This window comes from Streptococcus danieliae, assembly GCF_013415245.1.
Taxonomy (GTDB): domain Bacteria; phylum Bacillota; class Bacilli; order Lactobacillales; family Streptococcaceae; genus Streptococcus; species Streptococcus danieliae_A.
In genome coordinates, this window is record NZ_JACBXX010000122.1 from 1 (window position 1) to 50423 (window position 50423).

General features: G+C 46.3%; 36 protein-coding genes and 1 pseudogene. 9 read left to right on the forward strand and 28 right to left on the reverse strand.

Features of this window, described 5'->3' with window-relative positions; genetic code table 11:
- Positions 1–112 precede the first annotated feature (112 nt).
- From ezrA to HZY94_RS04990, 12 genes are all read right to left on the reverse strand, one after another.
- Entirely contained in the window at positions 113–1840 is a 1728-nt protein-coding gene (gene ezrA / locus HZY94_RS04935) for a septation ring formation regulator EzrA (RefSeq protein ID WP_179925247.1), read from the reverse strand.
- A gap of 89 nt (positions 1841–1929) precedes the next feature.
- Positions 1930–3879, reverse strand: coding sequence for a DNA topoisomerase (ATP-hydrolyzing) subunit B (gene gyrB, locus HZY94_RS04940; protein ID WP_179925248.1), 1950 nt, complete (start codon positions 3877–3879; stop codon positions 1930–1932).
- The gene (locus HZY94_RS04945; protein WP_179925249.1) at positions 3872–4453 is read right to left on the reverse strand and encodes an HAD-IA family hydrolase; all 582 of its coding nucleotides are present in this window, start codon (positions 4451–4453) and stop codon (positions 3872–3874) included. The genes gyrB and HZY94_RS04945 overlap by 8 nt, the downstream gene beginning before the upstream one ends.
- Before the next feature lie 80 nt (positions 4454–4533).
- Positions 4534–5085: a DJ-1 family glyoxalase III gene (locus HZY94_RS04950; protein ID WP_179925250.1), complete on the reverse strand. Its 552-nt coding sequence runs from the start codon at positions 5083–5085 to the stop codon at positions 4534–4536.
- Positions 5086–5095: 10 nt separating this feature from the next.
- Entirely contained in the window at positions 5096–6328 is a 1233-nt protein-coding gene (locus tag HZY94_RS04955) for an FtsW/RodA/SpoVE family cell cycle protein (RefSeq protein WP_179925251.1), read from the reverse strand.
- 5 nt (positions 6329–6333) lie between these two features.
- On the reverse strand, positions 6334–8793 hold the full coding sequence (locus HZY94_RS04960; protein WP_179925252.1) for an exonuclease domain-containing protein: 2460 nt from the start codon (positions 8791–8793) through the stop codon (positions 6334–6336).
- A 228-nt stretch (positions 8794–9021) separates the two neighbouring features.
- Positions 9022–10117, reverse strand: a protein-coding gene (gene prfB / locus HZY94_RS04965; RefSeq protein ID WP_179925253.1) for a peptide chain release factor 2 whose coding sequence is annotated in 2 segments (ribosomal slippage) — positions 9022–10044 and positions 10046–10117 — 1095 coding nt in all. Because the reading frame shifts where the segments join, the coding sequence is not laid out codon by codon here.
- A gap of 20 nt (positions 10118–10137) precedes the next feature.
- The gene (gene add / locus HZY94_RS04970; protein WP_179925254.1) at positions 10138–11187 is read right to left on the reverse strand and encodes an adenosine deaminase; all 1050 of its coding nucleotides are present in this window, start codon (positions 11185–11187) and stop codon (positions 10138–10140) included.
- A gap of 161 nt (positions 11188–11348) precedes the next feature.
- Positions 11349–14042, reverse strand: a complete 2694-nt coding sequence (locus HZY94_RS04975; protein WP_179925255.1) for a cation-translocating P-type ATPase — start codon at positions 14040–14042, stop codon at positions 11349–11351.
- Between the two features lie 201 nt (positions 14043–14243).
- On the reverse strand, positions 14244–14633 hold the full coding sequence (locus HZY94_RS04980; RefSeq protein WP_179925256.1) for a DUF1934 domain-containing protein: 390 nt from the start codon (positions 14631–14633) through the stop codon (positions 14244–14246).
- The gene (locus tag HZY94_RS04985; RefSeq protein ID WP_179925257.1) at positions 14623–15591 is read right to left on the reverse strand and encodes an alpha-ketoacid dehydrogenase subunit beta; all 969 of its coding nucleotides are present in this window, start codon (positions 15589–15591) and stop codon (positions 14623–14625) included. The genes HZY94_RS04980 and HZY94_RS04985 overlap by 11 nt, the downstream gene beginning before the upstream one ends.
- A complete protein-coding gene (locus HZY94_RS04990; RefSeq protein WP_179925258.1) occupies positions 15584–16522 on the reverse strand; it encodes a thiamine pyrophosphate-dependent dehydrogenase E1 component subunit alpha in 939 nt (312 codons plus the stop codon). Before HZY94_RS04990 ends, HZY94_RS04985 begins: the two co-directional genes overlap by 8 nt.
- 119 nt (positions 16523–16641) lie before the next feature.
- On the opposite strand from HZY94_RS04990, the gene HZY94_RS04995 reads away from it, so the two are divergent.
- Genes HZY94_RS04995 through HZY94_RS05010 form a run of 4 tightly spaced genes read left to right on the forward strand, consistent with a single transcriptional unit; the run spans position 16642 to position 21233 of the window.
- Positions 16642–17952, forward strand: coding sequence for an HD domain-containing protein (locus tag HZY94_RS04995; RefSeq protein ID WP_179925259.1), 1311 nt, complete (start codon positions 16642–16644; stop codon positions 17950–17952).
- Entirely contained in the window at positions 17949–18761 is an 813-nt protein-coding gene (gene yidA / locus HZY94_RS05000) for a sugar-phosphatase (protein ID WP_179925260.1), read from the forward strand. Before HZY94_RS04995 ends, yidA begins: the two co-directional genes overlap by 4 nt.
- Before the next feature lie 42 nt (positions 18762–18803).
- On the forward strand, positions 18804–20015 hold the full coding sequence (locus tag HZY94_RS05005; RefSeq protein WP_179925261.1) for an aminoacyltransferase: 1212 nt from the start codon (positions 18804–18806) through the stop codon (positions 20013–20015).
- 6 nt (positions 20016–20021) lie between these two features.
- Positions 20022–21233 (forward strand): aminoacyltransferase, encoded by a 1212-nt coding sequence (locus tag HZY94_RS05010; protein ID WP_179925262.1) that lies wholly within the window; start codon positions 20022–20024, stop codon positions 21231–21233.
- Between the two features lie 160 nt (positions 21234–21393).
- On the opposite strand, the gene HZY94_RS05015 is transcribed toward HZY94_RS05010, so the two are convergent.
- The 6 genes from HZY94_RS05015 to ftsW all read right to left on the reverse strand — a co-directional run bounded on the left by HZY94_RS05015 (position 21394) and on the right by ftsW (position 31087).
- Positions 21394–22701, reverse strand: coding sequence for an N-acetylmuramoyl-L-alanine amidase (locus HZY94_RS05015; protein WP_179925263.1), 1308 nt, complete (start codon positions 22699–22701; stop codon positions 21394–21396).
- A gap of 3 nt (positions 22702–22704) precedes the next feature.
- Positions 22705–24645: a GBS Bsp-like repeat-containing protein gene (locus HZY94_RS05020; RefSeq protein WP_179925264.1), complete on the reverse strand. Its 1941-nt coding sequence runs from the start codon at positions 24643–24645 to the stop codon at positions 22705–22707.
- Between the two features lie 112 nt (positions 24646–24757).
- On the reverse strand, positions 24758–25516 hold the full coding sequence (gene tpiA / locus HZY94_RS05025) for a triose-phosphate isomerase (RefSeq protein ID WP_179925265.1): 759 nt from the start codon (positions 25514–25516) through the stop codon (positions 24758–24760).
- Between the two features lie 190 nt (positions 25517–25706).
- Positions 25707–26903, reverse strand: coding sequence for an elongation factor Tu (gene tuf, locus HZY94_RS05030; protein WP_179925281.1), 1197 nt, complete (start codon positions 26901–26903; stop codon positions 25707–25709).
- Between the two features lie 132 nt (positions 26904–27035).
- Positions 27036–29801, reverse strand: a complete 2766-nt coding sequence (gene ppc, locus HZY94_RS05035; RefSeq protein WP_179925266.1) for a phosphoenolpyruvate carboxylase — start codon at positions 29799–29801, stop codon at positions 27036–27038.
- A 77-nt stretch (positions 29802–29878) separates the two neighbouring features.
- Positions 29879–31087, reverse strand: a complete 1209-nt coding sequence (ftsW, locus tag HZY94_RS05040) for a cell division peptidoglycan polymerase FtsW (RefSeq protein WP_179925267.1) — start codon at positions 31085–31087, stop codon at positions 29879–29881.
- Positions 31088–31265: 178 nt separating this feature from the next.
- On the opposite strand from ftsW, the gene HZY94_RS05045 reads away from it, so the two are divergent.
- Genes HZY94_RS05045 through lysS form a run of 4 tightly spaced genes read left to right on the forward strand, consistent with a single transcriptional unit; the run spans position 31266 to position 34898 of the window.
- Positions 31266–32165: a glycoside hydrolase family 25 protein gene (locus tag HZY94_RS05045; protein ID WP_179925268.1), complete on the forward strand. Its 900-nt coding sequence runs from the start codon at positions 31266–31268 to the stop codon at positions 32163–32165.
- 53 nt (positions 32166–32218) lie between these two features.
- Positions 32219–32689: an aminoacyl-tRNA deacylase gene (locus tag HZY94_RS05050; protein ID WP_179925269.1), complete on the forward strand. Its 471-nt coding sequence runs from the start codon at positions 32219–32221 to the stop codon at positions 32687–32689.
- A gap of 14 nt (positions 32690–32703) precedes the next feature.
- Positions 32704–33366, forward strand: a complete 663-nt coding sequence (locus HZY94_RS05055; RefSeq protein ID WP_179925270.1) for a histidine phosphatase family protein — start codon at positions 32704–32706, stop codon at positions 33364–33366.
- 41 nt (positions 33367–33407) lie between these two features.
- A complete protein-coding gene (gene lysS, locus HZY94_RS05060) occupies positions 33408–34898 on the forward strand; it encodes a lysine--tRNA ligase (protein WP_179925271.1) in 1491 nt (496 codons plus the stop codon).
- A 400-nt stretch (positions 34899–35298) separates the two neighbouring features.
- Here lysS and HZY94_RS05065 read toward each other — a convergent pair whose 3' ends face one another.
- The 8 genes from HZY94_RS05065 to ccpA form a co-directional block, all read right to left on the reverse strand.
- Positions 35299–35835, reverse strand: a complete 537-nt coding sequence (locus HZY94_RS05065) for a dihydrofolate reductase family protein (protein WP_179925272.1) — start codon at positions 35833–35835, stop codon at positions 35299–35301.
- Positions 35836–35838: 3 nt separating this feature from the next.
- A complete protein-coding gene (locus HZY94_RS05070) occupies positions 35839–38295 on the reverse strand; it encodes an ABC transporter permease (RefSeq protein WP_179925273.1) in 2457 nt (818 codons plus the stop codon).
- A gap of 1 nt (position 38296) precedes the next feature.
- Entirely contained in the window at positions 38297–38998 is a 702-nt protein-coding gene (locus HZY94_RS05075) for an ABC transporter ATP-binding protein (protein WP_179925274.1), read from the reverse strand.
- 164 nt (positions 38999–39162) lie between these two features.
- The gene (locus HZY94_RS05080; protein ID WP_179925282.1) at positions 39163–40074 is read right to left on the reverse strand and encodes a magnesium transporter CorA family protein; all 912 of its coding nucleotides are present in this window, start codon (positions 40072–40074) and stop codon (positions 39163–39165) included.
- Positions 40075–40687: 613 nt separating this feature from the next.
- Positions 40688–42634 carry a threonine--tRNA ligase gene (gene thrS, locus HZY94_RS05085; RefSeq protein ID WP_179925275.1) on the reverse strand — a complete coding sequence of 649 codons (1947 nt, stop codon included), beginning with the start codon at positions 42632–42634 and terminating at the stop codon, positions 40688–40690.
- Positions 42635–42927: 293 nt separating this feature from the next.
- Complete coding sequence (locus HZY94_RS05090; RefSeq protein ID WP_179925276.1) at positions 42928–44259, reverse strand: glycosyltransferase family 4 protein; 1332 nt, start codon at positions 44257–44259, stop codon at positions 42928–42930.
- A gap of 1 nt (position 44260) precedes the next feature.
- Entirely contained in the window at positions 44261–45259 is a 999-nt protein-coding gene (locus HZY94_RS05095) for a glycosyltransferase family 4 protein (protein ID WP_179925277.1), read from the reverse strand.
- A gap of 84 nt (positions 45260–45343) precedes the next feature.
- Positions 45344–46354: a catabolite control protein A gene (ccpA, locus tag HZY94_RS05100; RefSeq protein WP_179925278.1), complete on the reverse strand. Its 1011-nt coding sequence runs from the start codon at positions 46352–46354 to the stop codon at positions 45344–45346.
- Between the two features lie 189 nt (positions 46355–46543).
- Between ccpA and HZY94_RS05105 the strand changes: the two genes are divergently transcribed.
- Positions 46544–47626 carry a M24 family metallopeptidase gene (locus tag HZY94_RS05105; RefSeq protein WP_179925279.1) on the forward strand — a complete coding sequence of 361 codons (1083 nt, stop codon included), beginning with the start codon at positions 46544–46546 and terminating at the stop codon, positions 47624–47626.
- Positions 47627–47657: 31 nt separating this feature from the next.
- On the opposite strand, the gene metG is transcribed toward HZY94_RS05105, so the two are convergent.
- Together metG and HZY94_RS05115 are read right to left on the reverse strand one after the other, a co-directional pair.
- On the reverse strand, positions 47658–49643 hold the full coding sequence (gene metG, locus HZY94_RS05110) for a methionine--tRNA ligase (protein ID WP_179925280.1): 1986 nt from the start codon (positions 49641–49643) through the stop codon (positions 47658–47660).
- 189 nt (positions 49644–49832) lie between these two features.
- Positions 49833–50120, reverse strand: a pseudogene (locus HZY94_RS05115) (IS1634 family transposase); the annotation flags it as partial.
- Positions 50121–50423: the final 303 nt, after the last annotated feature.

A 50423-nucleotide genomic window follows, 5' to 3' on the forward strand; every position in this document is an offset into this window, starting at 1 on the left:
CCCACCACAGGGAATGCATCCCATATGAATTGAAAGGAAGCCATTTTTAGGCTATATTGTACTCACTATTTATAGATTGTAAAATTCTACCCACTACAGTTGACAAAGAGCCTTAAAATAAGATTTTTTCCCGCGTTTTCTCGTATGATTTGACAAAACGATCGGTTACACCTGGCTCCACTGTTTCCAAGGCTTCTGAAATCCGTTGGAAGGAAGCTTGGTAGTCAAACTCTTCTTCAAAAATTTGCAAAGAGGCTTGGAAAGCCGCTTGAACATTCTCGTCGAAAGAACGGTAACGATTTGAATACTGCAAGAGTTGCTCGGTCAAGGTTGCATTGCCCACAATTGTATAGGTTTCAGCTTCCAATTCCACCATATCTTGGTTCAAAATTTCCAATAAGCGATTAACAGATTCGACATCTACGCGCTCATTGTCTAGTTCATTAAGCAAATCTTCAGCGTTATGACTGGCTGTAAAGAACAAGCTGAGGAAGGATTGAGGAATCCCTGGTAGCTTGCGTTTTTCCATGTAACGCTTGATGGTATGCAATTTATTCACAGCAATGCTGACTTTCTGACGAGCAGTGCTGTCATCTTTTTCAATTTGCGCCAAGCTATCGCCCAACTCTATTTGCACATCTTCAATTTTTTCCAAACGTTCCCGGCTATCTTCCAGCTCTTCCAAGACTTGTGAAAATGGAATTTCATCCGCATGCTGGCTCTCATCAACCCGACTCATGACGAGTTTTTCCATAGCAATCAATTCACTTTGCAACTCTTGGATTTGACGAATGCCAGATTCCTTCACAATGTAGTGCTGAGACAAACGTTCTGCCTCATCCATGAGATTTTGGTTGTTGGATTGCGTGTGACGAAGGTAGTTTGGTAGACTTTGGATCAACTTATCAACTTCCTTCTTAGCATCCATTTCCTTGGTGAAAATAGCATAGAGACCATCAATGTCTTCCTGGATCATCTCATTTTCAAACTGAGTATTATCCAATTCCAAGGCTTTGAGGTTGGCTCCATTTTTTTGCAAACGCGAGTGCAACTGCTGGAAACGGGCTTCGATATCGGTCTCTTGGAAATGATAATCTTCTTCCAAAAGCTTCCGATAACCGGTTTCCAAATCTTCCAATTGGTCTGGTAGATTGTTTTCCAACTGTTCAACCAGAGCCGGAACACCTTCAACGATGTGCGAAAGTGCGATGATATAGTTTTCCGTTTTATCCAAAACTTCTGCAGCTTCAACAGGGTCACCCGATGAATTTAATTTCACAAAGCGACTAAATTCTGACTCGATGTGTTCCATCTGGGTCCGAATTTCTGGAAGCGCTTGGCCATATTGCTCCTCGTTTTTATCAATGGTCTCTTGTAATTTTTCAAACAGATCCAAAGCATGGAGCACTCGGCCACTATTTTCTGCCTCCTGCTGTTCCAATTCGAGAACGGCTTGCCGAATCGCTTGCACATCTTCGGAGACTAAATTCAATTGGCTTTCAATACTACCAATGGTCTGATTGGTTTTCAAAAAACGGAAAGAGTTGTTATAAGCCTCTGCTTCAAATAAGTCAGTTTCAATGGCCGCAAAAGAATTGAGGGAAATATCCATCCACTTCTGGTTCCATTCCCGGAAATTAACCTGACTCTGACCAATCAAGTGCATGTTTTTCACACGCTCCATATCCTCGTTGACTGGTAAATTAAAGAGTTCTGTTTTTCTTTCTTCTAATTTGGCCAGGAGGGTATCATTCCTCTTCCGCAGCAAAATGGCCACAATATAGGCCACGATTAATAATACAACGATTACAATGACCAGTATAATCAACCCACTAGACATCCCATACTCCTTAAATTTAATACTTGTAAACAAACAAAACTGATTATACCATAGATTGACTCGAAAATCCTAGAAATCCACTAATTTCTTTATACATCCAAAGTTGAATAAACCGCATTGGCTTCAATAAACTCTCGGCGTGGCTCAACCCGGTCTCCCATCAGCATATCAAAGACCCGATCAGCCTCGGCGGCATCATCAACAGAGACCCGTGCCATCAACCGATGCTCAGGATTCATGGTTGTTTCCCACAATTGGTGGTCATCCATTTCCCCTAATCCTTTATAACGTTGAACAGTCGGTTTTGAACGACCAGTCCCATATCGCTCCAAGGCTGCCTGCAGCTCCTGCTCCTGATTGGGACCAGGTTGGATATATTCCTTAATTTCACTGCCAACCTTCACCCCATAGATAGGTGGCTGCGCGATGTACACGTAGCCAGCTTCCAAAACGGGACGCATATAACGGTAAATCAAGGTCAACAATAAGGTTCGGATATGAGCCCCGTCCACGTCCGCATCTGTCATGATCACCAGCTTGTGGTACCTAGCCTTAGCCACTTCAAAATCATCCGCAAAGCCTGTTCCCATGGCTGTAAAGAGGGAACGGATTTCCTCATTGGCCAAAATTTTATCCATGCTCGCTTTTTCAACATTGAGGATTTTCCCCCGAATCGGCAAAATCGCTTGGAATTCCCGATTACGGCCAGACTTGGCAGAACCACCCGCAGAGTCTCCCTCAACAATAAACAGCTCTGTTTGTTCGGGATCATTGGAAGAACAATCGGCCAATTTTCCAGGCAGGTTGGAAATCTCCAAACCAGATTTTTTACGCGTTACCTCACGAGCCCGTTTGGCAGCAATCCGTGCCTTAGACGCCAGGATTCCCTTTTCAACAATCCGCTTGGCAATTTGGGGATTCTCAAGCAGGAAGGTTGTAAACGCCTCTGCAAACAGCCGATTGGTGATTTTCACAACCTCACTATTCCCCAATTTGGTTTTGGTTTGCCCCTCAAATTGCGGATTTGGATGTTTAACGGAAATAACAGCCGTCAAGCCTTCCCGAACATCATCACCCGTCAGATTTTCATCTTTTTCCTTGAGAATCTTATTCTTCTTGGCATAGTCATTGATAACTCGGGTCAAAGCCGTCCGGAAGCCCTGTTCATGGGTTCCCCCCTCATGCGTATGGATATTGTTGGCAAAACTCATCAAGGTGCTGTGGAAACCACCCGTGTACTGCATAGCCACTTCAACGGTAATCCCATCCAGCTCACCTTCTGTATAGATGGGCTCTTCAAACAATAAATCCTTATTCTCGTTAATATAGGCTACATAACTCGCAATCCCACCCTCATAGAGATAGTCCTTGCGCTGCTCTTGCCCCTCCCGCTTATCCTCAAGCGAGATCGCCAAGCCCCGATTCAAGAAGGCCAACTCTTGGATTCGCTTATTGAGTTTGTCAAAATCATAAACAGTGGTTTCAGTAAAAATTTCTGGATCAGGCGTAAAATGAACCGTTGTCCCAGTTCGATCGGTCTGGTCAATGACCTTCAAATCCGCTACAACAACTCCACGTTTGTATTCCTGGTAGTAAACTTGACCATTCTTGTAGACCTTCACATCCAATTGGGTCGACAAGGCATTAACAACGGAAGATCCCACCCCGTGGAGACCCCCAGAAACCTTGTAACCGCCGCCACCAAACTTTCCACCCGCATGCAAAACGGTAAAAACCGTCTCCACCGCAGGACGGCCGGTTTTTTCCTGAATATCAACTGGAATCCCCCGACCATCGTCAATAACAGTAATGGAATCATCGGGTTCAATAATGACTTGTACATGCTTGGCAAAACCGGCTAGGGCCTCATCGATGGAATTGTCGACAATTTCCCAAACCAGGTGATGTAGACCCTCCTTGGAAGTCGAACCAATATACATACCAGGCCGCATTCGAACGGCTTCCAACCCCTCTAGGACCTGGATCTGACTAGCATCATACTCCTGGGCATTCTGTTTTTTATCTTTGGCGTCAACCATCTGACTCCTCCACTCTTTTTATAAACTCCGCCAACTGGGAGGCACTATCAAACAAATAGGTTGCCATCCCTGCATTCTGTCCCGCAATCATATCCATCGGCCGATCTCCAATAACCAGAGTCTTGTCTAAACCATACTTGTCTTTCAAATAAAGAAAGGCCTCTGGACTCGGTTTTCGTGCAAAGCCTTGATTCGATGTCACAACTTCTGTGAAATAGGACAAAATACCTGTTGCTTGTAAAATTTCTATAACTTGTTGATCTCGATGTGAGACTAAAAAATGCTGAGCTCCAGCTGCCTGAAGCGTCTCCAACAGCTGAGGGATCCCTGGAAATAGAACCGGTCGCGCCAGTTCTTTGGCTTCTTCCAAGCGATATTTACGACGAAAATCGGGAATCCCCGCAGCATACCGAAGAATAGCAACATCTGTTGCCTCCTTGAGACTGGTATAGATATCAGCCAACTCGGCTGTCCTTCCTTCTTGCTCTAAAGTTCGTAAAAAAGCTTGGCTGGAGGAGACATAATTGTCCAACAAGGTCCCTCCCAAATCCCAAATAAAACTCTGAAATTTCATTGCTTCATTATACCATATTTTAGAGGAGTCAGCCAGCCTAAAAAAGCCCCAGAAGGGCTTTCCTAGGGCTAATGGTTGCTTCAATTTTCTTCAAAAAGATCGCTATAGAGCATCGCCTGACGAAGCCCTTGACTATCACCACCTAGAGCGTCTACCAAGGCATAGGCGAAGGCCAGGGCAGAAGCTGGACCCCGACTGGTAATCACGCGTCCATCTTGGACAACCGTCTCCTTTTTATACTGACCTGCTTGGATTTGCTGGTCAAAGCCATCATAGCTGGTATAGGTTCGGTTATCCAATAATCCGGCTTTTTCCAGAGCAATCGGAGCGGCACAAATCGCCGCCACCAAATTTCCATTTGCCTCTGTTTGGCTCACCCAGGCCATGAGCTGCTCATGATCCCTGAGGTTTTTCGCCCCTGGCATTCCGCCAGGAAGCACAACCAAGTCAAACAGGGGCAGGTCGGGACTCCAGACCTGGTCCATCTTCACGGTGATGCCGTGAGAACCCGTCATTTGCGCTTCCAAACCAACCATTTGGCAATCAAAGTCGGCCCGGCGTAAGACATCAACAACGGTTAGGGCTTCAATTTCCTCAAACCCATCTGCAAATAGCACAGCAATTTTTTTCATTCTAGCCTCCTTATAAGGTTTGTCGCAAGACAACCTTTCTTCTTTTTGGCCGTACACGGCCTTCTTCTTCATCGCGCAAATGATTCTGATAGGCGATCGAAAGGATCAAACCAATCCCAATCAAATTGGAAATAATCGAGGACCCTCCCTGGGAAATAAAGGGAAGGGGAATTCCAGTCAGCGGCAAGATTCCCGTCACTGCTCCGATGTTTTCAAAAATATGAAACAGGAGCATGAAAATATAGCCTGCCGCAACATAGGTGTAAAAGGGACTCTGCGAGCGAATGGTAATGGCTACCATCCGCGTAATCAAAAGGAAATAAATCAACAGCAAGACCACGCCGCCAACCAGACCAAAATCCTCCGCAATGACCGTAAAAATCATATCACTCTCCCGCACCGGAATTTGTAGATTGGAGACATTGTAGCCCTGGCCAGTTAGACCCCCACTTCCGATTGCAATCTGCCCTTGAGCTTGCTGGAAGGTCATGGTTTGCGCAAAATCAAAGGGATTGAGCCAGGCTAAAATTCGGTTAATCTGGTAGGTCGGCATCCCCAACTGGCGAAATAGAGATCGCCCATAGTCCTGTGACAATAGGGCCACAAAGCCCCCCATCAAAGTCAGAAACAGGGCTGATACCGGCAAAATAATTTTCCAGGAAACATTGGCAATTAGGACCATACCTGCGAAAATCGCTAGATAGACCATGGCGGTCCCTAAGTCATGTTGTAGCCCCAATAGCACAAACACAGGCAGGGTTGCCAAGCTGAGGGTCCCGATAATTTTCAAATCAAACCAAAGCGTCCGCTCCTCCCCTAACTGGCGCTTGTGTAACCAGTCCGTGATCTGGGCCAACATCAGAATATAGGGGATTTTCATAAATTCCGACGGTTGAAAGAGGGTCATACCATTAATCGAAACCCAGTTTTTAGCCCCAGTCGAAGCTACTAGGTTGGGATTAAAATAAATCAGAGGCAGAACCATCAAACCCAGACCCAGAACATACAAAAAAGGAGTCATCTTCCAAAGAAAGGAGCGGGAGAAAAACATGGTCACAAAGCCAATGGCCAGACCCAGTAAAATCCAGGCCCCTTGCTGGAGGAGCATGGACCAGGCAACCTGGGGATAATCATGGCTAAGGGCTACATAAAGAGCTGCCAGGCCAATGGCCAGCAAGGAAAAAACACACAGTAAGATGCTGTAATCAATACGCGCATCAATCTTTAGGGGTTCTCTAAACATGGACCTCAACTTTCTTCATAACGTTCAAAAAAATCTGTAATTTCTTGGGAAATTAATGCTTGTGGCCGAATAAGAAAATCAGCCCCCTTGGCCAACTCCTCCTGTAAAACAGTCCCATAACTCTTTCTTACCAAGCGTCCATCCAAAATCAAAACAGCGGAAATCTGGTCTTCCCGTCGTCTGAGACGACCCGTTATCTGCTGGAGCCGCTGCCCTGCTAGAGGCAATACAAAGTCCGCAAAAGGATTGAAGCCCAAAGCTTCAAGAGACTGCGACACCTTATCGACGAGAATATTTTTAGGATTGGCAAAGGGCAGACGGACAATCAGCTGAATCACCTGATCCAGGTCTTTTAAATCCACTCCCTCCCAGAAGGAACCCAGAGCTAGTAATACCTGCTGGTCTCCTCTTTCAAAACGCTTGCGCAGAACTTGTTGATCCTGACCTTCGACCTGGGCCAAATACGGAATAGACAAGGTTCCCGCAACGCGGTTTAAGAGATCCCGCGAACTAAAAACAACCATAATCGGGTGGCCCAGAGCAGAGAGATTTTCAATCCAAGCTCCTACAAAATTAGCATAGGCGGAAAAATTCATCAGACTCACATCGGGAAAATCTGTACTGGTCACCACCAATTGCCGTCCAAGTTTAGGGCCTGCAAAGGAAGCAACATCAGCTCCCTCAACCCCGGCTAATTGGAGCAGGGTTTGGGCCAAGGCTGGATCCAAACTCGCAGAGATTAAATAACTATGTTGACAGGCTTCAAGGCCTTGTCCTAACTGAAAATAGTCTTCGCTAACTGCCACCAACTCTTCCTGATTTTTAGGGCCGTGGATATAAAAAGTGCCCTGCTCTTCCAAGAAAAAGCGAAACAAATCAGGCATCTGAGCCAGACCTAGACGATGAAGCAGACTTTGAATTTTTTTCAGGGCTGCCTTGTCCAGTTCCAGGTAGTTTTGACCAGCCTGTTGCACTTTCCAAATTTCCAATTCAACTTGCAATTCCCGTAAAAGGCGCAAACGCTTGGGAACCTTTTCAGCCGCCAAAACTTCTTGCAATTTCTGCTCCAGATCCGAATAGGACAGCTTTACTTGATTAGCTTCTTCCAAGCCCCGGAACAGGGATTGGGCCTCATCTAAAACTAGATAAGCATCCACAAACAAGGCTGGATAAGATCTTAGAAGCGTTGGCAAATAGGCATGGTTGGTAACCAAAATCGGCACCTCAGCCAGCTGCCTTTCCAGACGCCGCCAAAAATCGAGGGTCGGAAAGAGACTGGCAGCCTCCACTTGGCCCGAATGGCGAAGATCCTTCAAGATATGCTCTAACCGATAGGCCTGACCAATCTCATCCAAATCCCCTGTCTCTGTTTCAGCCAACCAAACCAACAGCTGCATCAGAAAACGACCAATCGACCGCTTGCGCCAATCCGCTTTTTGCAGGTAGGTCCACAGGGCATCCAGACTCAAGAAATTCCGAGGACTTTTGACCGCTCGCATCTGGAGACCAAACCTCTGAGCCAGGACCGTCCCCTCTTGCTCTAGAAGTTGCTGCATTAGGAGTTTGGTTGGTACAGAGACCACTAGACGCCCTCCCTGATCCAGCTCCTCAATCAAAGTCAGGAGGTAGGCCCAGGTTTTCCCACTGCCCACCTCGGCTTGAAGGACAGAAACTCCTCTTTGTCCCTTGGTTTGCTGGATGTGTTGAGCCAGGTCTGCCTGAGCCGGACGGGGCTCCAATCCAAGCTTCTGAAACTGTTGTTGCCAAGATCCCGGGCTAATTACCTGATTAACAGAGGTCTGGGGCTTGCGTAGATAAAGTCCGTGTTCCACCAAGAAACCGGAGTCCCCTTGATCAGCCATCTGGCTTAAACAGTCTTGAAAAATCAAGCCTGTTTCATAAAGTAAGGCGTCTGATTTTTTCCAAAACTGCTCCACTAGCCCCTTGGGCAGTTCTTGAATCCGCTCTATCAAAATCTGGAGCAAGGCTGCGGTGGCCTGGGCGTCTGCCAAGGCCGTATGGGCATTCTCTAAAGGAATTCCCAATTCCTGGCACAAGGATCCCAAGGAATAATTTTGAAAACGAGGGAAACAAACTTGTGCCAATTCCACCGTATCCACTCGTGGCGTCCGTAATTCATAACCTTCCCAGAAGAGGGCCTCGGCCAAGAGATTAGCGTCAAAAGCCACATTATGAGCCACAAAAACAGCATCTTCTAGTAAGTCATAAATGACTCCTGCCACCTGGCTAAACAGTGGTGCCTGGGCTAATTGTTGGTCTGTAATACCTGTTAAATCAATAATGTGCTGATCCAAAGCCTCCTGGGGATTCACATCCGTCTGGTAACTTTGTACGATTTCACCATTTTCCAAGAGGACAATCCCCACCTGGATAATCTTGGCTTGATTCCCCGGATTGGTGGCTTCAATGTCCACAATGGCGTACTTCTGATTCATCCTTTTCATACTGTCTAAATTATATCATAGGACGGTTTCTAGTTTAATACTCTTTCTATTTTGAATCCACACGTCGTTAGCTTCGACTTGCCTAACTTGAGTTATGCCTACATCTTGCTGCCTAGTGTGGATCCAAGCTAATTTGAGTATGCAATTTTAAAATGAACGCAGTTTAGATTGGAAAAAAAGAAGTCTTATCGCGACCTTTTACCCCGATAAGACTTCCACTGTGATTATCTATTGAATCCGCCACTTGAGGTAGGCATCCATAAAGCCATTCAAGTCTCCGTCCATAACCTTGTCCACTTGGGCGACTTCATAACCAGTCCGGTGGTCTTTGACCATGGTATAAGGAGTAAAGACATAGGAGCGGATTTGGCTACCCCAGGTAATTTCCTTTTTGTCTCCCTTGAGCGCATCCACTTCGGCTGCCTTTTTCTCTTGCTCCAACTGATAGAGTTTTGCCTGCAAGAGTTTCATGGCCCGATCCCGGTTGCCATACTGGGTCCGATCGACCGTCGACTGGGTCACAATCCCCGTTGGGATATGGGTTAACCGAACCCCGGTCGATACCTTATTGACGTTTTGTCCACCGGCTCCTCCAGAACGGAAGGTGTCCATTTTAATTTCATCATCCCGAATTTCAATCTCAATGGTATCATCCAACTCCGGCATCACCTCAACTGAAGTAAAGGAGGTATGGCGGCGCTTGGCAGAATCAAAAGGCGAGATCCGAACCAGGCGGTGAACTCCCATTTCAGATTTAAGCAGACCATAGGCATTGGGACCTTCAAAGGATAAGGTCACACTCTTGATGCCCGCCTCATCCCCAGCTTGGTAATCTAGAGTCTCAACCTTAAAGCCATTGGCATTGCCGAAGCGGGTGTACATACGCAAGAGCATATCGCCCCAATCCTGGGCCTCTGTTCCTCCCGAACCGGGATGGATTTCAAGAATCGCATTGTTGTGATCATAAGGCTCTGACAAGAGTAAGGTCATCTCATACTGAGTCATCCCTTGCTCCAACTCCGCCAACTTCTCAAACAACTCATCCGCCAAACTCTCATCTTCCGCTAACCATTCAAATAAGAGCTCAGACTCGTCCGCCAGCTCTTCCATATGATGGAAGTTTTCATAGGTTTGCTTCTTCTCATTCAATTCCTGGGATACCTTCTGGGCTGCCTGATTGTCATTCCAAAAATCAGGATGGGTCATCTGGTGCTCCAGTTGCGCAATCTCTTCTTCCAAAGCCTCTAAGTCAAAGAGACCCCCTAAATGATGTTATTTTTTCACGGTTGGCAGCCAAACGCTGCCGGATTTCTGCGTTGTCCATAGTTCCTCCTTTAGTTTCTTTCATTCTAGCATATTTTCTGCACTTATAGGAGCCTTTAAGTCAAAGGCCTGATAGGCCTGATCCAACTCTTGCAGCAAGGCTAACTTATCAGCTTCCGGCAAAAAGGCTGCTTGGGCACTATCCCGGGTGATCTGGTAAACATCTCCAACCGTTAGGGAATCAACCTGATCATTCAAAATCCCAAATTCCTGGGTCAAACTACTAGAAGAAACAGTTCGATTATCAGTATTAATACTCACTGGTAGACCTGTCTCGCGGAAAATCGCAAAGGGATAGGTTGCCCAGGACACGGAAGCCCCTGTTTGCAAATTGGAAATAGGACACATTTCCAGTAAGATGCCCGCCGACTTCAAGTCCGCTGCCTGGGACAGATCCTTCATTAAGGCAATTCCATGACCAATTCGTTGCGCTCCGTAATCCACGGCCCAAAGAACATTGTCCAGATTCCCTGTCTCCCCAGCATGGGCTGTAAAGGGAATCCCTGCAGCCCGTGCTTCGAAAAAGAGATCTTTGAACAAGGGCATGGGGTATTTACTCTCATCGCCAGCCACATCCAAGGCGACCACTCCCCGACCCAGGTACTTCTCTGCCAAGAGCAGCACTTGACGATTAACCGCTTCTGATCGTCCCCGCATCATACACAGAATCAAGCCCAAACGGATTGGGTAAACGGCTTGAGCCAACTCCAGCCCCTCAATCGTAGCCTGCAGGACCTGCTCCATCGTAAAGGTCGGTGTCTGAATAAAATCTGGGGAAAAACGGATTTCCAAATACCGAACCCCTTCTGCTACAGCCTGCTTGGCCAGACTCAGCACCGCAATCATCAGAGCTTTTTCAGATGCCAAAACTTGGGTTGTGACCGGGAAACACCGCAAATACTCCGTTAAGTTTAAACAATTCTCTGGAGCCACCGCTTCTTTTAGCAAATCTTCCTGGCTTTTACGAAGACCGGCCAAGTGATAAAGCTGGCTAAGGGCATGGAGATCCACCGATCCATCTAAATGGCAGTGCAATTCCACTTTGGGCAATTGGTAGAGGGGGCTTGTCATGATTACTCTCCTTCATAAATTTTTCCTATGATACTCTATTCTTCGGAATTCGTCAACCATTTTATAAATTTATCCCTCCGAAAGCGCAAAAAGAGGAGGAATCAGGTCCGAAAGACCTCAATCCTCCTCTTTACATTCGTCTTTCCCGAACAGGTTCGAGTTTAAATAGCGTTTTTATCCAGTCCCATCCGGCGTTGGATCCACTTAACGACTTCAACAATCACCAACATCAGAATACTTCCGATGATTACAACTGTCCATTGTTCCAAGTTAAGCTCGGTCACATGGAAGATTTTTTCCAAAGGCTTAACAACAATAGTCGACGCCAAAAGGATAAAGGATACAACGATGGACCAGTTAAAGGTCTTGGATTTGAAAGGACCAACTGTAAAGACGGATTGGTAAACCGACTTCACGTTAAAGGCATGGACCAATTGGATCAATCCAAGCGTTGCAAAGGCCATGGTCAAGGCATCGGCATGAATCGCCTCGTATCCAGCATGGACTGGATTTTGAATAGCATACCAGTAAACAGCCAAGACCAAAAGTCCTTGGAGGATACCCTGATAGATAATCGAGCTCAAGACACCACCGGAGAAGAAGCTCGAATTGCGGCCACGCGGTTTGTGCTGCATCACACCTGGTTCTGCAGGCTCAACCCCAAGAGCGATGGCTGGGAAGGTATCGGTTACGAGGTTAATCCACAAGAGGTGAACAGGTTCCAAGACATCCCATCCAAAGAGGGTGGCCAAGAAGATGGTCAAGACCTCTGCAGTATTGGCAGATAGGAGGTATTGAATGGTTTTCTGGATATTGGAGAAGACCTTCCGCCCCTCTTCAACCGCAACAATAATGGTTGCGAAGTTATCATCCGCTAGAACCATATCAGAAGCTCCCTTGGAAACCTCTGTACCGGTAATTCCCATACCAATCCCGATATCCGCTGTTTTCAGAGCAGGGGCATCGTTCACCCCGTCACCTGTCATCGCAACAACCTTACCTTGGTTTTGCCAAGCTTTTACAATCCGTACCTTATGCTCTGGAGATACACGTGCATAAACCGAATACTGTCCAACCACTTTTTCAAATTCGGCATCTGACAATTCATTGAGCTCAGCTCCTGTCAGAACGTGGTCTTCTGTATCCGCAGGATCAATAATTCCCAAACGCTTGGCAATAGCTTCAGCTGTATCTTGATGGTCCCCTGTAATCATGATTGGACGGATACCCGCTTCCTTGGCAACCCGAACTGCTTCTGCTGCTTCCGCACGTTCAGGGTCGATCATTCCAATCAAACCAGTGAAGATCAAGTCGCTTTCGAGATTTTCAGATGTCAACTCTGCTGGAATAGCATCAATAATCTTATAGGCACCCGCCAAGACACGCAAGGCTTCTTTGGCCATAGCTGAGTTGTTTTGGGCAATGAGTTGGCTGGTCGCTTCATCAATTGGAGCTACTTCCCCAGCCTTGTCACGACTGACACAACGTTTCAACAGTTGATCCGGTGCCCCTTTAACAGCTACTAGGAAACGACCATCTTCCAAGGGGTGAACCGTTGACATGAGTTTTCGATCTGAATCGAATGGCAACTCGGCAACCCGAGGGAATTTTTCCAAATAGGCTGTCACATCCAAGTTTTTATCCAAGGCATATTGGATAAAGGCTGTTTCCGTCGGATCTCCAATCAGGTTGCCTTCTGCATCCATCTTAGTATCATTAGCCAAGACTACAGAGCGAAGAACTGGTAAATCCAAACCTAGTGCCAGATCATCCTTGGCATCATGTAGGGCACCATCATAGAAGACTTTCTCGACCGTCATCTTGTTCATGGTCAAGGTACCAGTCTTGTCACTGGCAATAATTTCTGTAGATCCAAGCGTTTCAACCGCAGGCAAGTTCCGGACAATGGCATTACGTTTGGCCAAAACCTGAGTTCCCAAGGCCAAGACGATCGTTACGATGGCTGGCAAACCTTCCGGAATCGCTGCCACGGCTAAGGCTACCGCTGTCATCAGACCTTCTAACCAAGGTTGACCACGGAAGACAACACCGACAACAAAAGTCACTGCCGCAATTCCCAAGATTGCAAAGGTTAGGAATTTCGACAACTGGTTGAGGTTTTCCTTCAACGGTGTTGCTGTCTCATCTGCATTTTGCAACATGCCGGCAATGTGTCCCACTTCGGTATACATCCCTGTATGGACAACAACCCCCATTCCGCGACCATAGGTCACATTGGAGTTTTGGAAGGCCATATTGACCCGATCTCCGATTCCCGCATCTTCTGCTAGGCTAACAGCTAGATCCTTTTCGACTGGAACGGACTCACCTGTCAAAGCAGCTTCTTCAATTTTCAACGAATTGGCTTCTAACAACCGCATATCGGCTGGCACCACATCTCCAGCTTCCAGCAAGACAATGTCACCTGGCACCAATTCCTTAGAAGAAATCTCTGTGACATTACCGTCACGCAGAACACGCGCCGCTGGTGTCGACATATTCTTCAAGGCTTCAATTGCTTCTTCTGCCTTACCTTCTTGGTAAACCCCAAATAGAGCGTTGATCACAACTACGGCCAAGATAATCAAGGCATCGGCAATATCCTCACCCCCGGATGTCACAACAGAAAGAACCGCTGCAATCAACAAAATGATAATCATCAAGTCCTTGAATTGCTCCAGGAATTTTTGAAGGAGGGTCTTTTTCTTCCCTTCATCCAACTCATTGGCCCCAAATTGCTCAAGCCGCTCTTGAGCCTGTGCCGTTGACAAACCTTCTAACTTGGAGTCAACGAGATCAAGTGTTTCCTCGGGACTCTTGGTAAAGAAGGCTACTCGTTTTTGTTCTTTTGACAAAATTCTCCTCTTTCCAGTCTCTTTTTGGCAACAAAAAGAGACTTGTTTTTTTGAACAAGTCTCGCTATTTCATCCAAGGCCGGAAATTTCTTTCGGATTGACGACCTTGTCACGGTTGGAACCGTTAGCTACTCCCTTGATATCGATAGCATTGTATCAAATATTCTCCTAAAATGCAAGTTGGGAGAAAACACTTATCAGCTACAGCCCCCACACCAGACGAAAGTCATAACTTGCAAAAACAGCTGTTCCATCTGCTGTTAGGAGTTGGTAAGTCATAGCCAGCGTCTGTTTTTCTTCATCCACTTGGAAATGATCGGTCTGGCTGATAAACTGTTGTAAGCCCATCGGCGTGTGAATCCCCACAGGAACCTGCTTTTGAGCCACAAAACGCATGATGGATTGGGGTTGGCTAAACCGGGTCATGACCAGCTCATCTTCTTTAAACTTGAGCACAACTTTTTCACCCTCTTCGTTCTGATACAAAAAGTAGGTGAATTCTCCCTTTTTTCGCTGTTCCGCTTCATAGGTTTGGTGGACCACTTCATGTTGGTCTCCAATCTGAATGTAATTTGTTATCTCAATTTTCACTGCAAAGCTCCTCTATCACTTGACGAATTTTTTCGGCGGTTGGCCGAACTTGCTGTTCCAAACTCTGGGCGGCCGGGATTGGGCTAAACAGGCTGGTCAAACGTCGGAGCTGACCGCGGTAGCCCCGTTCTACGAGGGAGGCCATGATTTCTGCGGCTAACCCAAAATCTCCATAGCTCTCCGTCACAATTAGGGTCTTATCTGATTCCTGGGCCGCTTCCAGCAAACCTTGACGATCCAGAGGGCTAACCGTAACAGGATCCACCAGCGTAATCTGATAGGGAAGCTCTGCTAAGACTTCCTGAACCAAAGGCACCATGGCTCCCAGGGCGATAATAGTCAAGTCCGCTCCCTGTTGCAGGACCTTGGCCTTACCAAGTTCTACTTGATAAGAAGTTTCCGGAACTGTTCCCACTGTTTTATACAACGACTTAGGCTCCAAAACCAAAACCGGATGGGGGCTGGCTACAGCAGCCATAAGGACGCCCTTGGCGTCATACGCATTACTGGGCATCACAACCTGTAAGCCCGGGATATGGGCAAACCAGGACTCTAGACTTTGAGAGTGCTGGGTTCCGGCTCCCGTCCCACTACCAGAGGCCGCACGAATAACCACAGGTGCTGTCATGGTGCCACAGGAAACGTAGGCAATTTTTGCAATTTGGTTGACCAATTGATCCATGGCTACTGTTAAGAAATCTGAAAACTGAATTTCCAGAATGGGACGTTTGCCAAGAATGGCTGATCCCATGGCTACTCCAGTGATACCGGCTTCTGAAATGGGAGTTTCGAGGATTCGGTCTGGAAATTTTTCAATTAAACCCTTTGTAGCTCCAAAACTACCACCATAAACACCAACATCCTCACCTAGAACGTAGACCCTGGGATCCTGCTCCAAAATTTGTTCTTGTGCTTCCCTAACTGCTTCCAGAAAACTTAACTGTCTTTCTTTATCCATGTTCGACCTCGTACTCTGCAGCTGGGCTAGCAAAGGCTTCCGCAGCTTCTTTCATCAATGTTTGGTAAATGGATTCTTCCATAAAGGCCAATTCATCCTGAGTTCGGTAACCTTCACTCAGAATAAAACCTCGCAAAGCCACAATCGGATCTTGATAGTTGAGGTATTCATCCTTGGTACGGTAATCTTCCTTATCCGAACGAGAATGGCCGCGAAAGCGGTAGGTCGTGACCTCCATCAGCACTGGGCCCTCTTTCAAGGCTTGGCGGGCCTGGGCAAAAGCCTCAGCCACCGCAAAAATATCCTGCCCATTCACTTTCAAACTCTTCATGCCATAGTTATGACCGCGGGTGACAATATCACCAGCTGTCATATGGTCTGTATAAGAGGACATGGCATATTGATTGTTTTCAATGATAAACAGAACGGGCAATTTCCAAACACTAGCTAGATTGAGACTCTCATGAAAGGTTCCCTCATTAGTTGCTCCATCACCAGAAAAACATAAAACAACCTGGTCTTTCTGGTCCATCTGAAGGGCCTTGGCTAGACCAAGAGCAATGGGAAAATTCCCTCCAACGATACCATTTCCGCCAATAAAACCTTTGGAAAAATCAGAAATTTGCATAGAACCAGCCCGTCCCTGATTTGTCCCCGACTGGCGGCCAAAAATCTCCGCATACATGGCCTTGGTAGAAAGCCCCTTAGCAATCGCGTGGCCATGGTTCCGGTGAGTCGACAGAACCAAATCCGCAGGATCTGCTAGGGACAAAATAGCTGTTGCAATCGCCTCCTCACCATTGTAGAGGTGGGTTGTCCCATAAACCTTTCCTTGGCTATTGTAATCATCGAGGATATTCTCAAACTGACGAATGCGCACCATCGTCTCATACCAGGAAAGAATCATTTCCGGTGTCCATTTTTTTGACATAGCTTCCTCTTTTTCGTTTTCTTACCCCTATTCTATCAAAAACAAAATCGTTTCCCAAATAGAGATTCTCAGTCAAGTTGGAATTAGGGGAATCCTTATTTTTATGGTAAAATGTTGCTATGATTGAAAAGGTTTTTCGGGATCCGGTTCACAACTACATTCATGTCAACCATCCCATTATCTACCAACTGATAAATAGCAGAGAGTTTCAGCGGCTACGTCGAATCAAACAACTGGGAACCTCCAGTTTCACCTTTCACGGGGGCGAACATAGCCGTTTTTCACACTGTCTTGGCGCCTATGAACTGGCGCGGCAGGTGACCCAAAACTTTTCCGAATCCTATCCAGATATTTGGGATTCCGGGGAAAATCTCTTAACCATGACGGCAGCCTTGCTACACGATGTGGGGCACGGAGCCTATTCGCATACTTTTGAAGGGCTCTTCCATACGGATCATGAATTGATGACCCAACGCATTATTTTGGACCCCGAAAGTCAAGTTCACCAGATTCTGCTGCAAGTAGCACCGGACTTCCCTGAGAAAGTAGCCAGTGTGATTGACCACAGCTACCCCAATCCACAAGTGGTCCAACTTATTTCCAGTCAAATTGATGTTGACCGAATGGATTACCTGCTGCGAGATTCTTATTTTACTGGGACCCACTATGGAGAGTTTGACCTGACCCGTATTCTGCGGGTGATGCGGCCTATTCCTAGTGGGATTGCTTTTCAACGCAATGGTCTCCATGCGGTGGAGGATTACATTGTCAGCCGTTTCCAGATGTACATGCAAATTTACTTCCATCCAGCCACACGCGCCATGGAAGTACTCCTGCATAAACTGTTGGAGCGGGCTCGCAAAATTTTCTCCGAACACCGGGATTATTTTGCCCACTCCTCTCCCCTCCTGCTACCCTTCTTCCAAGAGAAAGTCAGTCTCAAGGATTATCTAGCCTTAGATGACGGGGTCTTGACCACCTATTTCCAGTCCTGGATGCTAAGTCCCGACCGGATCCTTGCTGACTTAGCCCAACGGGTGATTAACCGTCGCGTCTTTAAGTCCATCCTTTTTGAAAAAGAAGATGAAGAGCACTTGGAAGTTCTACGTTCCCTGGTTCAAGAGGTTGGGTTTGATCCTGCCTATTATACGGCCATCCACCGAAATTTCGATTTGCCTTATGACATCTACCGTCCTGCTGAAGAACGGTTCAAGACGCAAATTGAAATTGTGCAAAAAGACGGGAGCCTGCGGGAGCTCTCAAGTCTGTCCCCCTTGGTCAAGGCCCTAACTGGGACCCGCTACGGAGACCATCGCTTTTACTTCCCTAAGGAAATGTTGGGCGAGAACGATCTCTTTTCCTTTCAAGGAAAAACCTTTCAATCCTACATTAAAAATGATAGCTTTATTTATGGAGAACGGAAACTATGACGATAAAATTAGTGGCTGTTGATATCGATGGCACCCTCCTAACACCTGATAAGAAAATCACACCCGAGGTGAAGGCGGCCGTGCGTGAGGCTAGCCAGGCTGGGGTTCAGGTCGTGATTGCGACCGGTCGCCCAGTTGCTGGGGTCCACCACCTGCTTGAGGAATTGGAATTAAATAAACCAGGCCACTATGTGATTACCTTCAATGGAGCCCTGGTTCAGGATGCGGCGACTGGCCAAGAACTAGTCAAAGACATCCTATCCTACCGAGATTACCTGGATATTGAATACTATTCTCGTCTCCTGGGCGTTCACATGCACGCCATCACCAAGGAGGGGATTTTCACAGCCAACCGCGATATCGGCAAATATACTGTCCACGAATCCCAGCTGGTCAATATGCCAATTTTCTATCGGACACCTGAAGAGATGGCCGACAAGGAAATCATCAAAACCATGTATATTGACGAACCTGAGATCCTAGACGCCGCCATCGCCAAGTTGCCAGCGGAATTCTATGAGCGCTTCACCATTGTTAAATCAACGCCTTTTTATTTAGAAATTCTAAAGAAAAGTGCCAATAAAGGGCGGGCCATCCAACAACTGGCATCGGAGCTTGGCCTCACAATGGCGCAAGCCATGGCCATCGGGGACGAGGAAAATGACCTCGCCATGCTGGAAGTCGTTGACCACCCCGTTGTAATGGAGAACGGCAATCCCAAGGTCAAAAAAATCGCCAAACACATTACCAAATCCAATCAAGAATCTGGCGTCGCCTATGCTCTACGAACCTGGGTCTTAAACAACTAACCCAAAAACAATCCACACTTTTATGAAAGGAGGGCCTGGCCTATGTACCACTACCAAATCGATGTCCCAGTTGCAGACTTTGATCACTTTGTCAGCCACCATCCCCAGGCAAACCTTCTCCAAAGTAGCTCCTGGGCCACTATCAAAGACAATTGGAAAAGCGAACGTCTAGTCGTTCGCAACCAAGCAGATGAAATTCTTGCCGCAGCCCTAATCCTCATCCGTCCCCTACCACTAGGAATGACCATGCTCTACATCCCTCGCGGCCCTATCATGGACTACCAGGACCAAGACTTGGTCAATTATGTCATGAAGAGTCTCAAAGAGCGGGCCAAAAAACACCGGGCCATCTTTGCCAAATTTGACCCCAGTCTCTTCCTCAGCAAAAGTCTTCCAGATGGCAGGGTCGAACAGGATCCACTCACCCAAACCGCTATCCAGCACCTCCAACAAGCAGGAGCTAAATGGCTAGGACCAACGGAACAACTGGATGAAACCGTCCAACCTCGTTTCCATGCCAACCTCTACAAAGACTATTTCGACGAGCAGCAACTATCCAAACGGGCCCGCCAAAATATTCGGACAGCCCGTAACAAGGGAATTGAAATTGTCTTCGGAAGAGAAGAGTTGCTAGATGCCTTTGCGGAACTCATGAAACAAACTGAGGATCGCAAACAAATCTCCTTACGTGGCAAAGACTACTACCAAAAACTATTAACCACCTATGGCAACGATAGTTTTATTACCATGGCCCTACTTGATTTAGGCCAACGCATCCAAAGCTTGCAAGCAGAACTTCAAAGCAAGCAGGCGGAAGCCAGCACCTTCACGGACCAAACCCGTACCAATAAGGTTGAACAAAACCAAAAAGAGCAAGACAGACTCCAATCTGAATTAAGCTTTTTAGCAGAAATGCAGGAAAAATACGGCTCCAAGGTACCACTTGCAGCGACTCTCACCTTAGAATACGGTCCTACCGCAGAAAATATTTACGCCGGTATGAATAGTGATTTTGCCCGCTACCAGGCTCCACTCCTCACCTGGTATGAAACAGCCCTACACAGCTTCCAGCGTGGCAAAAGCTGGCAAAATATGGGAGGCGTGGAGAACAAGCTCGATGGCGGACTCTTTAACTTCAAGAAAAACCTCAATCCTGTAATTGAAGAATTTGTAGGAGAATTTGATTTAGCCACCAGCCCTCTCTACCCACTGGCTCAAGCAGCCCTAGCCTTCCGAAAAAAATTAAGGAAATAAACCTTCATGTTAGAAACAATCAGCTTACAAGAATTTGAACAGCTGCAGGTAGAGAAGCAATCCTACATGCAGAGCCCCGAAATGGCCAGTCTCTTAGAAAAAAGAGGCTACACCGTCGAATTCTTAGCCTATAAAGAAAACAATCGCATCTTGGTCGCAACCATGCTCCAGAGCATGCCCATGACCGGTGGTCTTCACATGGAAATCACCCTGGGTCCCCTCGTCTTTGATGCTTCCGGTCTTAAAGCCTTCTACCAAGAACTTCAAAGCTATGCCAAACAAAAGGGAGCCTTGGAACTCGTTGTCTTCCCGGATGTTTCCTACCAGGACTATGACAGCAACGGCCAGCCCACTGGTTCCAAAAACACTCTCGAATTGGACTTGTTGCAGGACCTAGGCTTCCAATTCCAAGGTTTCCAAACCGGCTACACGGCCTCTGCGCCAAACTGGGTTTACTTAAAAGACCTAACTGGTTTAGACCAGAAGTCTCTCCTAAACTCCTTTACGAAAAATGGCAAGGCCCTGGTAAAAAAAGCCAATACTTTTGGCATTAAACTACGACCACTCAGCCGAGCAGAACTATCTCTTTTCAAAGAGGTAACCGAGGCCACTTCTAACCGACGGGACTTCTCAGACAAGGACCTAGCCTACTACGAAGCTTTCTTTGACAGTTTTGGCCAACGAGCAGAATTTATGGCAGCCTTCCTAAATTTCCAAGAGTATACTCAGGAGATTCAAAAGGGGCACCAAGCTCTGGCTCAAAAAATTGCTAAATTGGAAGAAAGACCACCGAGTACCAAGCGGGACAATCAATTACGGGAATTCAACGCACAGCTGGAAACCTTCCAGGTGCGCTTAACTGAAGCTCAAGACTTGGTCGCAAAATATGGCGATGAGGATGTCTTATTAGCTGCCTCCCTCTTCCTCTATATGCCAGAGGAGGCTGTTTATCTCTTTTCCGGATCCTACCCAGAGTTTAACAAATTTTATGCACCAGCCTTGCTGCAAGAGTATGTCATGAAAGAGGCAATGAAGCGAGGTATCCGCCACTACAATCTCTTGGGAATTATGGGGGAATTTGATGGGAGCGATGGTGTCCTACGCTTTAAACAAAACTTTAATGGCTCGATCAGCCAAAAAGTCGGCACCTTTACCTACTTCCCTTCTCCCCTAAAAGCCAAACTCCTTCAAGGTCTCAAAAAAATCCTAGGCCGCTAATCCTGGTATAGGCAACTCCTCTGATGGTCTGCATCAGGGGAGTTTTCTTATTCCTGTTCCAATATAAGAAAAAGTCTTGCCCCGAAAAAGAGGAGCAAGACTTTTTTGATCTAGTAGGATTCTAGCAAATGCTTGATAGTGAAAGTTTCACAGCTACGACTTAGAATCGCTTAACAGCAATCGCTGGTGATCCCAATTCATTATCCTCTGCGACACGGCTACGCACATTCCAGAGATAATCGAGGCTATGCCAACCAGAGAGTGATTTAGTATACGGATCTGAAACTTTTACTTTACCATTCTGATAGTCTGAGAGGACAATCTCATGGGTTGAAGGGTAGTTTACAAAGACACTAGGTCCGACAGCCAAGAGTACTGGATTCCCTGACAGCAAGGAGTTTTTAATAGCTTCTGGACTCTTCAAGACCTGGTGTTTGTACCCCCATTTATCGATGGCTTTGGCAATCCCATTACTTGCAGTACCTGGACCAAGCTTATTGAAGGCAGCAGTATTCTGATAGATATAATCCCCTACTTGAGTTGGAAGCACTGTTTTTCCAGATAGGCCTGAGAAGATCATGGCTAAGCTAGTTGGAACGCAACCAGTTGGTCCAAATAGGTAATGACCATAGCGTTTTGAAGACCAACGACTATCTAGCTGAGAGTAGTAAGGGATTTCCACCTTCTGAGGGGTTACTGGGCTAGGAACTGCACTTGTTTTAGGCATGGTAGTATTTTCAAGTTTAGCCCGCTCCGCTCTCGCCATGCTTAGCAGCTTATCCATATCAATCCCACCTGGACAAAGCGTTTCAGTTACCTCGTCATGGCCAATTACATGGGTGTGATCGAGTGGAATATTGTAACGGATCGAGATATCCGCAATCAATTTTGCTGAATTCCGATAGGTTTCCTCTGCAATCGTCCAATTTGGTCCCAAACTATTGTTGAGGTGCTCAATTCCAATCGAACGCTGGTTGGTTGGATAGTGTCCCGCATGCCAAGCTACTTCATTTTCAGGAACTACTCCCCAGACCTTATCTGGTGTTACCTGATAATGGGCAGAAGTTTCATTGCCATTTCGGATATACCAAGTTGCGCGAGCTCCTTCATCACTCATTCCTGCATTATGATGGATGACAATACGATCAATATTCACCCGGTTTGTATCTGAATAGACGGGATTCTCATCAACATGAGTAACGACTCCAGAGTATTTCTTCTCCCCCATCCATTTTACAGGGTAACCTTTACCATAGTTTGATGGTTTTGGAAAATCAACACTGGTGTTGCCGAGCCAATTCATCTTACCAGTGCTATCTTTGAAGTAGGCATGAACTGTATAGTTGCCAAACTCATACTGGTGGCGGCTGTAGTCAATCCGAGCCTTGTAGGAACCATCGTCTTGTTTGAGAGCCTTGTACCAGATTAAGTCATCTTGACCCTTGTTGGTGGTCCAAGTAGGAACCAAGACCTAACGGACATCTGGATTTGTCGCCAAACCTTTGATTGTGACATCAAATCCTACAACTGTGATATTCTCTACACGAACAGACATTTTTGGTTCCGGAACCATCACCTTGGTTTCGGTCACATACTCACGTTTATTTTGGTTGGTTACATAGTAAACATGTGAATGATAAGCTCCAAAGTCCTGTTTGTGTTGGCTTGTTTCAACCCGAACCTTGTAAGAACCATCACTTTGTTTCACAGCCTTGTGCCAAATGATATCGTCTTGGCCGTTTTTCTCAGACCAGCTTGGGACAAGGACTTCCTTAATACCTGCTGGGTGGTTAACATTTGTAACAATCACATCATAACCAGAGCTGGAGACATTTGTTGCTGAAACTTGGCCTGTTTTCTCAACCTTGGGTGCTTGCGGAACAGTCACCTTAGTTTCTGTCACATACTCACGTTTGTTTTGGTTGGTTACATAGTAAACATGTGAGTGATAAGCTCCAAAGTCTTGTTTGTGTTGATTAGTTTCAACCCGAACCTTGTAAGAACCATCACCTTGTTTCACGGCCTTGTGCCAAATGATATCGTCTTGGCCATTTTTCTCAGACCAGCTTGGGACAAGGACTTCCTTAATACCTGCTGGGTGGTTAACATTTGTAACAATCACATCATAGCCAGAGCTAGAGACATTTGTTGCTGAAACTTGACCTGTTTTCTCAACCTTGGGTGCTTGCGGCACCACAACCTTGGTTGCTGTCACATAGTCACGTTTATTTTGATTGGTTACATAATAAACATGTGAATGATAAGCTCCAAAGTCTTGTTTGTGTTGATTAGTTTCAACCCGAACCTTGTAAGATCCATCACCTTGTTTCACAGCCTTGTGCCAAATGATATCGTCTTGGCCATTTTTCTCAGACCAGCTTGGGACAAGGACTTCCTTAACACCTGCTGGGTGGTTAACATTTTTGACAATCACGTCATAGCCAGAGCTGGAGACGTTTACTGCCGAAATTTGACCGGTCTTTTCAACCTTGGGCGCTTGTGGAAGTTCCTCAATAGCTACATACCGGCGGGAACCTGAGTAGGAAATATAGGAAATCCAACGATGATTTTCTGCAGTTAGCACACGATCGTAACGAACGGATTGACCTGGGGAATAAAAGGCTAGGTTCGGACTAGACAAGCGTGCTTCATTTTTGACACCTGCGGTTTTGCTAAAGGTGTAAGTTCCCTGTGGAGCCAAAGCATTCAAAGTGTTAGCAACTGCTGAGTCCGTTGTTTGGCCTGACTGGTTCTGTGCTGGTAGAGCCACATAACGACGAGCACCAGAAGCCCCAATATAAGACAACCATAGGCGTTCATCTGCACTCAAGAGACGGTCATAGATGACAGACTGTCCCTTTTGATAGGTTGCAACAATAGTAGAAGACAGGTTAGGCTGGGAATGAACATCTGTCTTTTCCTCGAAAACATAGGTTCCCGAATCTGGTAGAGTCGCTACATTTGGGTTTCCAGCTGTCGCTGCTCGACGAACAGGACTTACGCTTGGAGCTACAGTCGGACTGCTACTTGAAGGGGTAGCAGTTGCAGGACTTTCAACTTTTGAGGATGCCGGTTGAACCTCTGGAGCCACTTTAGTTTCCACCTTAGACTCGCTAACAGAGGACACAGATTCACTTGGTGCTGCTTCTACTTGAGCAACTGAGCCAATCTCAGTAGACGGTTCAACTTCTTTTTGATCACTTGCAGGAGCAGGCTCAGAAGTTGTTTGAGTAACCACCTCGGTACTACTACTTGCGACTGTTTGACTGGCAGCCTCTGTTGACGCAGAACTTTCTGCTAGACTATCTGCCTGCACTTGCCCGCCCATAAAGACCAAGCTCGCAATAAGCACCGACGCTGCTCCGAAAGAGTACTTCCGAATTGAAAAACGCTGTTGCGACCCATGTTTCATAGATTTCATTTCCTTTAAATTTTCTTAAACTTACCCGTTCATTTTACCATAGAAAATGATTTTTTCAATCCATATAAAGAAAAAAGCCCGGAAAAACCGAGCTTTGAAACCATTAGTTTACAAAATCCAAAAGAGCTAGGAAGCTATCCACTTCAAGGGAAGCACCACCTACAAGAGCTCCATCTACATCTGGGCAAGCCATGTATTCTTTAACATTAGATGGATTTACAGAACCACCGTATTGTACACGCACTTTATCCGCAACTTCTTGGCCGAAGTCCGCAGCCACAACGTCACGAACTGCTTTACACATTTTCTGTGCATCGTCTTGAGTTGCAGATTTACCAGTACCAATAGCCCAAATTGGCTCATAAGCAATGACAAGAGATGCCACTTGCTCTGCTGAAAGGTCTTTAAGCGCTGCAGAAACTTGAGCTCCAACAAACTCAACCGCTTGTCCTGCTTCATAAGTCTCAAGAGACTCACCACAACAGATGATTGGAGTCATACCGTTACGGAAGATAGCGTGCGCTTTTTTGTTAATGTCTTCGTCTGTTTCATGGAAGTAATCACGACGCTCAGAGTGACCGATGACAACATAGTCCACACCCATTTCATTCAAAACTTTAGGACTTGTTTCACCTGTAAAAGCACCTGCATCTTCAAAGTAAGTGTTTTGAGCAGCTACTTTAAGATCTGAATCTTTAGAGAACCAAAGAAGAGCATTCAAATCAACAGCTGGTGCAGCGATTGCTGCTTCAACAAGATCAGCTGAAGGCAATTTACCTGCAAGTCCCTCTACAAAAGCTTGAGCTTCTTGAGGGTTTTTGTTCATTTTCCAGTTACCGGCAATAATTGGTTTACGTGACATTTCACATACCTCTTCTATTTTTATTACAGTCCCTATTTTATCACAAAGATAGCCAGAAAAAAAGGATATTTCCAACCCCAAAACAATCTTCAACGGCTAATTCCTCGTTAAAACTAAAAAACACTAGCCTGTCCCAAGGACAAGCTAGTGCTGTTCTGACTTTAATTGTTAATCTAGGAAATGAACCGAATTAAGCTTCGATTTCAGTAACCATACCTGAACCAACAGTACGTCCACCCTCACGGATAGAGAATGTTGTTCCTTGTTCTACGGCGATTGGGTGGATCAACTCAACGTCGATTGTCACGTTATCACCAGGCATAACCATTTCAGTACCTGCTGGCAACTCGATAGAACCAGTTACGTCAGTAGTACGGAAGTAGAATTGAGGACGGTAGTTGTTGAAGAATGGAGTGTGACGTCCACCTTCTTCTTTAGTAAGGATGTAAACTTCACCTTTAAATTTAGTGTGTGGGTTGATAGAACCTGGTTTAGCGATAACTTGTCCACGCTCGATCTCATCACGTTGAACACCACGAAGAAGAACCCCAACGTTGTCTCCTGCAAGACCTTCATCCAATTGTTTACGGAACATTTCAACTCCAGTAACAACGGCTTTAGTAGTTTCTTCTTTGATACCAACGATTTCGATTTCGTCGTTGACACGAACCACACCACGGTCGATACGTCCAGACGCAACAGTACCACGACCAGTGATTGAGAATACGTCCTCGACTGGAAGAAGCAATGGTTTGTCAGTATCGCGTTCTGGTTCTGGAATGTATGAGTCAACAGTGTCCATCAATTCCATGATGATGTCTTCAAATGCTGAATCACCTTCAAGCGCTTTAAGAGCTGAACCTTGGATAACTGGTAGGTCATCACCTGGGAAATCGTATTCTGAAAGAAGGTCACGGATTTCCATTTCAACCAACTCAAGCAACTCTTCATCATCAACAAGGTCAACTTTGTTCATGAAGACGATCAAGTTTTTAACACCAACCTGACGTGAAAGAAGGATGTGCTCACGAGTTTGTGGCATTGGTCCATCTGTAGATGCTACTACAAGGATAGCTCCGTCCATTTGAGCCGCACCAGTGATCATGTTTTTAACGTAGTCCGCGTGTCCTGGAGCGTCGATGTGAGCGTAGTGGCGTTTTTCAGTTTCGTACTCAACGTGTGCAGTGTTGATGGTGATTCCGCGCTCGCGCTCTTCTGGAGCAGCATCGATAGAAGCGTAATCTTTAGGTTGGTTAACTGATGAAGGCAAACGACGTGCCAAAACAGTTGTAATCGCTGCAGTTAGGGTAGTTTTACCGTGGTCAACGTGTCCAATTGTACCAACGTTAACGTGGGGTTTACTACGATCGTATTTTTCTTTTGCCATTTGGGTAAAAGCCTCCAATAAAATATATTTTATAGATAGACAGTAGGCAATACAGTCTAACTTTCCCTACTATTCTATCAGACTGTTAGAAAAAATCAAGCCTTTTACTTCTTTTTTTAATTTTTCCGCCGATTAGCCAGAGTTGCGCAACCCTGTCGCAATTCCATTGATCGTTGTCGCAATCAAGGAATCTGCTGAAGCCGGTAAATTCCCCTCCCGCTTGCGACGAATCAGCTCAACCTGAACATAATTCAAAACATCAAAATAAGGCATCCGATAAGACAAACTGTTGGAAAGATAGGTGTTGTCCGCCAAGAGCTCATCTCTTTCTTCTATTAACAGAACACTCTCCTTGGTTTTGTGCCATTCTGCCAAAATCAGATCATAGACAGCCGCAACGTCTGGATCCTTTACCAAATCCAGATAGTGAGCCGCAATGGTCATATTTGATTTAGCCAATACCATGTCAACATTGGAGAGTAAGCCCCGGAAAAATGGCCAATTCTGATACATCTCGCGGAGAATGTCTAGCCATTCTGGATCCTCTGCCATTAAGGTCTGAAAGGCCTGACCAACTCCGTACCAACCAGGCAGCATCATCCGGTTCTGGGACCAAGAAAAGACCCAAGGAATAGCCCTCAACCCAGAAATCTCCGTAATCGTTTTACGAGCTGCCGGCCGCGAACCAATGTTTAAACTAGAAATTTCTGAAATCGGACTAGCTTCAAAAAAGAAGTCATAAAAAGCTGGGTTTTCAAACACTAGTTGTCGATAGGCCTGGTAACTGCTTTGTACCAGGTGATTCATAACCCGTCCATAGGTTGCACGCTGCTCTACACTCAACTCCGCCTCCAGGTTCAGCATCCGATCCAAAGAAGCCGACAGCAGCATTTCCAAATTGTAATAGGCCGCTTCCTGATTGCCATACTTATTGGCAATCACTTCCCCCTGCTCCGTTAAACGCAAGCGGTCCCGGATACTTTCCAGCGGTTGGGCAATAATCGCTTCATAAGTTGGACCACCACCGCGACCCACTGTTCCGCCACGGCCGTGGAAGAAGGTCACCTTAATCCCAAATTCCTGCCCCAATTTTTGCAAATCTTCTTGGGCTTGGTAAAGGGACCACACTGAAGATAAATAACCACCATCCTTATTACTATCCGAGTAGCCTAGCATGATTTCCTGATAGCCGTTTTGAGAAGCAATCCATTTTTGAACCAAGTCCAAAGACAGATAGTCCTGCATGGTCTGACGTGAAGCTTCTAAGTCCTCAATCGTTTCAAACAGCGGAACTAGCTGAAGACGGGTACTTTCGCGGTTTAATAAGCCAACCTCCTTCAGTAGAGTTGCCAATTCCAGCAAATCAGACACACTAGTGGCATGGGAAATAATCGATTGGCGAATCACTTCTTCTCCCAAGACATCTTTGAGTTTGGCAGCCATTTTGAAAATGGCTAGTTCTTTAGCCAACAAGTCACTCTTGGGCAGGGTTGGGGCTGACAAGGGCCGGGGATCCTCCGTCAACAACTGCAAAAGCAGGGCAACCTTTTGGTCTTCTGTTTTGCTGGCATAATCATCAACCAAACCAGCTGTGGCTAATAATTCTGCCACGCAGGCTTCGTGAATGGACGAATCCTGCCGCAGGTCAATGCTGGCCAGGTAAAAACCAAAAACTTCCACCGCTGTCAGCAACTGACTCAACTTCCCACTAGCCAAGTGCTGCTGACCGAAGGCCAAGAGGGAGTCTTGTACCTGTTGCAACTCTGATCGAAACTCCTCCGCACTGGCATAGGCTGGAATAGTTTCCCAATCCCGCTGTTGTTGGATTCGAATCAAATCTTTGCCAGCCAAGGTCACATCCAAATCCTCAGCACGCCCTAAGAAGTTCTGCATGTCCCGTTGCGTTTTTAAGAGTCGATCCCGAATCCAAGAAAGGGCCCGACGATAGGGTTCTTTTTCCCTGAAAATCGAATTATCTTGTGAGAGACTCGCCAACTGCTCCACCTCTGCACTAACCTGCGTCAAATTCAAGGAAACAGAATAGTCCCGATACAGCTTGTTCAGTGTTTGCAGGTAAAAGTCAAACAGAACTTCCTGCTGAACTCGGGCTGATTCTTTCAGCGTTTCTGCGGTCACAAAAGGATTGCCATCGCGGTCGCCGCCAATCCACATTCCCATAGAAATGGGCTTACTGTTAGGAACAAATAGTCCCTGCTCTTGTGCCAACTCGCGATAAGTCTGGGTTAGGCGGGGAACCGCCTCCAACAAGGAACTCCGGTAATAAGCCATGGCATTGACAATTTCATTGGTAACCGTCAATTTCTGCTCCCGAATCAGATCAGTTTGCAAAATCGTTTCCAGGTAACGATTTTGCTCCTCCTCCCACTCTGCCTGGCTCAAATCTCCTGGCAAGGCCATCCGTTTCTGCTTGAGGAGGTCATGGATCTGTGACATCAAATCCAGCAAGGACTTCCGTTGGACCTGGGTTGGGTGGGCCGTTAAGACCGGCACCACCTGCAAATCTTCGAGGAGGGTCTGGGCATTCTCCATTTGCGCCATCCGGGCAACCGCCTGGCTCAGTTTCCCAAGATAGTTCTCCTGTAAGTTATTCCGGCGTTGGATGGTCACCTCCAGGTCAACATCCTCAGCAATATTAATCAAAAGAGGCACGACCGCAAAATAACGAACCAACAGTGCCATCCGCTCCAGTTCCAACTCCTTCAAATAAGCCGAAATCTCTTGGTCAGCTCCTGCAACGACCCAGTTTTTAACCTGAGCAATTTCGTCTAAGACACCTGGACCATAAGCTGCTGCCACAATCTGGTTGACCATCCGGGTCAGTTCTTGGGCATCCTCGGCAATGGCCGCTGCGGATACCTGGTACTCTAGTTTTTCCATTTTTTCTCCTCGTATGCAAAAAGAGGCGTGGACAAGGCCTTTCCTCATCCCGCCCAATCAAACAAGCCCTTTCATCCTCAATAGAGAGGCTGACCTTCTTCTAGCGCTTTCTTTTTTTCCGTCGCATCAACATTTAAAACAAAAGCAATGGCAATGGACAGAACCAACAAACTATTCCCGCCTTGCGAAAGGAAGGGGAAGGTAACCCCAGTTGAGGGAATCAAGCCTGAAATCCCACCAATATTGACAAAGGTCTGCGTCAGTAAAAGCCCACCAACTCCTGTCGCCAACATGGCATTAAAGGGATCACGCGCCTGAATCCCAACCAACAAAATCCGCAGGATCAAGAAAAAGAGCAAACCTAAAATCAAACTGGCACCGACAAAGCCCAATTCCTCAATCACAATAGAGAAGACAAAGTCTGTATGCGCCTCAGGCAGGTAACCATTCTTCTCAATCGAATTCCCCAAACCAAGCCCAAACCAAGAACCATTACTCATGGCATAGTAGGAATTGGCTAGTTGGTGACCCGAATCGGACAAATCCTCAAAGGGGTTAAAGAAGGCACTAAAACGCTTGGCAATATAACCAAACAAGGGGATTTTAGCCACAACATCAACCCCGACCAGACGAATCGTTCCCAAAATCGCTGCCGACAACGCCACAATAGCTCCTAGACTGGTCATAAACCAACGGTAGGAAATCCCACTCAAGGAAACCATAATCAAGGTCAACAAGGTCAAAATCGTCGCATTCCCCAGGTCCGGCAAGGAAGCCACAACCCCCAGAGAAATCAGAACTGCCACTCGCCAATCAGTAAAACTCCGTGGAAAGAAGGTGTTTTTGGTCAAGGCATAATAGTCACTGCTGGCAATCAACTCCTGCTCGCTGCTAAAAACTGAAGCCAGGTACCAAACCATTACCACCTTGAGGTATTCAGCCGGCTGCAAACTCAAAGGCCCCAGCAAAATCCATCCCCTGGCCCCATTGATTGTCGCTCCAAAGAAGCGTGAAATAATCAGCAAGAGAACAACCACGCTGAGAATAAAGCCGACTACTTTTTGGTTTTTCAAAAAGTCTAGTTTCATTTTGTAAATCAAGGCGATCCCAATTAAACTCGCAATCCAAAAGATCCCTTGTGTCAGTACGGAGCCAAAAGGATTCCCGCCACTCTGGATCGAGTTTGCACTCGTTGTCGAATAGACCACAATCAGCCCCAAAACCGACAAGATGAGGTAAGGAATCAGGATTGAGTAGTTTAACAAATAGCGTTTTTCAATCTTCATTGCATACCCGTTTTCTCTAAAATTTCAGCCTTGATTATACCATTTTCACTACCGAAAAAAAAGCAAAAGACGATACCGCACCCCATTCCCACTCCTCAAACAGACAGTTTGGTCCTTTTTATACAAAAACAGGCGAGATTTCTTGTCATTTCCCCCATTTTAAGATAGAATGAACCTTATGAGACAAAGGATTAAACCTATTTATATCGCAGTCTTTTTCAGTTTCATATTTATCAGTTTAATCGCTGGTCACACTCAAGTTCAATCTTTAAAAGCTGAGCAAGAAGCACTCCGTGCTGCAAAAGCCGCTGAGGAAAAAAACAACAACAGTAAAAAAGAAACAAAGAAGAAGAAGAAGAAGAAAAACACCACAACTGAGGCCGTCAATCTCCGTCCCATCGTAGACCTTTCTGGCTGGCAATTGCCTGAAGAAATTGACTATGATGCCATGGCTGAAGGCATTTCTGGCGCTATTATCCGGGTCCACAGTGGAGCCCAGGCCAAGAAAGAAAATGCCGCCACCTACCTCAATGGAATTGACAAGTCCTACAAAAAACATATCGAAGAGTTCCAAAAACGCGACATTCCTGTAGCTGTTTACGCCTATGTCGCAGCTGGATCCATTAAAGAAATGCAAAAGGAAGCCGAGGAATTTTACCAGGCTTCTGCCAAATATAAACCAACCTACTACTGGCTCGACGTGGAAGAAAAAACCATGTCCAATATGGACAAGGGTGTCGAAGCCTTTCGGGCTAAACTGCAGGAACTAGGGGCCAAGAATATTGGAATCTACATCGGAACCTATTTCATGGAGGAGCACAGCATCACCACTAATAGGTTTGATGCCGTTTGGTTCCCAACCTATGGAGTCGATTCCGGTTACTACAATGCGGCTCCTTTGACCGACATTGAATACGATCTCCACCAGTACACCTCGCGTGGCTGGCTGCCTGGTTTTGATAAAGAGGTCGATTTAAACCAAATCTCCCCTCTTAAAAATACCGCTGAAGTTTATAAAAAGTTATTCCAAAGGGACGCTGCCGATTACCAGCACCAAGATGTCCCCGCAACAGAATAAAAACCGGGCTGGGACAATCGTCTCAGCCTCTCTTTTATGAAAAAAGGAACCCTATGGCAAAGAAAAAAATTAAAAAAACCTTGGTTGAACAAATCTTAACCAAGGCTGGGATCGAACACCAGGCCCATCTTTTCAATGGACTGGAAGGTCAAGTCACTGAGAACATTGATCCTAACCAAATTTTTAAAACCCTGGCCCTCAGGGGAGATAAGACTAGTCCTATTATCGGTGTGCTCTCCATTGAAGATCATCTGGCCGAGAAAAAACTGGCCAGCCTATCGGGCAATAAAAAAGTTCAGATGATTCCTCAAAAAGAACTCGAGCAAACGACCGGCTATGTCCACGGTGCCAACAGTCCAATCGGCATCCGCCAACGCCACAACTATCCCATCTATATCGATGATCGTGCACTGGACTTCCCAACCATCCTGGTTTCAGCAGGCGAGATCGGTCGTAGCGTCCAACTAGCCCCAAAAGACCTCGCGCAATTTCTAGGCGCAGACTTTGCAAATTTTCGTGAATAAGGAGAAGAAAGAACATGAAGTTATACTTTGTTCGTCATGGACGAACCGAATGGAATGAAGAAGGACGTTTTCAAGGAGCCAGTGGAGACTCTCCACTCTTAAGCCAGTCCATTCAAGACATCGAGCTGTTGGGCAAGCATCTGCAAGACATCCAGTTCGACCGTATCTTCTCTAGTGACCTCCCCCGAGCTGTCCAGACAAGCCAAATTATTCAAAGCCAAAGTCTCCATCCCGTTGAGATTGAACTACAAGAATCGCTCCGAGAATGGCAATTGGGGCGCCTGGAAGGTCAAAAAATCACCCTCATGGAAGCCATCTATCCCCAACAAATGCGGGCCTTCAGACACAATCTCTCCCTTTTTAATTGCAGGATGTTTGAGGCTGAATCGGTTTATCAAACCACACAACGGGTACGGGAACTCGTGCAAAGTCTTCAAAATCAACCCTACGAACATGTACTCTTTATCGGCCACGGGGCCAATCTAGTTGCCTCCTTGCGGACACTGCTAGGAGCCAAACCTGCCCTCATTCGCGATTGGGGTGGCCTCGCAAATGCTAGCCTGACCATCTTGGAAACCGATGATTTCAGAGATTTCCAACTCCTAAGTTGGAACGATATCAGCTTTTTGGATTCTGCGAAAGTCCAACCTGCCTACTCACAACCCCTACAATTGTGATAAAATAAAAAAATAGTCTACGGATGACAGAGGAGGAAAATATGTCACACCATCTAACAGAGGAACTCAATGACCAGCAAATCATCCGCCGGGAAAAAATGCAAGCCTTGGCAGACTCTGGCATTGATCCATTCGGCCACCGCTTTGAACGAAGCGCTAATTCTGCAGAGCTAAAGGAAAAATATACAGATTTAGACAAGGAAGCTCTCAATGACCTAAACGAATCCGCAGTCATTGCTGGTCGTTTGATGACCAAGCGTGGTAAGGGAAAAGTTGGTTTCGCTCACGTCCAAGACCGGGATGGCCAAATCCAGATCTATGTGCGGAAGGATGAAGTTGGTGAAGAAAACTATGAGATCTTCAAAAAAGCCGATTTAGGAGATTTCATCGGTGTTGAAGGTCAAGTCATGCGGACAGATATGGGCGAATTGTCGATCAAGGCAGCTCGGCTCACCCACTTGTCTAAAGCCCTGCGTCCCCTGCCTGAGAAATTCCACGGCCTATCGGACGTCGAAACGATCTACCGCAAACGCTATTTGGATTTAATTTCCAACCGTGAAAGTTTCGAACGTTTTATAGCTCGTTCCAAAATTGTTTCTGAAATCCGCCGCTACTTGGATAATCAAGGTTTCCTTGAAGTTGAAACACCAGTCCTTCACAACGAAGCCGGTGGAGCGGCAGCTCGTCCATTTGAAACCCACCACAATGCGCAAAACATTGACATGGTACTCCGCATCGCAACCGAACTCCACCTCAAACGCTTGATTGTCGGAGGAATGGAACGGGTCTACGAAATGGGGCGCATTTTCCGAAACGAGGGAATGGACGCTACCCACAATCCTGAATTTACCACTATCGAAGCTTACCAAGCTTATGCAGACTTCCAGGATATCATGGACTTGGTTCAAGGCATTATTCAAGCTGCTGCCAAAGCTGTAACAGACCAGGATATCATCAGCTACCAAGATCATGAAATCAAAATCGGTCACGACTTTGCCCGTATCCACATGCTGGATGCCATCAAAGACATCACCGGCGTCGACTTCTGGCAAGAAATGACCCTGGAACAAGCTCAGGACCTAGCCAAAGAACATAAGGTTCCTGTCGAAAAACACTTCACGTCCGTTGGCCATATCATCAATGCCTTCTTTGAAGAATATGTTGAAGACACCTTGATCCAACCAACCTTCATCTACGGCCACCCCGTTGAGGTTTCCCCTCTGGCTAAGAAAAACGCCGATGATCCTCGCTTCACTGACCGCTTTGAACTCTTTATCGTCGGCAAAGAATTCGCCAATGCCTTTACCGAATTAAACGATCCCATCGATCAGCTTTCCCGTTTTGAAGCCCAAGCCAAGGCCAAGGAATTGGGAGACGATGAAGCAACTGGAATCGACTATGACTTTATTGAAGCGCTGGAATACGGAATGCCGCCAACAGGTGGACTTGGAATCGGAATCGACCGCCTCGTTATGCTCCTTACCAACGTAACCAGCATCCGCGATGTACTTCTATTCCCAACGATGAAATAAGATTCCTTAGATATAAAAACTGACAGCTTCTCTTGGATGATTCCAAGGGAAGTTTTTTAGGTTTTCTGAGTCTCATACCTCGTTCAAATCAAGATCGAAATACTCGCGGGAAACAGGAGCTAAAACATGGCCTTAAAGAGCTTCACCATCTTAATCTACACGCTAATGAACCTTTCATCAAAACTCTAAAAACCTAGGTCGCTTATCCCAATAAAGATCTAACAAGGCTTTATCAATACGCTGAAAAGATAAAGATTGTAAAGCAAACACTTGAGGTACTACCTAGCACTCTATACAAAAACCGAACTCCTCAGAACCAGTATATTTTCTAGCTGAGGGGTTCGGTTTTTTTGATTATTGCTAAGTAAACATGAAGATTCTAGAACCAGCTAGCCTTCCCCTATTTCCCAACCTTCCGATAGCGTAACATGGCAATACCATCGGTGACGGTTGATTCAATCAACTTGAGGGGAATCTCCGGAAGTTCTGCCGCAAACAAGCGTCGGCCTTTTCCAAGAATCACAGGGACCAGGCCTAAGATGTACTCGGTCAGCAGGTCTTCCGCAATAAGACTGTCAGCGATTTGGGCACCGCCGAAAAGCCAGATTGGTCCTCCTTCCTGACTCAACAGCTCCTTAACAGTACCTACAAGGTCGGGGGTGAAATGAAGATTCCCCCTTTTCTCCTCAGGTCCCCGCCGGGCGATCAGAAACTGCTTCTCCTGCGCTCCTGGGATGTCATCCAAGCCCAATTCCAGAAAAGACCGATGACCGATTACAACCGTGTCGCAGTTTTCAAAAAAAGCAGGATTATCAAACTGCAAGTCCGTATTAGGCATGGAGTCTGCTGGGGCCTGAATCCAGTCGTAGGATCCGTCCTCACGCGCCACATAACCATCCAAACTTACCGCTAAATTTAAGATTAATTCTCGTTTCATCATCTACTCCAAAGATTTCAAGGCATCCAACATCGGGATGTTTTTTAATTTTTTTAAAATAAAGAAATAAAGACCTGTTAGCACCAAAATAAGGAGAATCAGGGGTAAAAGGTAGGGTGTGAGGCCCATGTCCCTGTTAAAGACCAGGGCTGGAGGGGCAATTTGCTTGAGCAAAAAGGCATGTAGGAAATAACCAGCCCCTAAACCCAGACAGGCGCCTAGGCCAGTCAAATACAGTAATTCCCTATAGAGCAGTCCCTGCAGTTCACCAAGATAAAAACCCAGTACCTTCATAGTCGCCAACTCTCGCATGCGTTCATGCAGATTCAGCAGGGTCAGGGTGACCAAGATGGTCACAACCAAACCCAAGGATAAAAAGGACACCAAATACATGGTCTGATTGAGAGATTGAGCCGTATCCCGGAAGAAAGATTCCAGAAGGGCTGTCTCTTCCAGTCTCAGAGTACTGCTGTCCTTGAGGGCAGCCTCTCTAAAGGCTACCTCCTGCCCCACTGGCATTTGCCACAGTTGGGCATTAGCTGCTGCACCCGGCATCTGAGCCACAGACAAGTACACGCTATAGCCTACATACTGCTCGGCAATTCCCCCAACCTGCCAAGTTTCCCCAGCCAAGCGCACCTGGTCTCCAGGAGAAACCTGCAGGGCCTCAGCCAAGGGCTGACTCAAAACGACCCCCACCTGATCCAAATCTAAGAGCTGACCACTTTGCCAATCAGCTAACCGAATCAAATCCGACCACTTCTGACCTGGAAGCTGGGTGAAAATTTGTAGGCGACCACTGGTCTGAGCCAGTTCTAGCTCTTCTTCCTGGTAGTATAAACCAACCGACTGCCCTTGCTTATAGTGGAAAGGCTGATCCTTCCGATGAACCAGCAACGCATCATAGTTCCAGACTTGATGAAACTGCTTCTCCGCCACGCTACCAATCGAAACCTGCAAGCCCAAGGCCGCAACCAGGAGGGCAACCGAGCCCAAGACCCCAAAAACGGTCATGACCATTCGCTGCTTGGAGCGAAAGAGATTACGCACGAGAAGTTTCTGGTTAAACCGTAAACGCGACCAGAAGCTAGGCAACCCTTCCAGGAAAATCCGTTTCCCCTTGGCCGGTGGTTTGGGTCTCAATAATTGACTGGTTGGCTGCTGTAAATCAGATCCTAGTAACCCCACTAAAGGAAAGAGGACAACCAGGCTGCCCAAACCAAGAGACCAAAGGAAGGGAGGCCAGGACAGACTTTGCTCAATTGCTCCAAAGACTGTCCTTTTTAACAAGATTCCCTGGATCATCGGAGCTAAGAGACCAACCCCAAGCAGACCGCCCAGACCAGCCCCTAAGAAGGCCAGAAGTAGGCCGTAGCTAAGAAACCTGAATACCAAGGCCAAAGGCCCATACCCCAAGGCTGACAACAAGCCCAGATTCTGCCGTTCATCCTGAACAAAGGCCAACAGATTGGTTAAGGCTACCAAGAGCGTCACTCCGTAAAAAATCGGTGGAATCCACTGGGCCACCTTTTTTAGACTGGCAATACTGGTGTCCAGATAGGTGTAGCTCGAGGAGCCTGGAAATTCCCCCTCCTCCATAACTGCAAAGAGCTCCTGGCTCTCTAGACGTGCCAGCCCTTCCCGATACTCCTTCAAGGCCCGCTCCCCTGCTGCCAAGTTTGCCCGCTCGGAAGCAGATAAATAAGCCAGCTGCTCCCGGGCTTGCTGGAGTGCAGCTTCCTGACGCTTCAAGTCCTCCCTGGCAGCCTTCCGGCTCTGCTCAGCTTGGCCCGCAACCACGGATTCCAAACGCTCCAAGTCCTTTTGCTCTGGATTGGACCATCGGAAATAGGCTAGATTCTCTTTTTGATTTTGAAAAAAAGTTGCAGGAACAAAGCCATACAAATCGACCTTCCCCTGGCCTAAAAGGCTAGATCCAAAATCTTCGGCCGCAATCAACTGGCTCGACCGGGCTAGACCAGTCACCACTAGACGCCGGCTTTTACCCTGATAATCAAATTCCAGATCCTGACCCTGCTGAAACTCTCCTGAAGCAAGCTGGCCCAGTAGGATTTCCGAATTTAAACTGGGCAGCTGGCCTTGCAGATCCCAAACCTGGGCCAGTTGATGGGGCAAGGAAAAGAGGCGGAGCACGCGCCCATCCTGCAAGCGAACATCTTGGAGAAAGGCAAATTCAACCGCTGCCTGCTGATGCTTGGCTTCCTGACGTAGGAGCAGCTCCTGCTCCCGGCTAAAACCAAGTTTGCCCAAAATACTGACTTGGGGGAGAGCTTGTTGCTTCTTAAAGGTCGACAACCAGGTTTCCAAATTGGGTCCCGCCAACTGGAGCCCGACCAACACAAAGGCAGACAGGGTTAATAAACTGAGCAAGGCTAAAAAGCGACTCCAACTGGCTTGGAAGGTTCGCAACAGACTTAGCCAATAGGTCTTTTTTAGCATTCTAGTACTCCAATTCTTCTACAGGAAGGGGCTTTTCCTGAAGCTTGACAGCCTTAATCTGGGCATCCTGCATGTGAATTACCCGGTCTGCTATCTGGGCTAGGGCTGCATTGTGGGTAACAATAATCACGGTCCGACCCTCCTGCTGGGTCAAGTGACGCAAAAGTCCCAAAATCTGTTTCCCCGTCTTGTAGTCCAGGGCACCAGTAGGCTCATCGCACAAGAGGAGCTTGGGCTTTTTAGCCAAGGCGCGTGCGATTGCCACCCGCTGCTGCTCCCCACCCGACAGTTGCGCTGGAAAATGATTCTGGCGCCCTTCCAAGCCCACACTGACCAAGGTACTCTGGGCATCCAAGGCATCCGCAACCAATTCGGTCGCCAATTCGACATTTTCCAAGGCTGTCAAATTACCGACTAGATTATAAAACTGAAAGACAAAGCCAACAGCTGTCCTCCGATACTGCAGACGATCTTGTTCAGAAAAAGTGACTAAATCTCGTCCAGCAACCCAGAGTTCTCCCTGATCCGGAGAATCCATACCACCTAACAAGTTCAAAAGCGTCGACTTGCCCGCTCCCGACGCTCCGAGAATGACCACTAACTCTCCCTCTTCGATCTGAAAGGACAAATCCCGATTGGCCACAACAGTCACTTCTCCGGTGCCATACGTTTTCCAACACGATTTTGCTTCAATATAGGCCATCTCATGCTCCTCTTACTCATGCTACTTCCAGTTGAAAATTAAATACGCAAATTCCTAGCTCTATTATACCCCATCTTAGCAGGGAACTGGCATCCAAGAGAAGACCCTTTTAGACCTCAAAAAGCTCCCTATGCAAGGAGCTTTTGAAAATTTTCAAAAAGTATTTATCGGCGATTCATAATAGAACGCAAGAGACGCGCCAATACCAACCACAGAACTAGAAAGGCTAACAGAAGCCAAATCCAAGCGAGCGGCTCCTCGGCCCAGGGCAGAGGAACATTCATCCCAAAAAAGCCTGTAATTAGCGACAGGACGGCCAACAGAATCGAGATAATATTCAGACTAGTTAGGTTCTCATTAAGCGTATTATTCAGGATGGTATCATAAGCACCCGATAATTGTTGCAACACCTGAGACTCCAACTGACTCATGGCCAACAACTGTTGAGCCTCAATCAGGGCATCCTCCAACTCCTCAAGTTCTTGACTGGTCAGTCGACTCATCCGTGGGTGTTTCCGAAACTGCTCCAAAACCAAGACATTTTGATTGCTGGCTGTTAGCAAATAGACCAGACCTGTCTCTAAATCGGACAGTTCTAGCAAAAGACCTTTGGTGGTTTGTTTGCGTAAGCGGCTGTTGACCCGATCCTTCTCTCGATCAATTTCGTCTAAAATAGGGAAGTATTCCTGAATCACCAGGTTCAAAATCAAGAATAAAAACTGATAGCTGCTGGTGATTTTGGAATAAGGCAGGTGCTGATGAATCCGATCAATCAGGTAATAATTCTGTTCATTAACAATGGTAATAACCTGATTTCCCTGGACAATCAGCGTAATCGGAGTTGTCTCATAATGATTATCTTCCTTGATTGGATCCAGAGCATTAAAAATAAGCAATAGACGATCCGCCTCAGCCTCGTATTCAATATGAGCCCGTTCGTTCTTATCCAAGGCATATTCCATCAATTCAGTATCCAGCTGATAATCCTCTAGCTCTTGACGATTCAAGGGTCCCCGATCCGACCGGACAACGATCCAACTGTATCCTAATTCTTTGCCAAACTGTTCTTCAATCATAGCCTTCCCCTTTTCTACTTGCTCCATTATACCATTTGTCGATGGACGCAAGCATCCAAACAAAAATCGGATTTATAATTTCTATAGTGGGTAAACAACCTAAAATAGAGATTATGGGGCCTTTTCAGGTACAAAAAAGTCCCACATGATCTACAATGAATAGCGACGAAACCAAACTTGAAGTCACTACCAAAGATAATGAACTGGGATGAGTACTCCTTGCTTTAAACACTAAAGGACAAAGGGAACAGGTAGCCCTCTCTCGACTTGCTCTCTGATAGAATTCGCCCACACCCGATGGAACTCTCTAAAGATTCCAAACCACCGAGCTTGGAATCGGGGGATGAAAAAGGTTTGGGGAACCTTGACACCCGAGCCAAGAAAGGAAAAAGCGAGATTGGTTACCGAATAAGGCATGGAACTCGTCAGAGGTCGCTGCCGTCCTCTACCACAGGGAAAGCATCCCATATGAATTAGAAGGAAGCCGTTTTCAGGCTCTATTGTAAAAGCTATTCGTCGATTGAAAATTTCCAGCCACTACAGTTGACAAAAAAATCAAAAATCCAGAAGCTGTTCGACTCCTGGATTTTTGATTTTAGATTAAATGTCTGACTTAAGCTTCATCTGGGCGTGAGTAGCGGGCTACATCTGCCTCCAATTTTGCAATAAAGTCTGCTACTGGAACTGTTTCAGTTTCCTTGTGACCATAGCGACGAACGTTAACAGATTTATCTTCCATTTCCTTGTCCCCAACAATCAATTGGTAAGGAACTTTTTGGGTCTGGCTTTGACGAATCTTGTATTGCATCTTCTCGTTCCGTTCATCGACAGATACACGGAAGCCACGGTCTTTCAATTCTTTGGCTACTTCCCAAGCATAGTCCACATGTGCTTCACTAGAGATTGGGATCACAGTTACTTGATTTGGTGCCAACCAAGTTGGGAAGGCTCCCTTGTAAGTTTCAATCAAGTAGGCAATGAAGCGTTCCATGGTTGACACGATTCCACGGTGGATCATGACTGGACGGTGTTCCTCACCATCAGCTCCGATATAGCTGAGCTCAAAGCGTTCTGGCAAGAGGAAGTCCAACTGAATAGTCGAGAGAGTCTCTTCGTTTCCGAGAGCTGTTTTCACCTGTACATCCAACTTAGGTCCGTAGAAGGCTGCTTCTCCTTCTGCCTCCACATAATCCAAACCTAGATCATCCATGGCTGCCTTCAACATGCGTTGAGCATTTTCCCACATCTCATCATTATCGAAGTATTTTTCTTTATCCTCTGGGTCACGGTAAGAGAGACGGAAGCGGTAGTCTGTAATGTTGAAGTCCTCATAAACAGAGAGCATCAAATCCAAAACCTTCTTGAACTCTTCTTGAATTTGTTCTGGAGTTACAAACAAGTGAGCATCATTCAAGCTCATTTCACGTACCCGTTGCAAACCAGATAGGGCACCAGACTTCTCAAAACGGTGCATCATTCCAACTTCGGCAATACGGATTGGCAACTCACGGTAAGAGTGAACATGGTGACGGTAAACTTGGATGTGGTGCGGACAGTTCATTGGACGCAAAACAAACTCTTCTCCATCTTCCATGTGCATCACTGGGAACATATCATCTTTATAGTGATCCCAGTGACCAGAAATCTTATAAAGCTCAGAACTTGCTACTGGTGGGGTGTAAACGTGCTGGTAGCCAGCAGCCAACTCACGGTCCACGATATAACGCTCCAAGACCCGACGCACAGTTGCTCCATTTGGAAGCCAGAATGGCAATCCTTGCCCAACTTCTTGGCTGATCATAAAGAGGTCAAGCTCTTTTCCAAGTTTACGGTGGTCACGCTCTTTGGCTTCCTCACGCATCTTGAGGTAGGCATCTTGTTCTTTTTTATCGAACCAAGCAGTTCCATAAATCCGTTGCATCATTGGGTTCTCACTCTTACCACGCCAGTACGCCCCTGCAACATTCAAAAGATGGAAGATTTGAATATGACCAGTTGTTGGCACGTGAGGACCACGACAGAGATCCACGTACTCACCCTGTTGATAGACGGTCAAACCACCCTCATCGTCCTTATGCTCCTCAATCAATTCCAATTTATAAGGATCATTGTGGAAGATTTCCTTAGCCTCTTCTTTTGAAACTTCAGAACGCACACTTGGGAAGTTTTCCTTCACGATTTTGTGCATTTCTTCTTCAATTTTGGCCAAATCTTCATTGGAAATTTGCCCCGCTTCATTATCGGTATCATAGTAGAAACCGTCTTGGATCGCCGGACCAACCCCTAGGCGAATATCTGGGAAATGACGCTTAGCCGCTTGGGCAAACAAGTGGGCTGCCGAATGCCGCAAAACTGGAAGGGCATCTTCGTGGTCTGGCGTTACAATTTCCAAGTCCCCATCTTGATAAATGGCACGAGTTGTATCAATCAACTTCCCGTTCAATTTACCAGCCAAGGCCTTTTTAGCCAAGGACTTGCTAATACCTTCAGCAATCTCTACAGTTGTAATTCCATCTTGATACTCCCGAACTGCACCATCTGGAAATGTAATTTTTACCATATTTCTGCTCCTTTAAATCTAGTAGACAACTACCCGCAACAAACAAAAAAGCGACCTCCTTAAAAGGACGTCGCAACGTGGTTCCACCTTCGTTTATACCTAGTTAGCCCAGGTACCTCATTCTTGGTTCTAACGTAACCACCGTTTTATGTTTGCATAAAATCTTCCCGAGTAGTACCTTCTAACCCTCCTATGCACTTCCACCAACCGTGCACTCTCTTCAAGAAGTTCTGTTAAAAGACGTGTCTCTAAAAATGATTATAACAGACCCTTTTCAAAAAGACAAGGAAAATCTAGTTTTTTCTCCGACCTGGATAAGGCAAACGTTTGGCTTGTTCGCGAGAAATCCGAATCACCCGCCTAGATCCTTGCACCGGCAAGGCCGCAACCTTGAGCGGGAAGCCAGCAATCGCCTTAACAAAACGCGCCCGCGGTCTGAGTGACCCGACCCCCTGACCTTTCAAATAGCCCTTCCGGATCGAAAGGTCTAAATAGTACTGATAGACCTGCAAGCCAAAATTCTCAGCGGAAATCTCAAAAAGCTTGTTCTGCCACTCCTGCTCCTGAGGATAAGGAGTGGCCAAAAGTGCTTCCAAGATGGCTCCACCCAAGTCCTCTGGTGTTTGGTAGAGGGTTCCAAACATTTTGTTTGAAATCAAACTGTCTAAATAAGGATTAGACTGGGCAATAATTGGTGTCCCACTAGCCAGACTTTCTAAAAAGGTAAGGCCTTGGGTCTCACTCGTTGAGGCTGAAACAAAGAAATCCGCCATCCGGTAATAGAGCACTGTCTGTTCTGGAGGCACCATCCCGACAAAGAGCACCCGGTGCTCCACACCAACTTCTCGGGCCAAGGCTTTCAAATTCCCTAGATGCGGGCCGTCTCCCGCCACGATCAAACGCACCGCATCATTTTCTCGTAAGACCTCTGGTAGAGCACGGATAATCGCTTGAATATTTTTCTCATAGGAAATCCGCGACAGACTTAGGAGAATCTTGGCATCCGAAGCCAGAGCCAGAGACTCCCGTAACTCCTGGATAGCCTCTTTTTGAGATTCCGCTTGAATAAAGCGATCCAGCTCAATCCCCGTCGGAATCACGCGCTTCTCTGGCTCCACACCATAGCGAACCAACAGATTATAGACAATCTCACTGGGACAGACCACTCCATCCACTTCGTCCAGGAAGGTACGCACCATATATTTGATCATAGCTGGGCGAATCAGCAAGCCCTTAGCAATATAATGGACATAATCCTCATATTGGGTGTGGTAGGTATGAATGACCGGAATCTCCAATTCCCGTGCGATCCAAAGTCCCAAAAACCCCAAGGCAAACTCCGTATGGGTATGAATCAACTCCAGGCGGTGCTCCTTGGCCAAGGACAAGGCCTTGCTGAATCCCCGATAGGCAACCCGCCGGTCTTTAAAAGCAAAAAATGGAACACTAGGAATCCGAATAATCCGATGTTCTGCCACAGAATCAGCATCCACATCGCGATCTGTCGTGGTAAAAATAAATACATCATGTCCCTGCTCCTCAAGCTCTTCCCTGAGGGTTCGGATACTTGTTGCTACACCAGACACCTGTGGAAAGTAGGTATCTGTGAACAATCCAATTCTCATCTTACATCTCCAATACTTGACGATAAACCGTCACCAATTGCTGGGCCACCTGATCCATAGACCGACTTTCCGCCACCTGGTAGCCCCGTTCACGCTTGTCTACCTGTCCAGCTAGAATGGCTTGGATTCCTGCCACGAATTCCTCATTGTTCTTCCCTAGCGTAGCTGACTGCTCATCAACCCAGCCCTGATAGACGGGAATATCCCGCAAAACAACATGCTGATGACTGGCTAGCGCCTCCAAAACAACAATCCCTTCGGTCTCCTCATAACTTGGGAAAAAGAAAAGACTGCTTCCACTCATAGCTCCCTGGAAAATAGCTCCCTTAAAGTAACCGGGAAAATGGACATTTGCGGGATGATCACCCGAAACAACCCTGCGAATTTCACGCGGAATCATCCATTTATTGATCCCACCAAACCAGATAAATTGCACATCTGGTAACTGCTTAGCCACTTCAACAAAATCCAAGATGCCTTTGCGTTTGAAAAAAAGACCGGCACAGACCACAACCGGCTGTCCTTTCTCCAAGCCAAAGTGCTTGTAGAAAACCTGTTCTTTTTGCGGATCTGGTTGATACTTCCTTAAATCAATTCCATTTGAAATCGCCACAATTGGGGTGTCAACCCCGTAGCCACGAATCAACTCTTTGGAATATTCCGTTGGTGTAATAATAAAATCAGCTAGCTGATACATGTGTTTGAGGTAAGCACCAACAGCTGGAGCCAAGAGATTGGAACCAATAAAGGAATTGGCAAAATCTTCCCGGGTCGAGTGGCCGTGGACAATGACCTTTTTCCCCTGCCGCTTAGCCTGGTGCAAGAGACGAAGACTCTTAGGGCCATAGGTGTTGATGTGAACCAAATCGTATCCAGTTGATGGATCTGTCGTATAGGGAATCCCTGCTAGGTCAAGGGCCCGCATTTGATGCGAAAGAGCGCGACCAATTCCTGACTTCTCAAGAACCGTCTTGCCTTCCAAATACAGTAGAACTTTCATACTCATATTATAAACAAAAGCCATTCAAAATAAAAGTCGGAGCCGAAAAAAGGGACCCTGGTCAGCAGGAATCCCTTACATGCTTTAGTTAGACGAGCGTGTTGACTGGCGTTCGCTCAAGCCATGAGCCAATTGAACTTCGCGTTCCTCAACTTCTTCCTTGTTCATGATCTTGGTCAACATCCGCATGGAGATGGCCCCAATATCGTATAGAGGTTGACGAATGGATGTCATATTTGGCCGACTGTACAAGGTGATTTGTGAGTTATCACTGGTAATCAATTCGAAATCTTCTGGAACTCGAATCCCTTTATCGCTCAGACCATTGAGTAGACCAACAGCCAATTCATCGCCGGATACAATTGCCGCAGTGGCTCCAGATACGATGACCCGTTCGGCCAAGGCATAGCCTTCCTCATAATTGTGTTTGGCTTCAAAAATAAGACCTTCGCTATACGCATACTTGGCTTTTTTAAGACCATCCCGATAGCCTGGTAAGCGCATTTTACCATTGATATCATCCACCAAGGGACCTGTCACAAAAGCAATTTTTTCATTTCGTTCGGCCAAGTACTCCACCGCATCCGCTGTTGCTTGGCGGTAGTCAATGTTAACACTTGGTAATTGCTGCTCAATATCCACGGTTCCTGCTAGAACAACAGGGGTCCGAGAACGTGAAAACTCGGAACGAATCTTTTCAGTCAGGTGGTACCCCATGAAAATGATTCCATCCACCTGTTTTGAAAATAGGGTGTTGACAACCGCCACTTCCCGATCATCATCCTCATCGCTACTCGCCAAAACAATGTTGTATTTATACATTTCTGCGATATCTTCGATTCCTTTAGCTAGACTAGCAAAATAGGAAGAAGTGATATTTGGAATCACAACTCCTACCGTTGTTGTCTTCTTGCTCGCTAAACCACGAGCCACCGCATTTGGACGGTAGTCTAGGCGATCAATCACGTCTAAAACTTTTTTGCGAGTATTTTCTTTTACATTTTTATTTCCATTTACAACTCGACTAACAGTCGCCATGGAAACACCAGCTTCACGGGCGACATCATAAATGGTTACGGTATCGTCAGTATTCATAGATTAACCTCCCAATTCTATTTTGAAAATAACGCTTTCACCTTCGCACAAGTATAGTTTATCATTTTTTGGAAACACTTTCAAATATTTTGAGATTTTTTTCTAAAAAAGACAATTCATTCCCCATTGCATAATTTGAAGATTTTTGACACAATAGAGATATAAGATAATTGATATAGGAGGTTAAATATGAAGAGCACTGTTGACTTACTTCGTTCTCGCATGCGCGAGCAAGGCATCGATTTGGCAATCATTTCAGATCCAACGAGCATCGCCTATCTAACGAACTTTCAATCGGATCCTCATGAGAGACAATTCTTCTTCTTTCTTCCGCTTGAAGGCAGTCCAACCTTGTTTACACCTGAACTGGATCGGGATCGTGCCAAGGCCTTCGTTTCTTACAATATTGTGAGCTACCACGATTCGGAAAATCCTTGGCAAAAGATTCAAAGCTTCCTATCTCGTGAACGCTATCGCATTGGCTTAGAATTTCAACACCTCCGTCTGCGGCAATATTACGAACTCATGCAAATTTTGACGGGACAGATTGTCGATCTCAGTCCAACCATCGAGCAAATCCGCTTGTATAAAACACCTGCAGAGCTAGAACTCCTGCGAAAGGCCGGACAAATGGCCGACCACGCTCTCTCACTCGGCTTTGAGGCCATTGCCAAAGGGAAAACAGAGCTAGACATTATCGCAGCCATTGAGGGACCCTTACGCAGTCAGGATGTGTCCATGAGTTTTGAAACCATGGTGCTGGCTGATAGACATGCAGCCGATCCCCATGGAATCCCAACCAACCGTCCCCTCAAAAACAAATCCCTCCTCCTCTTTGATCTAGGGACCTGGCACCAAGGCTATGCCAGTGATGTCAGCCGCACTGTTGCCCTCGGCCAGCCAACGGTGCTCCAAGCCACCATCTATGATATCGTTCGAGAGGCTCAGTTAGCTGCCATCGATGCCATTAAACCGGGAGTCACAGCTGGTCAAATTGATGCAGTAGCTAGGGATATTATCACAAAGGCCGGTTATGGCGAGTACTTCAACCATCGCTTGGGACATGGAATTGGCCGAAGCCTCCATGAGTTCCCTTCCATTAATCAAGGGAATCCCCTCGTGCTAGAAGAAGGCATGACCTTCTCCGTTGAACCTGGAATCTACCTTCCGAACAAGGTTGGGGTGCGGATCGAAGACTGTGGTGTCGTCACCAAGACAGGCTTCGAAACCTTTACCCATACCCCAAAAGAACTTCTCAAAATAAAATTATAAAAATAGGTGAGCCCCGCTCACCTATTTTTACTTATCCTAAAATGCTACCATTAGGAATGCTACCATCCACCATCATAACCGCTAACCGGTCCTCAAATTCGGCAGAGAGAATCATTCCCTGACTGACCAGCCCCATCATTTTCCGAGGCTTCAAATTCGCGACAATTTGTAATTTTTTCCCAAGTAACACTTGTGGATCTGGGTAATAGGCCGCAATCCCGGATAGGATCTGACGATCCTGGCCGTCGCCAGCATCCAAGCGGAAGGCCAATAGCTTATCGCTACCTTCAACCCGCCAAACATCCTTAACCTCAGCCACGCGGATCTCAACCTTATCAAAATCCTCAAACTTAATCGCCTTTTTATTCAGCAATAGGTCAACATTGGCAGGATCCCAGGCCTCTTCTTTTTGACCACCAGCCATTTGTGATTGAATATAGGCAATTTCTTCCTCCATGTCCAAACGCGGGAAGATTGGTTGTCCCTTGGCCAGAACCTGAGTCCCAGCTGGAATGTTTCCAAAGGCTAGTCCTTCTAAGCTGCTAATTTCAGCCAAGCCCAATTGGTTCAGAATCGAACGGCTTGTTTCCATCATGAAGGGCTGGAGAAGGGCAGCAATCCATTGCAGACTGGCTACCAGATGGCTCATGACACTAGCCAACTGCTCACGGTCTCCCTCTTCCTTGGCTAATACCCAAGGCTGGGTCTCATCAATATACTTGTTGGTCCGCATGATAAATTTCCAAACCGTTTCCAGAGCACGTGGCAGATTGACCGCTTCCATCTGCTTATGGAACTCTTGGAGGGTCTCCTGCGCCTTGGCTTCCAAATCCCCATCAAAGGCGGTTACACCAGCCACAAAAGCCGGAACCTGACCATCAAAGTACTTATTGACCATAGCCACCGTCCGATTGAGCAAGTTTCCTAGGTCATTGGCCAATTCATAATTAATCCGGCCTAGGTAATCTTCCGGTGTAAAGGTTCCATCAGAACCTACAGGAAGGGAGCGCACCAAATAGTAACGCAGAGCATCCAAGCCGTAACGCTCTACTAGCATCTCCGGATAGACAACATTCCCTTTAGACTTGGACATTTTACCATCTTGCATGACGAACCAGCCATGGGCAATCAATCGTTTTGGAAGCGGTAGATCTAGCATTTTCAAAATAATTGGCCAATAAATCGAGTGGAAACGCAGAATATCCTTCCCAAGCATATGGATATCTCCCGGCCAGAACTTAGCAAAGTTACCATCCGTATCCTGTCCATATCCTAAGGCTGTGATATAGTTGGCCAAGGCATCAATCCAGACATAGATGACATGTTTCGGATTCGAAGGAACCGGCACACCCCAGGTAAAGCTTGTCCGTGACACAGCCAAGTCCTCCAAGCCGGGCTCGATAAAGTTCCGCAACATCTCATTCATCCGCCCATCCGGACTGATAAACTCAGGATGCTCTTTGAAATAATCCGCCAACCACTGGGAGTATTTACTCAAACGTAGGAAGTAGGATTCCTCGGAAACCCATTCAACCTCATGGCCTGAAGGGGCAACCCCTCCGATAACTGTCCCTTCCTCATCCCGGAAGACTTCGATCAATTGCGTTTCCGTAAAGAACTCTTCATCAGAAACAGAATACCACCCTGAATATTCGCCCAAATAAATATCATCTTGAGCTAAGAACTTTTCAAAAATCTGCGCTACCACAGCCTCATGATCCGCATCTGTCGTCCGAATAAAGCGGTCATAGGAAATATCCAACAGCGACCACAACTCCTGAACATCCTTGGCCATACCATCCACATAAGCCTGAGGCTCAAGCCCCGCATCCGCAGCCTTGTCTTGGATCTTCTGGCCATGTTCATCCAAACCCGTCACAAAGAACACATCAAAGCCCATCAAGCGCTTATAACGTGCCAAAACGTCACTCGCAATTGTCGTATAAGCCGACCCAATATGCAAGCGCCCACTCGGATAATAAATAGGCGTACTAATATAAAAAGTTTTATCAGACATTCTTCACTCCTCAAAATTACTCCCTTTATTATACCACGCTCCAAAAGCCACAAGCAAACCCAAAATAGAGAATTCTAGGGACTTCCGACTTTATCACCTAAAAATAGACAAAGACCAGCTAATCCCTTGTGCCCCAAGGGATTTGACTAGTCTTTTTTCTTATTTGGGTGTTGTATATGGAGCCTTAGCCTAGTTTTTTAGCTCTTCAAATTTGACAAAACCTTTAGTCCATTCAATACCAAGGAGCTTGTTTAGTTTTTGCATATCAGGACCTTCTTGAAGACGGTAGTAATTGTCTTGTAATCTGCTTGCTTTAGCGCTATTCAAGGCATTAACCACTCTTTCTGGGCTCATCTTCCATCCAATCTGATGTTGGATAAGACGAAGATGTACAAGTGCTATAAAACAAGTAAGAAAATGAGCTTGAATATGGTTCTCTGTCCAAACATAGACCGGTCTGCTTTCTAATTCTGTTTTTCAAACCCAAAATAGAGAATTCTAGGGACTAAATTGCACCCAAATCCTATGATACAAGTAAAGGGTAGACAACGGCACAGACTTGATTTCACAAACAAAAAAGGGCTCTATAATTTCTATAGTGGGTAACAACCCAAAATAGAGATTGTAGGACCTTTTCAGATACCAAAAAAGTCCCACATGATCTATAATGAATAGCGACGAAACCAACATTAGGAGAATCATATGGAACTTATTCATAATACCACAGAATTACTCGGAATTACAGACAAAAATATCAAAATTACCTTTTACTATAAAAGA

Bases quoted from the DNA above. Each gene is read 5' to 3' on its own strand.
- metG (WP_179925280.1), bottom strand. From the start codon at position 49,643: ATGTCTGATAAAACTTTTTATATTAGTACGCCTATTTATTATCCGAGT.
- add (WP_179925254.1), bottom strand. From the start codon at position 11,187: ATGACAAGCCCCCTCTACCAATTGCCCAAAGTGGAATTGCACTGCCAT.
- HZY94_RS05055 (WP_179925270.1), top strand. From the start codon at position 32,704: ATGAAGTTATACTTTGTTCGTCATGGACGAACCGAATGGAATGAAGAA.
- HZY94_RS05080 (WP_179925282.1), bottom strand. From the start codon at position 40,074: ATGATTGAAGAACAGTTTGGCAAAGAATTAGGATACAGTTGGATCGTT.
- HZY94_RS05010 (WP_179925262.1), top strand. From the start codon at position 20,022: ATGTTAGAAACAATCAGCTTACAAGAATTTGAACAGCTGCAGGTAGAG.
- tuf (WP_179925281.1), bottom strand. From the start codon at position 26,903: ATGGCAAAAGAAAAATACGATCGTAGTAAACCCCACGTTAACGTTGGT.
- HZY94_RS05020 (WP_179925264.1), bottom strand. From the start codon at position 24,645: ATGAAACATGGGTCGCAACAGCGTTTTTCAATTCGGAAGTACTCTTTC.
- HZY94_RS04995 (WP_179925259.1), top strand. From the start codon at position 16,642: ATGATTGAAAAGGTTTTTCGGGATCCGGTTCACAACTACATTCATGTC.
- yidA (WP_179925260.1), top strand. From the start codon at position 17,949: ATGACGATAAAATTAGTGGCTGTTGATATCGATGGCACCCTCCTAACA.
- HZY94_RS05090 (WP_179925276.1), bottom strand. From the start codon at position 44,259: ATGAGAATTGGATTGTTCACAGATACCTACTTTCCACAGGTGTCTGGT.
- HZY94_RS04990 (WP_179925258.1), bottom strand. From the start codon at position 16,522: ATGTCAAAAAAATGGACACCGGAAATGATTCTTTCCTGGTATGAGACG.
- HZY94_RS05065 (WP_179925272.1), bottom strand. From the start codon at position 35,835: ATGAAACGAGAATTAATCTTAAATTTAGCGGTAAGTTTGGATGGTTAT.
- HZY94_RS04960 (WP_179925252.1), bottom strand. From the start codon at position 8,793: ATGAAAAGGATGAATCAGAAGTACGCCATTGTGGACATTGAAGCCACC.
- HZY94_RS05095 (WP_179925277.1), bottom strand. From the start codon at position 45,259: ATGAAAGTTCTACTGTATTTGGAAGGCAAGACGGTTCTTGAGAAGTCA.
- HZY94_RS05005 (WP_179925261.1), top strand. From the start codon at position 18,804: ATGTACCACTACCAAATCGATGTCCCAGTTGCAGACTTTGATCACTTT.
- gyrB (WP_179925248.1), bottom strand. From the start codon at position 3,879: ATGGTTGACGCCAAAGATAAAAAACAGAATGCCCAGGAGTATGATGCT.
- lysS (WP_179925271.1), top strand. From the start codon at position 33,408: ATGTCACACCATCTAACAGAGGAACTCAATGACCAGCAAATCATCCGC.
- ccpA (WP_179925278.1), bottom strand. From the start codon at position 46,354: ATGAATACTGACGATACCGTAACCATTTATGATGTCGCCCGTGAAGCT.
- HZY94_RS04950 (WP_179925250.1), bottom strand. From the start codon at position 5,085: ATGAAAAAAATTGCTGTGCTATTTGCAGATGGGTTTGAGGAAATTGAA.
- ftsW (WP_179925267.1), bottom strand. From the start codon at position 31,087: ATGAAGATTGAAAAACGCTATTTGTTAAACTACTCAATCCTGATTCCT.
- HZY94_RS05070 (WP_179925273.1), bottom strand. From the start codon at position 38,295: ATGCTAAAAAAGACCTATTGGCTAAGTCTGTTGCGAACCTTCCAAGCC.
- HZY94_RS04985 (WP_179925257.1), bottom strand. From the start codon at position 15,591: ATGGATAAAGAAAGACAGTTAAGTTTTCTGGAAGCAGTTAGGGAAGCA.
- tpiA (WP_179925265.1), bottom strand. From the start codon at position 25,516: ATGTCACGTAAACCAATTATTGCCGGTAACTGGAAAATGAACAAAAAC.
- HZY94_RS04945 (WP_179925249.1), bottom strand. From the start codon at position 4,453: ATGAAATTTCAGAGTTTTATTTGGGATTTGGGAGGGACCTTGTTGGAC.
- HZY94_RS04955 (WP_179925251.1), bottom strand. From the start codon at position 6,328: ATGTTTAGAGAACCCCTAAAGATTGATGCGCGTATTGATTACAGCATC.
- ezrA (WP_179925247.1), bottom strand. From the start codon at position 1,840: ATGTCTAGTGGGTTGATTATACTGGTCATTGTAATCGTTGTATTATTA.
- HZY94_RS05050 (WP_179925269.1), top strand. From the start codon at position 32,219: ATGGCAAAGAAAAAAATTAAAAAAACCTTGGTTGAACAAATCTTAACC.
- HZY94_RS05045 (WP_179925268.1), top strand. From the start codon at position 31,266: ATGAGACAAAGGATTAAACCTATTTATATCGCAGTCTTTTTCAGTTTC.
- HZY94_RS05105 (WP_179925279.1), top strand. From the start codon at position 46,544: ATGAAGAGCACTGTTGACTTACTTCGTTCTCGCATGCGCGAGCAAGGC.
- ppc (WP_179925266.1), bottom strand. From the start codon at position 29,801: ATGGAAAAACTAGAGTACCAGGTATCCGCAGCGGCCATTGCCGAGGAT.
- thrS (WP_179925275.1), bottom strand. From the start codon at position 42,634: ATGGTAAAAATTACATTTCCAGATGGTGCAGTTCGGGAGTATCAAGAT.
- HZY94_RS05075 (WP_179925274.1), bottom strand. From the start codon at position 38,998: ATGGCCTATATTGAAGCAAAATCGTGTTGGAAAACGTATGGCACCGGA.